Genomic DNA, 57,671 nt, shown 5'->3' with positions numbered 1-57,671 from the left:
GAACATTTGAACGACTTACCTGTCCAATAGCAGGTGACTTTTACAGGATCAAGGCATGTTTAACCGGTTGAAAAAATCAGTGCTGGCGGCCCTTATTCCTACGCTGCTGCTGACGCCTGCACTCTCCGTGCACGCGGACGTGAGTGATAATCTGCCCGATATGGGAACCACGGCGGGTTCAACGCTATCCATTAATCAGGAATTACAAATTGGCGACTTCTACGTGCGCCAACTGCGCGCCAGTGCGCCGCTGATTAACGATCCGCTATTAAATCAATACATCAATGAGTTAGGGCAGCGCCTGGTGGCGCATGCCAATTCGGTGCGCACGCCGTTTCACTTCTTTCTCATTCAGAATGACGAACTGAACGCTTTCGCCTTTTTCGGCGGCAACGTAGTGCTGCATTCATCATTGTTCCGCTACACCGACAATGAAAGCCAACTGGCGTCGGTGATGGCGCACGAAATTTCCCACGTCACCCAACGTCATCTGGCGCGTGCGATGGAAGAGCAGAAGCGTAATGCGCCACTCACCTGGGTGGGTGCATTAGGGTCGATTCTGCTCGCCATTGCCAGCCCACAAGCCGGGATGGCAGCATTGACCGGTACATTGGCGGGCACGCAGCAGGGCATGATCAGCTTTACTCAGGCCAACGAGCAGGAAGCCGACCGCATCGGCATTCAGGTGCTGCAACGTGCGGGTTTCGATCCTCAGGCGATGCCAGCTTTCCTGCAGAAGCTCGCCGATCAAAGCCGCTTCTCTTCTAAACCCCCGGAAATTTTGCTCACTCACCCCTTACCGGATAGCCGTTTGGCCGATGCGCGTAACCGTGCCAACCAGATGCGCCCGGTGGTGGTGCAGTCATCTGAAGGCTTCTATATGGCGAAGGTGCGCTCGTTGGGTATGTATGCCACGGGCCGTAATCAGCTGACCGATGAGCTGTTAAATGAATACGCCAAAGGCAACTCACGTGAGCAAATGGCATCGCAATACGGTAAAGCGGTGCAGTTCCTGCAGGCAAAAAGCTTCGACAGCGCGAAAAAAATCATCACACCAATGCTGGCGAAACAGCCAGATAACGTCTGGTTGCTGGATATCATGACGGATATCGACATCGGCCTGAACCAGCCGCAACAGGCCATCAACATGCTGACCAGCGCTAAAGGAAGCAGCACCAATCCGGTGCTGCAGCTCAACCTCGCTAACGCTTATGTCGAGGCGAAACAGCCCGCTAACGCCACGCGCATCCTCAATCGTTATACCTTTGCCCATCCCGATGACGTCAATGCCTGGGATTTACTGGCACAAGCCTCGGCAGCACAGGGATTACGGGATGAGGAGTTGTCGGCACGAGCGGAAGGATTAGCACTCAATGGCCAGCTCGATCAGGCGATCACCACCCTGAGCAGTGCCAGCGCCCAGGTGCCGCTCGGCAGCCTGAAACAGGCACGTTACGATGCTCGCATCGATCAGTTCCGCGAACTGCAAAAGCGGTTCCGTCAGTATCAGAAAGGATAAAAAATCATGGTGAGCATTTATCACAACCCGCGTTGCAGCAAGAGCCGCGAAACTCTGGCGCTGTTGCAGGATAAAGGCATTGAACCTGATGTGGTGCTGTATCTTGAAACACCGCCTGACGTGCCGGCGCTAAAAAAACTGCTGCAACAGTTAGGCATGAGTAGTGCGCGCGATCTGATGCGCCGCAAAGAAGATCTCTATAAGGAGTTAAATCTGGCAGACAGCCAGTTGAGTGAAGATCAACTGCTGCAGGCGATGGTTGAGCATCCGAAACTGATCGAACGCCCCATCGTGATCAACGGTGATCAGGCACGAATTGGCCGTCCACCGGAAGCGGTGCTGGAGATTGTTTAAAGCCCCAGCGCTTCTTTGACAAAAGGAATGGTGAGCTTGCGCTGTGCGCTGATAGAGGCGCGATCTAACCGATCAAGCGTATCAAACAGCGTGCGCATTTCGCGGTCGAGGCGTTTCAGCAGGAAGCGCCCGACATCTTCCGGTAACTCAAAACCACGCAGCCCCGCTCGCATTTGCATCGCCTGGAGTTTGTCTTCATCTGACAATGGCTGCAAACGATAGATTTGTCCCCAGTCGAGACGGGAAGCTAAGTCCGGCAGGCCAAGATTGAGCTGACGCGGTGGACGATCGCCGGTGATCAGCAAACGCGTTTTGCCGATTTCCAGAATACGGTTATAGAGATCGAAGATCGCCATCTCCCACTCGGCATCACCGGCAATGCATTCGATATTATCAATGCAGACCAGTGTCAGGTTCTCCATGCCGTCCAACACTTCCGGCACAAACCAGGTGCGTTTATCCAGCGGAACATATCCCACCGCTTCACCACGGGCCGACATCTCAGCACAGGCTGCATGCAGTAAGTGACTACGGCCGCCGCCTTCACGTGACCAAAAATAGAGATAGCTACCGTGTTGCTGAGAGAGTGCGCCTTGCAGCGCCGCCAGCAGAGACGGATTTTCCCCCGGCCAGAAACTGGCAAAGGTTTCATCATCGGGTAAATAGAGTGGCAGTGAAAGCTGTGCCGGCGTGTTCAGAAGTACCTCAACGGATGAGCAGGCAGAAAACGGCGCAAGTTTATCACGATCCTTGCAAGAGATGAACCAGGCTTCCCTGCCCGGCAAAGCGCATTAACTTTCGCGCTTTTCTTCGGCATCCAGTACCACTTCCTCGGGCCGTAACAGATTGATTACGCGGAAAATCAGTGCCAGCGCGACGCCAACGATGGTGGCCAGCGCCATGCCTTTCAGTTCTGCAGCGCCGATATGCACTTTCGCGCCGCTGACGCCGATGATCAGGATCACCGAGGTCAGGATCAGATTCTGCGCTTTGTTGTAATCCACTTTAGATTCAATTAATACGCGAATACCGGAAGCCCCGATCACCCCGTACAACAGCAGAGAAACGCCCCCCATGACCGGCACCGGGATCGCCTGAATTGCGGCCGCCAGTTTACCTACGCAAGAGAGCAGAATCGCGAAGATCGCCGCCCCGCCAATTACCCAGGTGCTGTATACACGGGTAATCGCCATCACGCCGATGTTCTCACCGTAAGTGGTGTTTGGCGTGGAACCGAAGAAACCAGAGATCATGGTGGACAAGCCGTTAGCAAACATCGAGCGATGCAGGCCGGGATCGCGAATCAGATCTTTTTTCACGATATTGGCGGTAACGACTAAGTGGCCAACGTGCTCAGCGATCACCACCAGCGCCGCAGGCAGGATGGTCAACATCGCGGCCCATTCGAAGCGCGGCGTGTAGAAGGTTGGCAGTGCAAACCACGGCGCATCAGCCACCGATTGCCAGTTTACGATGCCCATAAAGGAGGAAAGCGCATAGCCTGCCAGCACACCAATCAGAATCGGGATGATGGCGAGGAAGCCGCGGAACAGCACCGAACCAAACACCGTGACCGCCAGTGTCACCATCGAAATGATGATGGTTTTGCTGTCTGGCGAGGTGCCATCGGCTGGCAACAGACCGGCCATATTGGCTGCCACGCCCGCCAGTTCCAGACCGATCACCGCAACGATTGCGCCCATCGCGGCCGGTGGGAACATCACATCCAGCCAACCGGTGCCGGCTTTTTTGACGATTAGCGCCACCACGCAGAACAGGAAGCCACACAAAATAAAGCCGCCCAGCGCCACTTCATAACCCAGCGGCAACAGCAGCAGCACCGGTGAAATAAACGCAAAGCTAGAACCCAAATACGCCGGGATTTTGCCTTTACAGATAAACAGATACAGCAACGTACCGACGCCATTGAACAGCAATACGGTGGCCGGGTTGATGTGGAACAGAATTGGCACCAGCACTGTGGCACCAAACATGGCGAACAGGTGTTGCAGGCTGAGTGGAATGGTTTGCAGCAGCGGTGGACGTTCGTCTACCCCGATTGCGCGACGAGTCATTGATATCCCCTTGAGTTGTGTTTTATTTTTTTGCCAAAAAAAAGCCGACTCTCTGGCCGGCTGGATGCTTTCTTTATTTCGTTCCGAAGATCTTATCGCCGGCATCGCCGAGACCTGGAATGATATAGCCCTTCTCGTTCAATCCCTGATCGATTGACGCGGTGTACAGCTCAACGTCTGGATGCGCTTTCTCCAGCGCCGCAATCCCTTCTGGTGCCGCCACCAGCACCAGCACCTTAATGCTGTTGCAGCCCGCTTTTTTCAGCAGGTCGATAGTGGCGATCATCGAACCACCGGTTGCCAGCATCGGGTCAACGACCAGTGCTAAACGCTCTTCGATATTGGACACCAGTTTCTGGAAGTACGGCACCGGCTCCAGCGTCTCTTCATCACGATAGACACCGACGACACTGATGCGCGCGCTTGGCACGTGCTCCAGCACACCTTCCATCATGCCGAGGCCCGCACGCAGAATCGGCACCACGGTGATTTTTTTGCCTTTGATTTGATCGACGTCGACCGGGCCGTTCCAGCCTTCGATGGTGACGCGCTCCGTGGCCAGATCGGCAGTGGCTTCATAAGTCAGCAGGCTGCCGACTTCTGAGGCCAGCTCGCGGAAGCGTTTGGTGCTGATATCATGCTCACGCATCAGGCCCAGTTTATGTTTGACCAGCGGGTGTTTGACTTCCACGATCTTCATGATTGTTCTCCCGGAATTGAGTTGAGCTAAAAAAAAATCGCCGGATTATACCGCCTTTTTGCCGCTGCGCCACTTGTCATTGGTCAATGGCTTAGCGCGATTCGCGTGATCTTAAGGATTGGCGAAAAATCAGCACTGTGCAAAGCGGCGTGAGATGGCACTCGCAAACGTTTGCCTGCACTGATAGAATTAGCGCGCTTAATTTTTGCCACCAACCGCAATTCGCGTGGGGATTCCGCAGTGACCGACAAAACCTCTCTCAGCTACAAAGACGCCGGTGTTGATATCGATGCTGGTAACGATCTGGTTGACCGTATTAAAGGCGTAGTAAAGAAAACTCGCCGCCCGGAAGTGATGGGTGGGCTGGGTGGCTTTGGCGCGCTCTGTGCGCTGCCGCAGAAATACCGCGAGCCTGTGCTGGTCTCCGGAACCGATGGCGTCGGCACCAAGCTGCGTCTGGCGATGGATCTCAAACGTCATGACAGCATCGGCATCGATCTGGTTGCGATGTGTGTGAACGACCTGATTGTGCAAGGCGCTGAGCCGCTGTTCTTCCTCGACTACTACGCGACCGGCAAACTGGATGTGGATACCGCTTCTGCGGTGATCACCGGCATCGCCGAAGGTTGCCTGCAGTCAGGTTGTGCGCTGGTCGGCGGTGAAACCGCTGAGATGCCAGGCATGTACCACGGTGAAGACTATGACGTGGCCGGTTTCTGCGTCGGCGTGGTGGAAAAATCAGAAATCATTGACGGTTCGAAAGTGCAGGACGGCGACGTGCTGATCGCACTGGGCTCAAGCGGCCCGCATTCGAACGGTTATTCGCTGGTGCGTAAGATTCTGGAAGTCAGCCAGACTGATCCAGAAACCAAACAGCTGGATGGCAAACCACTGGCCGATCATTTGCTGGCACCGACTCGCATCTACGTGAAAAACATCCTCAGCCTGATCGAGCAGGTGGATGTGCACGCGATTTCTCACCTGACCGGTGGCGGCTTCTGGGAGAACATCCCACGCGTGTTGCCAGACAATACTCAGGCGGTGATTGACGAGAAGAGCTGGCAGTGGCCGTCCGTGTTCAGCTGGTTACAGCAGGCCGGTAACGTCAGCCGTCATGAAATGTATCGTACCTTTAACTGCGGCGTGGGCATGATCATCGCGCTGAGCCCGGCCGATGCCGATAAAGCGGTACAGCTGATGACCGACGCTGGCGAACAGGCGTGGAAAATCGGTGTGATTAAAGCCTCTGACTCAGAAGAGCGAGTGGTTATTAATCCATGAAAAAACTGGTTGTACTGATCTCCGGTAACGGAAGCAATCTTCAGTCCATCCTCGACGCCTGCGCAAGCGGGCGTATTAACGGCAGCGTCGCTGCCGTTTTCAGTAATAAAGCCTCGGCATTTGGTTTGACGCGTGCGCAGGAAGCCAGCGTGCCGGGCCATAGCCTCGCCGCCAGTGACTTTGCCGACCGCGATGCGTTTGACCGCCAACTGATGCAGGAAATCGATGCCTATGCGCCGGATTTGGTGGTGCTGGCCGGTTACATGCGCATTCTCAGTCAGGCGTTTGTCGCGCATTATCACGACCGGTTGGTGAACATCCATCCGTCGCTGCTGCCGAAATATCCCGGACTGCATACCCATCGTCAGGCGCTAGAGAATGGCGATGAGGAACACGGCACGTCGGTGCACTTTGTTACTGACGAACTGGATGGCGGACCGGTGATTTTGCAGGCGCGCGTTCCGGTATTTGCTGAAGATGATGAAGAAGAGATCACCTCACGTGTACAGCATCAGGAGCATGCGATTTATCCGCTGGTGATCGGCTGGTTTGTCGATGGTCGTTTGCAGATGCGTGATGGAAAAGCCTGGCTGGATGGGCAACCGTTGCCATCTCAGGGTTACGCACACGACTGATTTTCACCTTATTCAGCCGCGTGCAGACACGTTGCCCCGCTTAATTCACCCCAGTCACTGGCTGATGTCAGCGCCTGGGGCTGCTAAAACCTGTTGCCTTTCTACGCCCTGAAAACGTAGAGCAACTTGCTTATCCCTTAACCAAATCTACCCGTAATGTAATCTTCGGTTTTGCGCGCTTTTGGCGAGGTGAAGATGCGGTCGGTTTCATCAAACTCCACCAGTTGTCCGTTATGCATAAACGCCGTGTAATCTGACACGCGCGCCGCCTGCTGCATGTTGTGCGTCACCAGCACCAGCGTGAAATGCTGCTTTAACGTGGTCATCAACTCTTCGATCACTAGCGTGGAAATCGGATCGAGCGCCGACGTCGGCTCATCCAGCAGCAATACTTCCGGCTCAATGGCAATGGCACGCGCAATCACCAAACGCTGCTGCTGACCGCTGGAGAGCGTCAACGCATTCTGTGCCAGCTGATCTTTCACTTCACTCCACAGTGCCGCTGCACGCAGTGCACGTTCACAAGCTTCGTTCAGCACGCGACGATCGCGCACCCCTTGCAGCCGCAAACCGTACACCACGTTCTCGTAGATCGATTTCGGGAATGGATTCGGGCGCTGAAACACCATGCCAATCCGGCGACGCAGCGCGGGCAGATCCTGATTTGCCTGCATCACAGCGTGCTGATCGAGCAGAATCTCACCCTCAATGCGGCAACGATCGATCACATCATTCATGCGATTAAAGCAGCGCAGCAGCGTCGATTTGCCACAGCCGGACGGGCCAATCAGTGCCGTGATGCGGTTTTTCGGGATGCGCAGATCGATACTGTTCAGCGCCTGGCGTTCGCCGTACCACAGCGACAGCTGGTTAACGGTTAACGCGATGTCGTAATCGGGCGTCATCTAAAAACCTTTCTAGTGCGTCATGAGGCGGTAACGCTCGCGCAGCCGATGCCGCAGCGCCATCGCCAGCAGATTGAGCGACAGGATGATCACCACCAGCAGCAAGGCGGTGGCGTAAAGCAGCGGTCGGTCAGCGTCGATATTCGGGCTCTGGAAGGCCAAATCGTAAATCTGAAAACCGAGGTGCATAAATTTGCGGTCCAGATGCAGATACGGGAAGACCGCATCCACCGGCAGTTCCGGGGCCATTTTCACTACGCCCACCAGCATCAGCGGAGCCGTTTCCCCCGCCGCTCGCGCCACGGCAAGAATCAGACCGGTCAGCATCGCGGGCACAGCCAGCGGTAACACCACGCGCCACAGCGTTTCCGCCTGGGTGGCACCCAGCGCCAATGAGCCCTGACGCAGATTATCCGGGATGCGTGACAGCCCCTCTTCGGTAGCAACAATCACCACGGGCAATGTCAGCAGTGCCAGCGTCAACGCCGCCCACAGCAGACCGGGCGTGCCAAAAGTGGGATTAGGCAGCGAGCGCGAGAAGAACAACTGGTCGAGGGTGCCGCCAATGAGCCAGACAAAAAAGCCCAGACCAAACACGCCATATACAATCGACGGCACACCGGCGAGGTTCACCACTGCGATGCGCACAAGGCGCGTTAACGCATTACGTCCGGCATATTCGTGCAACCACACCGCCGCCACCACCCCCAATGGCATCACAATGATCGACATCAGCAGTACCATCAGCACCGTGCCAAAAATCGCCGGGAACGCGCCGCTCTCGCCGCCGCCTGATGTCGGGGAATCGCTGACAAACTGCCAGATTTGACTGAAGAAGTGCTGCACCTTCTGCCTAAACGACATCGCGTTCGGATACCAGGCATCCACCACCTGCGCCAGCGGAATGATATGATCCTGCCCCTGCACATCGCGCAGCACCAACGTGTCGCGTTCGCTCTCATGTTGCAGATGGGTCAGTTGTTGCGCTAGTGCGCTAAAGCGCCGTTGCAGCGCCACGCTGTTGGCATCGAATTCTGATTGATCCTGCAGGGTGAACGTGCCGCGCTGACGTTGCTCATCAGCTTGCTGCTGCAGGCTTTCCAGCTGTGCATTGAGGCGCGCCATTTGCACACGACGAATGTGGCTGGCCTGACGTAGCTGCTCATGGACTTGCGCCAACCGCTGATGCAGCAGCGCATCACGATCGCGCGCGGTCAGCACTTCATTGTCTTCCCGCAGTTCAATCAGCCAACCGTAAGCGTTGCCGCCGCTGCGGCGCTGTAAAACCACCGCATCTACCGGGCGACGCGTTTTCGCCGCGCCCTGGCTATACAGCACACGGAAATCCGGTGCGGCAAAATCGCGATTGCCCGTTTTCACCACATAGCGCCACTGCTCGCCCTGCGGCTGTTTGTGCAGCGTTTCGCCCAGCACCATCACCGCCGAGCCTTCCGGCGGCTGGAACAGATATTGATCCACCGGTTGTGGCCAGAAGGCGCGCATGCCCTGCCATCCCAGCAGGCCAATCAGCAAGGTAAACGCCAGTAAACACACGGTCACCGCACCAGCAGTCAGCCAACGCCAGCGATCGTTTTGACGCATCGCTTTCATCCCTGTCCCTCATGCTGGCTGTAGCGCTGGCGCAGACGCTGACGAATCAATTCCGCGACGGTGTTGATCACTAAAGTGAATATCAGTAACAACAGCGCACTCAGGAACAGAATTCGGTAATGCGCACTGCCCGCTGCCGCTTCAGGCATCTCAATGGCGATGTTAGCCGAAAGTGCACGTAATCCGGCAAACAAGCCGCCTTCGCTGACCGGCGTGTTGCCGGTGGCCATCAGCACAATCATGGTTTCCCCTACCGCGCGGCCAAAACCGATCATCAGGGCAGCAAAAATGCCTGCTGATGCGCCAGGCAGAACCACACGCGTCAGGGTTTGCCACGGCGTGGCACCCAGCGCCAGTGAACCTTGCCCCAGCGCGCCGGGCACGCTGAATAAAGCATCTTCTGACAAGGTGAAAATCAACGGCACCAATGCAAAGCCCATCGCCAGCGCTGCGACCAATAAGTTGCGTTGTTCATAATGTGCCAACCGCTCGCCGATATCCGGCCACAACTGCGTGGGCAGCCAAAGCGTCAGGAGTGTGACGGCCAGCAATACCGGCAGCAGCAGAATCACCTCGAAACCTGGGCGTCGCCAACGCGCTGGCAAATGCGGACTGAGCACGCCGCACAGCAATAAAGTCACCGCCAGCACCAGCGGTAGCAGCAACACGCCGACCAGCGCAGTACTCACGTGCGGTGCCAGCCAGACACCGGCAATCAAGCCAATCACCACGCTTGGCAACGCACCCATCATTTCAATGCCCGGCTTCACCCAGCGGCGTAATCCCGGCGACATAAACCATGCGGTGTACATTGCCGCCGCCAGAGCCAGCGGCGTGGCAAACAACAGCGCCAGCGAGGCGGCTTTGAGTGTACCCAGCACCATCGGTATCAGACTGAATTTGGCCTGATAGCTGTCGCCAGCCGCAGTGGATTGCCATACCCAATCCGGCTGCGGATAGTTTTCGTACCAGATTTTTTGCCACAGATTGCGCCAGGTGAAATCGGGCCACGGATTATCCAGCGCAAACTGTTGCCACTGCCCTTCCCGTTCAATAATCAGCGCATCGCCGCGGGGTGAAAAGGCCAGCGCCTGGATGCCCGGTGCCAGCTGACGCGTCAAAATCGGTCCCTGCTGCTTGCTGGCGAACAGTTTGACCTCACCCGCTGCATTAAAGGTGGCAAACACACGACGCTGCGCCTCAGGCACAACCTTCAGCGCATCCTGGCTGTGATCAAAGGTATGAATTTCCTGCAACCGCGGCCCTTTATCGCCTGCGATGGCAAACCATTGCTTGACCCCCAGGGTATCCTGAATCAGCAGCGTGCGCCCCCCGGTGAGGATATGCAGGCTTTGCGGACGCTGGTTAAGGGTCTGCGTTTCGCGCAGCTGTGCGCCCTCAGGGGTGATTTGCCATACGCGCAGCAAACGCCCTTCGCTGGCGTAGAGTAATGTGCCATCGGGCGATAACAGCAAATGTTCGGCTTGCTGTTGCGGTAACAGAATCTGGTTAACCGTCTGCTGGTTTTCCAGCGTCATCACGCTGATGCCTGACGGCGTTTGGGCGGCAATGCGCCACTGGTGATCGCTTAGCGAGGTGAGCGCCATGGTGGTGACAGCACCCTGCGCCAGACGCAGCGGACGATCGCCAAACGGGAAGAACCATTGACCGTGATTTTCGTGGATCAGCGGTTGCATCAGCAGCAGTGCGCCCTGCATATTGAGCAACACGCTACTGCTATTGCTGCTGTTGACCGCCGCATCAGGGTGCTGTTGCAGCACCAGCGCCTGAGCGGCGGGCTGTCCATCAAGCGGAATAAAACGCGCCTCGTTGCGGCTGATGCGCCAGCCGAGATGCCCATCGCTGCCCATCGCCAGTACCTGGGCTTTATCCCAAAGTTGGATATTGGTGGTGGCTTGCATGCCCGGCGCGCTGAAAAGGGGTAACACCACCCAGATCAGCCAGAAGAAAAGCAGCAGCATCAGCAGCAAAATGCCCACGCCGCAGCCTGTCACCACGCGACGAACAAACTGATCGACAGCGCGGCGACGGCGGTCGCTGAAATGGACAGGGATACGATTTATGCTCATGCAGGCCAGGTTACAGGTGAAAACACGTCGCTATGTTGCCCGTAGCTGATTGATAAGACAACCTTTGGCGTTGGACAAGCTTGCCATACTCTCGCCATAATGGTGACGGACACTGAGCGGAGGCGCATTTTTGCGATTTTCCCGCCGGACAATCCGTCCAGCAACAGCATCACGGAGTCAGAATGGGTCAGGAAAAGCTGTATATAGAAAAAGAAATAAGCTGGTTAAGCTTCAACGAACGTGTATTACAGGAAGCAGCGGACAAAACGAACCCGCTGATTGAGCGCATGCGCTTCCTGGGAATCTATTCCAACAATCTCGAAGAGTTCTATAAAGTGCGCTTCGCCGATCTGAAACGTCGCATTCTGATTGGTGAAGAACAGGGCACCCCGACGACCCTTCGTCATATCTTGAAAAAAATTCAGCTGCGGGTGCAGAAATCGGATCAGGAATTCGATGCGCTGTACAATGACCTGCTGCTGGAGATGGCACGTAATCAGATCTTCCTGATTAACGAACGCCAGCTGTCGCCGAATCAGCAAGAGTGGCTGCGCTATTACTTCAAACATCAATTACGCCAGCACGTCACGCCGATTCTGATCAATCACGACACCGATCTGATTGAGTTCCTCAAAGACGATTACACCTATCTGGCGGTCGAGATCATTCGCGGCGACGATATTCGTTACGCGCTGCTGGAGATCCCGTCCGACAAGGTTCCCCGTTTCGTCAACTTACCGGCTGAATCACCGCGTCGTCGCAAGCCGATGATCCTGCTGGATAATATCCTGCGCTATTGCCTGGATGAGATTTTCAAAGGCTTCTTCGATTACGATGCGCTGAATGCTTATTCGATGAAGATGACGCGCGATGCCGAATATGACCTCGTTACCGAGATGGAATCAAGCCTGCTGGAACTGATGTCCTCCAGCCTGAAGCAGCGTCTCAACGCTGAACCGGTGCGCTTTGTGTATCAGCGTGATATGCCGGATGCGATGGTGGAAATGCTGCGCCATAAGCTGTCGATTTCGAACTACGATTCGATTGTGCCGGGCGGCCGTTACCACAACTTTAAAGACTTTATTGGCTTCCCGAACGTCGGCAAAGCCAATCTGGAAAACCGTCCGCTGCCGCAAATCCGTCACATCGGCTTTGATGGTTTCCGTAACGGTTTCGATGCCATCCGTAATCGCGATGTGCTGCTCTACTATCCGTATCACACCTTTGAGCACGTGCTGGAGCTGTTGCGTCAGGCATCGTTCGACCCAAGCGTGCTGGCGATTAAGATCAACATTTATCGTGTCGCTAAAAACTCACGCATCATGGATGCGATGATCCACGCGGCGTACAACGGTAAAAAAGTCACCGTGGTGGTTGAGCTGCAGGCGCGCTTTGATGAAGAAGCCAACATTCGCTGGGCAAAACGCCTGACCGAAGCGGGCGTGCACGTGATCTTCTCCGCGCCGGGTCTGAAAATTCACGCCAAACTGTTCCTGATTTCACGTCGTGAAGGCGATGAGATTGTGCGTTATGCGCATATCGGCACCGGTAACTTCAACGAAAAAACCGCACGCATTTATACTGACTATTCATTGCTGACCGCAGATGCGCGCATCACCAATGAAGTGCGCCGCGTGTTCAACTTTATTGAGAACCCGTATCGTCCGGTGACGTTCGAACACTTACTGGTGTCGCCGCAGAACTCGCGCGACATGCTGTATAAGTTGATCGATGCTGAGATCGCCAATGCCCAGCAGAAAAAACCGGCGGGCATTACGCTGAAAATCAACAACCTCGTCGATAACGGCCTGGTGGATCGCCTCTATGCCGCGTCATCTGCGGGCGTGAAGATCAATTTACTGGTGCGCGGCATGTGTTCTCTGATCCCTGATTTACCGGGCATCAGCGAAAATATTCGCATTACCAGCATCGTTGACCGTTATCTTGAGCACGACCGCGTCTATATTTTTGAGAGCGGCGGCGAGAAAAAGGTTTATCTCTCTTCCGCAGACTGGATGACGCGTAATATCGATCACCGTATTGAGGTGGCCGTGGCGATCCTTGATCCCCGCGTGAAGCAGCGCATTCTGGATATCATTGCCATTCTGTTGAGTGATACCGTGAAAGCGCGCATCGTGGACAAAGAACTGAGTAACCGTTATGTTCCGCGCGGCAATCGCAAGAAGGTGCGCTCGCAGCTGGCGATTTACGATTACATCAAGAAACTGGAACAACCCGAATAACGCCTATGCCAATTTCCCATAAAAGTACGCCGAAACCGCAGGAATTTGCTGCCATCGATCTGGGCTCAAACAGTTTCCACATGGTCATTGCCCGTGTGGTCGATGGCGCCATGCAAGTGTTGGGGCGTTTGAAACAGCGCGTGCATCTGGCCGATGGGTTAGATGCGCAAAATCGCCTGAGCGATGAGGCGATGGAGCGTGGCCTGAGCTGCCTGGCGCTGTTTGCGGAGCGTTTACAGGGGTTCAGCCCGGCAAACGTCACTATCGTCGGTACGCACACGCTGCGTATCGCCACCAATGCCGAAGAGTTCCTGCAGCGCGCCGCAGAGGTGATCCCCTATCCGATCGAGATCATCTCTGGCAATGAAGAAGCCCGTTTGATTTTCATGGGCGTGGAGCATACGCAGCCGGAAAAAGGCCGCAAGCTGGTGATCGATATCGGCGGCGGTTCAACCGAGCTGGTGATCGGTGAGGATTTTGAACCGCAGCTGGTGGAAAGCCGCCGCATGGGTTGCGTCAGCTTTGCCAATCTCTATTTCCCGAAAGGGGAAATTTCGCCTGAACACTTCCGTCGCGCGCGTTTGTCCGCAGCGCAGAAGCTGGAAACCATGGCCTGGCAGTATCGTCTGCACGGCTGGCAGTATGCGCTCGGCGCTTCAGGCTCGATCAAAGCGGCCTGCGAAGTGTTGATGGCAATGGGTGAGAAAGAGAAGCTGATCACGCCGGAAACGCTGGAGATGCTGGTCTCTGAGGTGCTGAAGCACAAGTCGTTTAATGCGTTGAGCCTGCCGGGCTTGTCGGAAGAGCGTAAAGCGGTGTTTGTGCCAGGGTTAGCGATTCTGTGTGGCGTATTTGATGCGCTGGCAATTCGCGAACTGCGCCTGTCTGACGGCGCGCTGCGTGAAGGTGTGCTGTATGAGATGGAAGGTCGCTTCCGCCATCAGGATATCCGCAGCCGCACCGCGCAAAGTCTGGCTAACCACTACGCTATCGATAGCGATCAGGCACGCCGCGTGCTGGAAACGACCGAGCAGCTTTATCTGCAGTGGCTGGACCAAAATCCCAAACTGGCGAATCCACAGCTCTCGGCGTTACTGAAATGGGCTGCGCTGCTGCATGAAGTCGGATTGACCATCAATCACAGCGGCATGCAGCGCCATTCAGCTTACATCCTGCAGAACTCCAACATGCCTGGTTTTAATCAGGATCAACAGATGCTGTTGGCCATGCTGGTACGCTACCACCGTAAAGCGGTGAAGCAGGATGAGATGCCGCGTTTCACCTTGTTCAAAAAGAAACAGTTCCTGCCGATGGTGTTCCTGTTGCGTCTGGGTACGCTGCTGAATAATCAGCGCCAGGCCACCACCAAGCCGGACTCGCTCAAACTCAACGCAGATGACAGCAACTGGACGTTGACTTTCCCGCGTGGCTATCTGAGCCAGAATACGCTGGTACAGTTGGATCTGGAGCGTGAGCAAGCCTACTGGAATGATGTCACCGGCTGGAAACTGACGCTGGAAGAGGAGTAATGCGGGCTGCTGGCCCGCTGTATCACTATGACAACACGTCCCGATAACTATTTCGCGGAAAAATACGGTCTGACGCTGACCCACTCCGAAGTGCTGGCTGCACTGCCAAAACTGGAAGTGGGCAAAGCGTTAGATCTCGGCTGCGGCCAGGGCCGTAACAGTCTGTTCCTGAATCAGCACGGTTTTGACGTGACGGCCTGGGACAGCAATCCGGTCAGCCTTGAGCGTCTGAATAGCATTATTCAGGAAGAGAATCTGGAGAACATTCGCACTGAACTGTGCGATCTCAATCAGGTGCGTTTCAACGGCGGCTATCAGTTCGTGCTCTCCACAGTGGTGATGATGTTCCTGCAACCGGAATCCATCCCACAGCTGATTGCCGATATGCAGGCCAGTACGGTGAAATATGGCTATAACCTGATTGTGGCGGCGATGAGCACGGATGATTATCCCAACTCGCAGAACTTCCCGTTTACGTTCAAATCCGGTGAGCTGAGCCATTACTATCGCAACTGGCACATCGTGAAGTACAACGAGGATATCGGTGAACTGCATCGTCGGGATGAAAACGGCGATCGCATCAAATACCGTTTCGCCACGCTACTGGCGCAAAAAGCCAGCTATTGATGACGCGGCCGCGGAGTGCGGCCTCATCTGATTTTGATCAACGCCCCCTTAACCATTACTGCTCACTTTTCACACAGCAATTGACCTGACAATCTAACTGTGACTAAATGTTGCCATCGCCCAGCCGGGCATTTACAGGAACCACCCTGCGTGAACAGCGCCATCCCTGCACGAAGACGTCCCAAAACCGGTACCATGACTCGCATTATTTTGCTGATCAGTTTCTTCATTTTGGTTGGCCGTCTGATTTTCATTATCCCCGGTGCGATTGAGCATCATCAGCAAAAAAAAGCCGCACCTGAGCCGGTCACCACACTGAGCACCAGCGATTCGCGCTAAGGAACTTGCGGGTCATCGTTGCTTGCCGCTTCACATTGCCCGATTGTGACAATGCTGCTTAATGCGCCCTGATTACCCGCAACGCGCTACACTTTGACCTGACTTTACAGACACAAGGGACGCGTTATGTCTGCTCCGTATGCACAACAATTAACTGAAATCCGCCAGCGCATCTTGCATCTGCTCCTCAGCGAGGACGATCTCGTTGATGTGCTGCTGGATAAATCTATCGATCTCAATGCCGCTGAGCTGCGGGAGATCACCGACTGGCGCCATCAGCTGGAAGAAGAGCTGCATCAACTGCACGCAGCTGACTTAGCGGATATCCTCGAAGCGCTACCTGAACAAGAGCGTCTGGCATTATGGCGCCTTGTGCCCTCCGAACAGCGCGGTCGCGTGCTGGTCGAAGCCTCTGAAACCGTCTGGGCCAGCCTGACGGAAGGTATGACTGATCGCGAGATTCTGCACGCTATTGAGCCGCTGGACATCGACGATCAGGTATATCTGGCACGCTATCTGCCGCGCGATTTAACCGGACGTTTACTCACCACGCTGGAGCCAAACCTGCGTGCACGCCTGCTGGAAGTGATCGAGCTTGATCGCGACCGCGTGGGCCAGGTGATGGATTTCAATATTCTGACCGTGCGATCTGACGTGACCCTCGCCACCGTGCAGCGCTTTCTGCGCAAGCGCAAAAGCATGCCGGATGGTACCGATAAAATCTTTATTACTGACGAACAGAATCAGTTGCTGGGTGAGTTAACACTCACCGACATTTTACTCAACAAGCCAAAGACGCTGGTTTCTGACGTGATGAATGCGCGCCCGACCACCTTTCAGCTCGACGACAAAGCCGAAGATGCAGCCAGTGCCTTTGAGCGTTATAACCTGATCTCTGCCGCCGTTATTGATGCGAAAGGCAAGTTGATTGGCCGTATCACCGTGGAAGACGTGATCGATCTGGTTAACGAAGAGAACGAAAGTAACATTCGTAAGATGGGCGGTATCAGCCAGGGTGAGGACGTGTTCGCGCCGGTGCGCAAAGCGGTGGGTAAACGCTGGGCATGGCTCGCCATTAACCTGTGTACCGCATTTATCGCTTCTCGCGTAATTGGCCTGTTTGAAGAGACCATTTCTCAACTGGTGGCGCTGGCGGCGCTGATGCCTATCGTCGCCGGGATTGGCGGTAACACCGGTAACCAAACCATCACCATGATTGTGCGTGCGCTGGCGCTGCATCAGGTGGAACCCGGTAACTTCTCCTTCCTGGTGGTACGTGAACTCGGCGTTGCCCTGATTAACGGGCTGTTCTGGGGTGGAATCATGGGCAGCATCACCTGGTTGATGTACGACAATATGCAACTCGGTGGCGTGATGATGCTGGCGATGGTGCTTAACCTGCTGCTGGCGGCGCTCATGGGTGTACTGATTCCGTTGATCATGACCAAGATGAAACGCGACCCGGCAGTAGGCTCCAGCGTGCTGATCACCGCTATCACCGACACCGGCGGTTTCTTTATTTTCCTCGGTCTGGCAACGGTGTTTTTGCTGCACCATTAAATCAAAGACAGTGCGCGTAACGTTGCAGCGCTTGCTGCAAATTGAGTTGCAACGTTGCGTGCGCCAGTTCGCTGATGCCTGGTGTTACGCGCGATGAGCCGCGTTGATTTAACCACTCGACCACATCGATAAGGTGCCACAGCGCGGTTTTACCATCATGAATTGGACGTGGAAACTGCGGGCTGTGAGTGAGCATTAACTTCCGCATATTTTGGCGCGATACGCCGATCAACTCGGCGATATCCGTAAGGCCGACCAGATCGGGGGCCGCTTCAATCAGTTCGGCATCGGGTAAAGCCTGAATGACTTCGGCTAAAGCATCGCGAATCGCTTGCTGTGCACTCTCCGCTTCCCGGCAGTACATCAGACTCAATTTACCGGCTACGCCAGTACCCACCAGCGCATCAGTGCAACCGGCAGCACCGAGTCGCTCCAGGGCTTCGTCATCAGAAACAGCGTCACTCAACTGAAAACGTAACGTGAATTCAAATTCCATTTTTACATCCTTATCGTTTCACTCTTGAGCAGTTATCCACCACTCGCTTTAACATCCTGGCATGATTTTCAGGGCTCTTAGGCGTGCTCCAAATGCAGGTAATACAGAAATCACCGCATCGACACTCTGCTGAATTCTCCGGGCAATACATTTTTCCCCACGCATGATGCCCACCCTGCACAATTTTCCATCCCTGAACTTCTGCATAACGTAAAACGCTTTCAATCTCTTTGTGTGGGTGTCGCTTCCTTTCTGACATTGCATGCCACCTTATACTTTGAATATCAGGTTGTCAACTGACAACCACCTTCAGTTTTCAGATGCTATGTCATCAGCATTTAAGGCGTGAGAGAACAAGAAGTGTCCTGTGATCCCGGATTTAATTTGAGGTTGGATACCAGCGCACAAAATCGAGCGCGCATGAGTTCAAGCGCATATACACTTAGCGCTATCACTGACCTGAGGGAGAAACAGCATGTTTAAAGTTGATGATTTTGTGCAGTCGAAGACCGGTGGCCCAAAGATGCAGGTCACACGGGTTGAAGGTGAGTTGTTATGGTGCGCGCGTATTGACGATCCCATCAAACGTGAGATCGAAGTCAGGGCAGATAGCGTGAATTTGTATCACGAAGAAGGCGATTTCGGCGTGTGCTGATTCTTCCGTTGCGCGATAAATAGCGCCGCTACAAATCGTGCGATTTGGATTAGACAATCTCAGAGCGCACAGAGCCGTAGCGGCGCAATTTATTGCTCGAAAGGGTCAATCACGGATTGTCCTTCTGCAAATTGTCTCGTCCAATCCCGCCAATAAATGGCAAACGCAACTTGAGTGGCGTGAAATCTAGCCCAAGATTCAGCCCAAGCACATTCACTTCCAGGCCCTCTTCTGCGCCAACCGTCACGCCCAGTACACCTAAAATAGACACCTGTACACCGCGCCCCGACGGCGGTAAACCAATCGGATGCAGCAGAGAGCGATAATCTTTGCCTAACGCATTGGCAGGCAAATCCAGCTTCAACGCAGGCACTTCACGGCCAATGTGCGCCATAAAGGTGTTGCTGTTCGGTCCTGGCCACGCGTGATAGGTCGTTGGCCACGGGTAGGATTTTATCGCCGCTTCGATCTGCGGAATCATTGCTTCTGCTTCCTTGCCGCGATGCTCCACCAGTAAACGCGGTTTCGCGCCGTACCAGTATCCGTCCGGCAGGTTTGCGTTGCGACGCACCTTATCGCCGCTGCCCCAGCTGATCACTTCGTAGCGGTTGTACTGCGTCTCCCCTGCACGCTTAAAAATGATCCACGGATGCACCGCGACAGCGCCCTTCCAGCCATATGTGGGCGCAGCATAAACCTGCACGATGGCCAGATTGGCATATTGGTGTGGGTCCGGCGCTATACCGGCCGAATCCCGTCGCGCCGTCGCCCAGCCACCGCGCTCACTGGTTAACTCACCGGTGCGCGTGGCCTGCGCCAGACTGGCTGCCAGCGAGAGCAGCACAATACAGAGGAAAGAGATGAGAAAGGCTTTCAGTGGCAGCATCGACGGCATCCTGATGATTAACAATTCACCAGCCATCATGCATTGATAGAGGTGAGTTTGTATTCACTAACTATGCTTTGCTGTCTTGAAAAGAAAAAGCCCGCATTTAAGCGGGCTTGATGGGCGATTCAATCAGCGGAAATTATTCCCACTCAATCGTGGCCGGTGGTTTACCTGAGATGTCGTAAACCACGCGAGAAATGCCGTTCACTTCGTTGATGATGCGGTTGGAGACACGGCCGAGGAAATCGTACGGCAGGTGCGCCCAGTGCGCGGTCATGAAGTCGATGGTCTCTACTGCGCGCAGTGACACAACCCAATCATATTTACGACCGTCGCCCATTACGCCGACAGAGCGTACTGGCAGGAACACGGTGAAGGCCTGGCTGACTTTGTTGTACAGGTCAGCTTTATGCAGTTCTTCGATGAAGATTGCATCGGCACGACGCAGCAGGTCGCAATACTCTTTCTTCACTTCGCCCAGTACACGCACGCCCAAACCTGGGCCTGGGAACGGATGGCGATACAGCATGGCGTATGGCAGGCCCAGTTCCAGACCGATCTTACGCACTTCATCTTTGAACAGCTCTTTCAGCGGCTCAACCAGGCCCATCTTCATCTCTTTCGGCAGACCGCCCACGTTGTGGTGCGATTTGATCACGTGTGCCTTGCCGGTAGCAGAAGCAGCAGACTCGATCACGTCTGGATAGATGGTGCCCTGTGCCAGCCATTTCACGTCAGTCAACTTCAGCGCTTCTTCGTCGAACACTTCAACGAATACGCGGCCGATGATCTTACGTTTGGCTTCTGGATCGTTCTCGCCCGCCAGTGCGTCAAGGAAACGATTCTCAGCGGCAACGTGAACGATGTTCAGACCAAAGTGGTCGCCAAACATTTCCATCACCTGCTCGGCTTCGTTCAGACGCAGCAGGCCGTTGTCCACGAACACACAGGTCAGACGATCGCCGATAGCGCGGTGCAGCAGCATCGCGGTGACAGAGGAATCCACACCACCTGACAGGCCGAGGATCACTTTATCTTCGCCGACCTGCTCACGAATACGCTCTACCGCATCTTCGATGATCTTGGCTGGCGTCCACAGTGCTTCACAGCCGCAGATATCACGGATGAAACGCTCCAGCATGCGCAGGCCCTGACGGGTGTGCGTCACTTCTGGATGGAACTGTACGCCGTAGAATTTCTTCTCTTCGTTAGCCATGATGGCAAACGGACAGGTTTCGGTGCTGGCAACGGTTTCAAAGCCAGCCGGGATGGCGGTCACTTTGTCACCGTGGCTCATCCACACGTCCAGCAGCGGTTTGCCGGCAGCGCTAATGGCATCTTCGATGTCACGCACCAGCGCGCTCTGGGTCAGCACTTCAACCTGCGCATAACCAAATTCACGCTCGTTGGAACCTTCAACCTTGCCGCCCAACTGCATCGCCATGGTCTGCATGCCGTAGCACACGCCCAGCACCGGTACGCCAGCATTGAACACGTATTCTGGTGCACGTGGGCTGTTCAGCTCAGTGGTGCTTTCCGGGCCACCTGACAGGATGATGCCGTTTGGATTGAAGCTACGAATCTGCTCTTCGGTGACATCCCACGCCCAGAGTTCGCAGTAGACGCCCAGCTCACGCACGCGGCGCGCGACCAGCTGCGTATACTGAGAACCAAAATCGAGGATCAAAATGCGATGTTTATGAATATTTTCAGTCGTCATTGAGGCGTTTCCATTGGGATGGACTTAATAATAAAAGCGCCCGGCAGGTGCCGGGCGTTGAATCTTACGGGATTATGAACCCATGCGGTAGTTCGGTGACTCTTTGGTGATGGTCACATCATGCACGTGGCTTTCGTTGATACCTGCGCCACTGATGCGCACGAACTCGGCTTTAGTACGCAGATCGTTGATGGTTGGGCAACCGGTCAGGCCCATGCAAGAGCGCAGACCGCCCATTTGCTGGTGCACGATCTCTTTCAGACGGCCTTTATAAGCGACGCGGCCTTCGATACCTTCTGGCACCAGTTTGTCAGCCGCGTTATCGGTCTGGAAGTAACGGTCAGATGAGCCTTTAGACATCGCGCCCAGTGAACCCATACCACGGTAAGATTTGAACGAACGGCCCTGATACAGCTCGATTTCGCCTGGAGATTCTTCAGTACCCGCCAGCATAGAACCGACCATCACAGCGGCCGCGCCTGCGGCGATCGCTTTGGCGATGTCACCGGAGAAACGGATACCACCATCAGCCACAACCGGGATACCGGTGCCTTCCAGTGCAGCAACCGCATCAGAAACGGCGGTAATCTGTGGTACACCTACGCCAGTCACGATACGCGTGGTGCAGATTGAGCCTGGGCCGATACCCACTTTCACCGCGCTCACGCCCGCTTCGGCCAGTGCCAATGCACCTGCACCGGTCGCCACGTTGCCACCGATGATGTCCAGGTCTGGATACTTCGCACGGGTTTCACGGATACGTTGCAGAACGCCTTCAGAGTGACCGTGAGAAGAGTCGATCAGCAGAACGTCAACGCCCGCAGCAACCAGCGCGTCAACACGCTCTTCGTTACCGGCGCCCGCACCAACCGCAGCACCCACACGCAGACGGCCTTCCGCATCTTTACAGGCGTTAGGTTTACGCTCTGCTTTCTGGAAATCTTTAACGGTAATCATGCCCAGCAGGTGGAAGCTGTCATCCACAACCAGCGCTTTCTCAACACGTTTTTCGTGCATTTTCTGCAGTACGATGTCGCGCGCTTCACCCTCTTTAACGGTGACCAGACGCTCTTTCGGCGTCATCACAGCGGAAACTGGCAGGCTCAGGTCCGTCACAAAACGCACGTCACGACCGGTGATGATGCCGACCAGTTCGTTGTCGGTGTTCACAACCGGATAACCCGCAAAGCCGTTGCGCTCGGTCAGCTCTTGCACTGCCGCCAGCGTGGTGGTTGGCAGAACAGTTTGCGGATCGGTCACTACGCCACTTTCGTGTTTTTTCACTTTGCGAACTTCATCCGCCTGGCGCTCAATCGACATGTTTTTGTGGATAAAGCCCAGACCGCCTTCCTGCGCCAGTGCAATTGCCAGACCGGCTTCGGTCACGGTGTCCATAGCAGCAGACAGCATAGGGATGTTCAGACGGATGTTTTTCGTCAGTTGGGTGCTGAGATCAGCGGTGTTCGGTAAGACAGTGGAGTGAGCTGGAACGAGCAGAACGTCGTCAAAAGTGAGGGCTTCTTTAGTGATTCTTAGCATTGCAATATCTCCACCTGGGGGCGATTAAAACAGATAAAATATTGCCGCGGCATTATACAGGCCGAAATCGATTGCCTCCAGTGTTTTTTAGGAAAAAGTCTTGATCCTTCGGGTGAGCAATGTAGTATCGGTTGATTAACCCTCTGATTTAAAATTTGATCTACATCACATGTCGCTACCGCCAACCGCCAATATTTTTACTGTCAGCCGCCTGAATACCACGGTGCGCCAACTGCTGGAAAATGAGATGGGCCTGGTGTGGCTCAGCGCTGAGATCTCAAATTTTAGCCAGCCCTCTTCCGGTCACTGGTACTTCACCTTAAAGGATGATGGCGCACAAGTCCGCTGCGCGATGTTCCGTAATAGCAACCGCCGCGTCACCTTCCGTCCTCAGCATGGTCAGCAGGTTTTGGTACGCGCCAGCATTACGCTGTATGAACCGCGTGGCGACTATCAGCTGATTATCGAAAGCATGCATCCAGCGGGTGAAGGTCTGCTGCAGCAGCAGTTTGAGCAATTGAAAGCGCGACTGGCGGCCGAAGGGCTGTTCGATCAGCAGTTCAAACAGCCGCTGCCCGATCCGGCGCGCCAGGTCGGTGTGATCACCTCTGCCACCGGTGCCGCGTTGCATGATGTGCTGCGCGTACTGCATCGCCGCGATCCCTCGTTGCCGGTAATTATCTATCCCACGCCGGTGCAAGGTGTGGATGCACCGGCTGCGATTGTGCGTGCCATTGAACTGGCGAACCAGCGTGATGAGTGTGACGTGCTGATTGTCGGCCGTGGCGGCGGCTCGCTGGAGGATTTGTGGAGCTTTAACGATGAGCGCGTGGCGCGTGCTATTTTTGCCAGTCGCCTGCCCATCGTCAGTGCCGTCGGCCACGAGACAGACGTCACCATCGCCGACTTTGTCGCCGATCTGCGCGCCCCTACCCCATCTGCGGCGGCAGAAATCGTGAGCCGCAATCAGATCGAACTGCTGCGCCGTTTGCAGTCACAGCAGCAGCGTATGGAAATGGCGATGGATTTCTACATTGCAGAGCAGCAACGCCGTTTTACCCGCATACAACATCGTTTGCAGCAGCAACATCCACAGCTGCGTCTGGCACGCCAGCAAACCACACTGTTCCAGTTGCAACGTCGCCTCGGCGAGGCAATGGATCAACGTCTGCGCGTGGCTAATCGCCAGCAGGATCGCGTGTTACAGCGCCTCAACAATCAGCAGCCTCAGGGGCGCATTTTGCGTGCGCAGCAGCAGATGCAGCAGTGGCAGTATCGCCTGCAACAGGGCATGGAGAAGCAGCTGAATCACAATCGTCAGCGCTTTGGTAATCTGGCTGCGCAACTGGAGGGCGTCAGTCCGCTTGCGACTCTGGCTCGCGGTTTTAGTGTGACAACGGATACCCAAGGCCAGCTGGTGAAGAAAACCCAGCAATTGCATAAAGGCGACTTACTGCGCACCCGTCTGGATGATGGCTGGGTGGAAAGTCAGGTGACCGCCCTTGAACCGCAGAAATCGCGTAGCCGTAAAGCACGCTCCTAGCTGAAAAACTATACTTCTGGCATGTTCACTCACGGCCAGGAGTTACTATGACCTACAGCGTTATTCCTCCGTATATTCTTCGCAACATCATTGACCATTGCTCGGGTGCGCCTCAGGAGTCTGCTCGCCGCACCCTCACCCATGTTCAGCAACTGATGGCTGAACACAATCATAAAGCGGCCAGCGCGGCCACCGCCCAGCCTGGCAGCGTGTTGCGTGCCATCTTTGATGCGGAGAACACACAGAATCTACCCGGCACCTTGATCCGCGATGAAGGCCAGCCGGGTAATGGCGATATTGCGGCTGAAGAGGCCTGGAATTATCTCGGCATCACCTACGACTTCTACTGGCAGATCTTCAAGCGCAACTCGCTGGATAACCAGGGCCTGAAGCTGGATGGCACCGTGCATTACGGCAAGGAGTATCAGAACGCCTTTTGGAACGGTCAGCAGATGGTGTTTGGTGACGGCGATGGCGAGATTTTTAACCGCTTTACCATTGCGCTTGATGTGGTCGCGCATGAACTCACCCACGGCGTGACCGAGAACGAGGCCGGGCTGGTTTATTTCCAGCAGTCTGGTGCATTGAATGAATCGATGTCTGATGTGTTCGGCTCGCTGGTTAAGCAGTTCCACCTGCAGCAAACGGCCGATCAGGCTGACTGGTTGATTGGTGAGGGCTTGTTAGCATCCGGGATTAAAGGCCGTGGACTGCGATCCATGTCCGAACCAGGCACGGCTTACGACGATCCGAAACTCGGTAAGGACCCGCAACCAGCGGATATGGATCATTACATCGAAACCCGCGATGACAATGGCGGTGTCCATCTCAATTCTGGCATTCCTAACCGTGCGTTTTATCTCGCCGCTAAAGCGTTAGGCGGCTTTGCCTGGGAGTTAGCGGGCCACGCCTGGTACGACACCCTCTGTGACAAGACACTGCCGCAGGATGCCGATTTCAGCACCTTTGCGCGTTTCACCGTCGAGCATGGCGGCAAGCGATTTAATCGCTCGGTGGCGGAAGCAATTCAATCCGCCTGGCAACAGGTAGGCGTAACGTGAATATTCAACTGACTGATGACGCCATTATCGAACTGGCGCGTGAAGGCGGCATTGCTTTTATCCCCAATCTGCGAGGCGAGCGCCGCTTTACCCTGGCGCAACTGCCGGAACCGCAAAAACAGCGGGTGTGTAACGTACTGGAGCAGGCATTACCGTTAGGGGAACCGGAAGATCAGGCGGCGAATCTTGGCAGCGGCGATCAGCGCTATTTTCGCATTCAAATCACCTATGCCACCCATCAAGAGGCGGGTTCCATCGTGATTTTGATTCCTGAAACAGCGGCATCGCCTGAATTAGAGGCCTTATGGCGTGACGGCCAATAAAAATCTCAGAGATCTCCCAAAGCAGACTGTAACTTACTGACTATACTCATTAAGTGGCTAGCTAGTCCACATCGAAGAAATCACCCTTAGATGAGGTCTCTGCTATGACACAAAAGAAGCAACGAGGCGGTGCTGGGAACTTTGCAGAGGACCCGGAGCGTGCCAGGGAAGCCGGCAGTGCTGGCGGCAAAGTCAGTGGGGGCAATTTCAGAAACGATCCTGAAAGAGCCAGGGAAGCTGGAAGAAAAGGAGGTCAAAAAAGCCGTCGCCCCTCCAAGCAGCAGTAAATAAGGTACCTTAAGGAGTGAAGTACGCCACGGATGGTTAATAAAAAAAGGCCGACATCATGATGTCGGCCTTTCTTCTTTTTTACAGCAACTTACTTGCTGTCTGGCAGCGCGTAAGCAATCACGTAATCACCACGGTCTGGTGACTGACGTGCACCACCTGCGGAGATCAGGATGTACTGTTTGCCATTTTTCGGCGAAACGTAGCTGATTGGGCCACCCTGGCTGCCGACTGGCAGACGAGCTTTCCATACTTCTTTACCGGTTGAGCTATCGAAGGCGCGCAGATAGTAATCCTGCGTACCGGCGATGAACACCAGGCCACCCTGAGTTGCCAAGGTGCCACCCAGCGTTGGCATACCGATTGGCATTTGTGCGCGCATCTTGATACCGAATGGACCGGTATCCTGCACGGTACCGACTGGCACCTGCCATACGATCTGACGGGTTTTCATGTCGATAGCTGACAGCGTACCAAACGGTGGTGCCTGGCACGGAATACCCAGTGGAGACATGAAGCGGTTTTTGTTAACAGCGTAAGGGGTACCTTTCAGCGGAACTGCGCCCATACCGGTGTTGATCGCTTCACCGCCGTTGCTGGCAGCAGACTTAGTGGTGTCCTGAGGAATCATCTGTACCCACAGGCCCAGACGCATGTCGTTAACAAACATGTACTGGTTGTTCGGGTCAAACGAGATGCTGCCCCAGTTCATACCACCCAGTGAACCTGGGAAGCTGAGTGATTTGTCAGTGTCCGGAACAGTGAACAGTCCATCGTAACGCATACCTTTAAAGGCGATACGGCACATTAACTGGTCAAACGGCGTAGCACCCCACATGTCAGACTCGGTCAGCTTCTGGTTGCCGATGTTTGGCATTTCCACTGAGTGCGGCTGCGTTTTGGTGTACTGCTCATTCGGGATGTGACCCTGTGGCATCGGCTGCTCTTCAACTTTCGTTAAAGGCTTGCCGGTCAGGCGATCCAGCACCCAGATCATGCCGGTTTTTGCACCGATCACTACCGCAGGCTTGGTGGTGCCATCCTTCATCGGGAAGTCAACCAGGCTCGGCTGCATTGGCAGGTCGAAGTCCCACAGATCGTTATGTACGTCTGATAAACCCATTTTTGCTTACCGGTAGTCGCATCCAGCGCCAGAATTGATGCGCCGTAGGTGTGATCCAGTTTGGTACGATTCGCCCCCCACAGATCCACAGACGAGCTACCCATTGGCAGGAACACAGTGTTCATCGCCGGGTCGTATGACATCGGTGCCCATGAGTTCGGGGTACTACGGGTGTAGTCTTTGCCCGGCATCAGGATGGCATTCGGGTCATCGTTACCTGGGTCAAACGCCCAACGCATCTGACCGGTGATGACGTCAAAGCCGCGCAGTACGCCGCCAGGCATATCGGTCTGGACGTTATCCGCCACACGACCACCCACCACTACGGTGGTGCCGGCCAGCTGTGGTGCAGACGTCAGCTGATACTGTGGATCGGGCGCTTTACCCAGACCTTTTTTCAGGTCAACCACACCGTGGTCGCCGAAGTCTTCACAGAATTCACCGTTGTCAGCATTGATGGCAATCAGACGCGCATCAATGGTGTTCATTAGAATACGACGCTGACAGGTATCACCTGCCGCCAGAGCTGGCGCAGGAACCGGCGTTGAGCCAGGCTGTGTTGGCTGCTGTACGGGTTTGGTCGCATCGAAATACGCCAGACCACGGCAGCGGTTCCACACTTCTGCCTGTGCGTTGATTTCACGCTTCCAGATCTGCTTGCCGGTATCTGCTGCAACCGCAATCACGTTGTTGTGCGGGGTGCAAAGGTACAGGGTGTTGCCAACCTGCAGTGGCGTTTCCTGATCTTCCGCGCCGTTACCGGTTGGGCTGATCGGGGTATCGCCAGTGTGGAAGGTCCATGCAACCTGCAGGTCTTTTACGTTGTCACGGGTGATCTGGTCGATCGCCGCGAAACGGTCACCTTCAGGCGTGCGGCCGTAGCTGCTCCAGTCCTGCTGTGGCTTAGACTTGTCGACAGGAATCAGCGGCAGCTGTTTGCCGTCGAACGCGACGGTTGGGTGCGGCTGGAACATCTGCACGAAAGTTGCCACCATGCCAACAGCGATAATCGCTGAAAGGACATAGGAAACTTTCGCCAGAGAGCTTTTGCCTTCACGCTTACGCAGCGCTGGCCAGGTCAGGAACGCCAGCAGCATCAGGCCTGCAGGCACCATCAGGCGTGAAACCAGCTGCCAGAAGTGGAAGCCCGCATCAAACAGCGCCCAAATCAGGGTGCCAACGAAGACCAGAATGAATAAGGTCACGGCGGATGATTTGCGACGGAAGAACTGAACCGCCGACAGCAACATCACAATACCGGAAATGAGGAAGTACCAGCTGCCGCCCAGAGCGACCAACTTGCCACCGCCGATCGCGAAGAACAGACCGACAGCCAGCAGGACCAGCCCGAACAATACAGACCAGATACTCAACCCTTTGCAGGGACGAGCGGAATTTTCTGCCATAACAAAAACTCTCCTGAAAAAATAACGCGCTGGTGCCGGCTAACAAGCTGTAGCCAGTAGCAATGCTCCTGCCAACGATGGGGGACAGGAACCAAACCGTTACGCTTTATTTTATATCTATTGGTACGGGTGCAATGCCCGTAATTCGGCGCTTGTGAGCAAGGACACATCGCAGGTGAGAGTGATTCTCGCTACAAGGCGGCAGGATTGTACCACCTGGTTCATTAGAAAGTGAACATTCATAACGAAGGAGTTACTGGGCAATAGCATTTTTGCTACAAAACCAGTCATAAGTTATTAATAAATATGAGGCTGAATCAAAGTGTAATTTTTGATGTTAAGGCGATATGTCAGGGATGATGAGCTTATCGCGCGGCATCAGGGCGAAAAAAAAGGGCCCGTTTGGGCCCTCTTCACTTTAACGCTTATTCTTTTTCAGATGCGACATCAGTCGCTGGCGTTTGCGCTGCTGCGTCGGTGTCAGCAGGTTACGTTTGCCCGCGTACGGGTTGTCGCCTTCTTTAAACTGAATGCGAATCGGTGTGCCCATCACGTTGAGTGAGCGACGGAAGTAGTTCATCAGGTAACGTTTGTAGGAATCTGGCAGATCCTTCACCTGATTACCGTGAATCACCACGATCGGCGGGTTATAACCACCAGCATGGGCATACTTCAGCTTCACGCGGCGACCACGCACCAGCGGCGGCTGATGGTCGTCAGAAGCCATGGTCATGATGCGCGTCAGCATCGCGGTGCCGACACGTTTGGTTGAGCAGTCGTAAGCTTCGGTCACGGATTCGAACAGGTTACCTACGCCACTGCCGTGCAGCGCCGAAATAAAGTGAATGCGCGCGAAATCGATAAAGCCCAGACGGAAGTCCAGCATCTCTTTCACTTCGTCACGCGCTTCCTGCGTCATGCCATCCCACTTGTTGACCACGATCACCAATGAGCGACCGCTGTTCAGGATAAAGCCGAGCAGTGACAGATCCTGATCGGAAATGCCTTCACGTGCATCAATCACCAGCATCACCACGTTGGCATCTTCAATGGCCTGCAGCGTTTTGATGACAGAGAATTTTTCTACGGTTTCGGTGATTTTTCCGCGTTTACGCACACCGGCGGTATCAATCAACACATACTCGCGCTCATCACGTTCCATTGGAATGTAGATGCTGTCACGCGTGGTGCCGGGCATGTCGAAGACCACGACGCGGTCTTCACCCAGGATGCGGTTAGTCAGCGTTGACTTGCCGACGTTAGGACGGCCAACGATAGCCAGCTTGATCGGCAAGGTGGTAGGGTCGAAGTTTTCTTCTTCCTCTTCCGCCAACGCCTTCTCGTCCTCTTCTTCTTCTAACGCGGCCCAGTAAGCGGCGTTTTCTTCTTCTTCCGTCAACTCCACTTCTGGAACGGCTTCTTCCATCCATGGCAGCAACGCAGCTTCAAGCAGGTTGTTCACACCGCGACCGTGCGAGGCCGCAATCGGGTGAATGTCACCCAAGCCCAGCGCATAGAAATCCAGCACGGCAGCATCAGGATCGAGACCGTCAGTTTTGTTCGCGACCAGGAAGGTGGCTTTTTCGCGCGAACGTAGGTGATTGGCGATCTGTTGATCGGCCGGCATCACACCCGCACGCGCATCCACCAGGAACAGCACCACATCCGCTTCTTCAATCGCCAGCAGCGATTGTTCTGCCATGCGGTTTTCGACGCCTTCCTCGGTGCCATCAATACCGCCGGTATCAATAACAATGAATTCGCGCCCTTCCACTTCGGCGCGACCATATTTGCGATCGCGAGTCAGTCCAGGAAAATCCGCTACCAGCGCATCACGAGTGCGCGTTAAGCGGTTAAATAGCGTAGATTTTCCCACATTGGGACGCCCAACCAGCGCGACCACAGGTACCATAACACTTGCCTCAGTTTTAAAAATAAATCGCCCGAATGGCGTGATTATAACGACATTTGCCAGAAGGCGTCAGGCTGAAGGCGCTAAGAATACCATGCCTGACTAAAAACGAAACGGCCCCTGACGAATCAGGAGCCGTATTAGCGAGCAGGAAGCCGGTTCCTGCAAAGCCCAATCTTAACGAGTGATGGCGTAAACTTCGCCGCCCTTCGCCTGGATCAGCAGCTTGTCACCGGCAACCACCGGGTCAGTCTGGAAGCCATCGCTGTCCAGTTTCTGCTGCGCAACAAAGCGCCCGTCAAGGGTGTTAATCCAGTGCACATAACCTTCGCTATCGCCAACCACCAGATAACCGTTAAACAGCACTGGTGAAGTCAGGTTGCGATGCAGCAGATCGCTCTGGCGCCAGATGGCCACGCCACCGTCGGCATTAAGCGCAATCACGCGGTCATCCTGATCGACCAGGTAAATACGACCCGCATCAACCACCATGTCTTTCACGCCGCCGATTTCGCGTTTCCACAGAATCTGGCCTGAACGCAGTTCCAGCGCGGTCAGATTACCGTTGTAAGCCAGCGCATAGATCACACCGTTAACGACGACTGGCGTGGTATCCACATCGCTCAGACGATCAATCTCTGTAGCGCCGCTTGGCTGCGAAATACGCTGCTGCCAAATCAACTGCCCCTGGTTCATGATCACCGCGCTTACACGGCCATTGTCACCACCGACAATCGCACCACCGAATGCCACAGTCGGTGCAGATTCACCGCGCAGTGACAGCGCAGGCATATCGAGGTTGACGCTCCACTTGATCGCGCCAGTACTCTGGTCCAGCCCCTGCAACATACCGTTGCTGGTGTGGATCAGTACCAGGCCATCACTCACAACTGGACGCGACATCGCTTCACCGGCGACTTTCGTCTGCCAGGCGATGCTGCCATCGCTATTGTTCAGTGCAAAGACCTGGCCGCGCTCGCTGCCGATATAAATGCGATCGCTGGTAGCGGTAATGCCGCCAGAGAGAAGAGCTGAGATGTTTTTCGAGAAGAAACCGGTTTTCTCAGAGAGATCGACTTTCCATTTCTCTTTACCGTTGCTGGCATCCAGGGCTTTCACTACGCCAAAGCGGTCGGCCGCATAGACGGTACCGTCCTGCCAGGCTGGATGCAGATTGGAATAGAAATCGCCAACGCCATCACCCACCGAGGTGCTCCAGGCCGTCTGTGGCGTAAACTGGTTTTCCACTTTCGGCAGCGGAGCCATTTTTACTACATCTTCTTCGCCGCTGAACAGCGAGCAACCGCTGAGCAGAGTGACTGAAATCAGCCCTGGCAGCAGGTATTTACGTAATTCCATGTGCGCTCTCTTGACTGGCTTAACTTAAGTTATTCATCTTCATCTGCAGCATTTGCTTCAACGCAGGAGAGGCCTGCGATTCAGCACCTTTGCTCCAGGCATCACGTGCGCCCTGCTTGTCGCCTTTGCTCAGCAGTGCTTCGCCACGAATGTCCGCAATAATGGCTGTCCAGCCATCACCCTTAACATTGTTAAGAGTTGAAAGTGCGGCATCGGCCTGATTTTGCTGCAGTTGAATGCGCGCCAGACGCAGGTTAATCACCGCCTGCAGGTTGGCATCTTTGGTATCTTTCAGCCCGCTCTGAAGCAGCGTAATGGCTTTATCTAACTGATTTGCTTCAACGTACTGTTTCGCTAAATCGAGCGAAGCCAGTGCGCCATAAGTGTTGTTATTTTCATTGGCAAAGGCGGCAACCGCTTCCAGCGTTTGCGGCTTATCCGCCTGCATCGCAGTGGTCAGTTGTTGATACTGTGCCGACGCAGCTTTATCCGCACCATCCTGATGACTGGTCCAGAAACGCCAGCCACCCAGTGCAGCAATGCCGATGATCACACCCACAGCCAGCGCTTTGCCGTTGTTCGCAAAGAACTGACGCAGTGCGTCAACCTGTTCGTTTTCGTTGCTGTAAACTTCCACGCAATCCCTCTCCTTTAAATGGCTGTTGCAGTGCTGCGTTTACTGCAGCAGCGTGCGCAATGTCGCAGCGGCTTCGCTTTGGGCAACGGTTTGTTGATCGCCTGTGCTCAGGTTTTTAATCACCACCTGGCCCGCTTTCACTTCGTCTTCACCCAGCACCAGCGCAATGCGTGCGCCCCACTTGTCTGCACGGCCAAACTGCTTCTTGAAGTTACCACCACCGAAGTTGGTCATCAGCTTCAGCACCGGATCTGCATCACGCAGTTTTTCCGCCAATTGCATCGCGGCGGACTGAACGCCCTGCCCCGAAGCGATAACATAGACATCAACAATGCGCGTCGGTTCAAATTCTGGATTAACCGCCTGAACCAGCAACACCAAACGCTCAAGACCCATGGCAAAACCGACCGCTGGCGTCGCGCGACCACCCAGCTGTTCAACCAGACCATCGTAGCGCCCACCGGCACACACGGTACCCTGCGAGCCGAGGCTGTTGGTCACCCATTCAAACACGGTGCGGTTGTAATAATCGAGGCCACGCACCAGACGCTGGTTCACGGTGTAAGCGATACCCGCGTCATCCAGCAGGCTGCACAGCCCGTCGAAGTGCGTGCGTGAGTCTTCATCGAGATATTCATTCAGCGTCGGCGCATCGTTGAGTAACAGCTGGATGTCCGCGTTTTTGCTGTCGAGTACGCGCAGCGGATTGCTGTACATACGACGTTTGCAATCTTCATCCAGTTTATCTTTGTGCTGCTCAAGGAAGGCCACCAGCGCATCGCGGTAGTTTGCGCGCGCTTCCAGTGATCCAATAGAGTTGAGTTCGAGACTCACGTGTTCAGCGATACCTAACGCTTTCCACCAGCGTGCGGTCATCATAATCAGTTCAGCATCGATGTCCGGGCCTTGCAGACCAAACACTTCCGCACCAATCTGATGGAACTGGCGGTAACGGCCTTTCTGCGGACGCTCATAGCGGAACATCGGACCGATGTACCACAGACGCTGTTCCTGATTGTACAGCAGACCATGCTCAATACCGGCGCGCACGCAGCCCGCGGTGCCTTCCGGACGCAGGGTCAGGCTTTCACCGTTGCGGTCGTCAAAGGTATACATCTCCTTTTCAACCACATCGGTGACTTCACCGATAGCGCGTTTAAATAGCGGGGTCTGCTCTACAATCGGCAAACGGATTTCGCTAAAGCCATAACTGGCCAGCACCTGCTTCAGGGTGCCCTCAATACGCTGCCAAATCGCAGTATCCGCCGGCAGGTAGTCGTTCATCCCACGGATCGCTTGAATATTCTTCGCCACGTTAGAATCTCTTAATACAAAAAAACCTGTCCGGCATCATACCTTATGAGGATGAAACCGCACAGGTTCAATCACAAACCGGCACGCGGCGGGCGCGCACCGTCCCTTATTTTTCCAGCTGCTGCACGTTAATGCGGCGGCTTTCATCCAGCATGCTGGCCTTGGCACGAATACGTGCTTCCAGCTGGTCGATCATGTTGTCGTTATCGAGGCGATCGCGCTGACGCACACCGTCCTCGTAGAAACCACTTTTACGGCTACCGCCCGTCACGCCCATGGTCGAAACCGTGGCTTCGCCAGGACCGTTCACCACACAACCGATAATCGAGATATCCATTGGCGTGATGATGTCTTCGAGACGTTCTTCTAACGCATTCACCGTCCCAATCACATCAAATTCCTGACGGGAACAGGTTGGGCAGGCAATAAAGTTGATGCCGCGTGATCGAATGCGCAGCGATTTCAGAATGTCGTAACCGACCTTGACTTCTTCCACAGGATCCGCCGCCAGCGAGATGCGCAGCGTATCGCCGATCCCTTCCGCCAGCAGCAAGCCCAGACCAATCGCTGATTTTACTGAACCGGCACGTGCGCCACCCGCTTCGGTAATACCGAGATGCAGTGGCTGATCGATGGCTTTTGCCAGCAGGCGATAAGATTCAACGGCCAGGAACACGTCAGAAGCTTTTACGCTCACTTTGAACTGATCAAAGTTGAGGCGATCGAGGTGATCAACATGGCGCATCGCGGATTCGAGCAGCGCCTGTGGCGTTGGCTCACCGTATTTTTCCTGCAGATCTTTTTCCAGTGAACCGGCATTCACGCCGATACGGATAGGAATGTTGTAATGGCGGGCACAATCCACGACCTGGCGGATACGCTCATTGTTGCCGATATTGCCGGGGTTGATGCGCAGGCAGTCGACGCCATATTCGGCGACTTTCAGTGCGATACGATAGTCAAAATGAATGTCCGCCACCAGCGGCACATTGACCTGTTGCTTAATCAGTTTGAACGCTTCCGCCGCATCCATGGTCGGAACAGAGACGCGCACGATATCGACACCGACACGCTCAAGCTGGCGAATCTGGTTAACCGTGGCGTCCACATCCGTGGTGCGGGTGTTGGTCATTGACTGAACGGCAATGGGCGCACCATCACCAACCGGCACCTTGCCGACGTAAATCCGTGTTGATTTGCGACGGATAATGGGTGCTTCGTTATGCATATTCTCTCTCCACAATTACCCGGAAAGCGCGCTGCGCGTTATTGCGCACCCAGCGTCAGACGGGCAACCTGGTTATTACGGATAAAACGACTTAAATCAACGGGCTGATTCTGATATTGCACATCAACCGCACTCGGAGCGCCAATTTTCAGACGATACGGAGCCGTTCCGGACAAGCTGAGCTTACCGCCGCTACGTTGCAATCCGCTGAACAGCTTCTTGCCAGTAGCGTCGGTGACCTCCAGCCAGCAGTCGGCCTTGAAATTCATCACCACCGCATTTGGGTCACCTGCTGGCTGGCTTACCGCCGCGTTGCTGGTCGGCATTTGACCTGCTGGTACACTGTTGGCAGGTGCCGGAGAGGTGGCTGCTGGCGGTGCGTTATCGATCGGTGCCTGGCTCGGTGAAACCACGGCGTTATCGCTGCTGGTCGCAGGCGCAGTGGTGTTGGCAGCCGAAGCCGCGTTGTTGTTGGTACTCGGTGTCGCAACCGCACCTGCACCGTTATCCACCGGCGTACCGGCGGCATTGGTATCACTGTCAGTCGCGCTGTCAGTGCTGTTTTCACCCAGCGGAATAGACTGACTGTTATCGCTGCTGCTGCCATTCTGGTCAGCCATTGAGACCAGATCGGCCTGCGAGGCTTTATGGTTTTGCCACCACCACGCGCCGGTCAGACCGATGACGACAAAAATCACCAACCAGGTGAAAATCATCAGCCAGCCATCACGCTTTTTACGGCGCTTACCTAACGAGAAGCTCTGCATTGGCTCAATTTTGGCCGCGCGCACGGGAGCCTGCTTCGCCATCATCGGCAACAGGTCATCTTCCGGCACATGCACCAGACGAGCATAAGAACGAATGTAACCGCGCAAGAACGTCGAAGCTAAATCAGCTGGCGACTTATCCTCTTCAATGTCTCGTACGGTAGAAAGTTTCAGGCACAGGCGTTCAGCGACATTTTGCTGAGTCAGCCCCATCTGCTCACGGGCCAGACGCAGGCGTTCACCTGTGGAATGTACTGCAGAATTCTCTTGAGTGGCTTCAGTATTCATTAGCTAAATAACGCTGGTACTGTATCGATTGTGGAAAACTTCGCGCCAACCGGTCGCCATAACGTGTAACGTCAGCAGCGTTTCCCTGTTGCGCGGCGAAACGTATTTGTAACCACTGGCTCTCTGCCGTTGCGGGCAAACGCTGGTGGTACACTTCTAATAGCAGCGGAACCGCCATGCGATCCTGCTGTTCAAGCCGCCTTTCCACTTCCAAAAGCAGTTGACTGCCCTGCTCCGGTGCGGCAATCAGCGCGTTGCTCAAAGACTCGCGCGCTGAGGCACTCTCTCCAGCCTGCAGGTAACAATAGCCCGAAAACAGAAATGCATCCTGACGAGCTTCGATTTCCTGTGCAGCCATCGCCAGCTTAAACTGTTGATGCGCTTCGCCATACTGCCTTAAACCGCAAAGAAACGCACCGTAATTGTTAGCGATGTAGCCATTCGCTGGCGCTAACTGCTGGGCGCGTTGGTAGTGCCAATGGGTCTGCGCGCTATTCTGCTGCGCCTGTGCCAGCCGCGCAAGCGCCAACGGCACACGATAATCTCGCGGTGCGGCCCGCTCAGCGCGTAATAAATTACGCTGTGCTGCAGCAAAATCTTTCACCGCCAGGTAGTGCAACCCTAGCTGTAGCCTGATATCCGCAGCGCCTTGCTGAACCGGTGGATTGACACAACCGGTTACAACAAAGCCCGCCAACAACACTGCCGATAATCCTTTGTGCATTTCAGTCTCTCCCTCTGACATCGAGAGGAGAGACTGGCACGGCTTACGCCCGGTGGGTATCACCAGGCGCCATGTTTCAGAGCGCCTTCACAGAGATGGTTTCACCGGCCATTTTCTTACGCAAGGTGCGCTTAGTACGGTCGATAACATCACCCGCTAACTGACCACAAGCCGCATCAATATCGTCGCCACGCGTTTTACGCACGATAGTGGTGAATCCGTAATCCATCAGTACTTTGGAGAAACGATCGATACGGCTGTTTGAGCTACGGCCATATGGCGCGCCCGGGAACGGGTTCCATGGGATCAGGTTGATCTTGCACGGCGTCTCTTTCAGCAGTGCAGCCAGCTCGTGCGCATTGTCGGTGCTGTCATTGATGTGATCCAGCATCACATACTCAATGGTCACGCGGCCCTGATTGGCGTTCGATTTACCAATGTAGCGTTTAACCGCCGCGAGGAAGGTTTCGATGTTGTACTTTTTGTTGATCGGCACAATTTCGTCACGAATCGCATCGTTCGGTGCGTGCAGCGAAATCGCCAGTGCCACGTCGATCATATCGCCCAGCTTATCCAGTGCCGGCACGACACCCGAAGTTGACAGCGTCACGCGACGTTTTGACAGACCAAAACCGAAATCATCCAGCATGATGTCCATTGCTGGCACCACGTTGTTCAGGTTGAGCAAAGGCTCGCCCATGCCCATCATCACCACGTTGGTGATCGGACGCTGGCCGGTAATTTTCGCCGCGCCGATAATTTTCGCCGCGCGCCATACCTGACCAATGATTTCGGAAACACGCAGGTTCCGGTTGAAGCCCTGCTGCGCAGTCGAACAGAATTTGCACTCCAGCGCACAGCCTACCTGTGAAGAGACACACAGCGTTGCACGGTCAGCTTCCGGGATATACACGGTTTCGACCAGCTGATCGCCCACGCGAATCGCCCACTTGATAGTGCCATCGCTGGAACGCATCTCTTCCGCTACTTCCGGCGCACGGATTTCAGCGCGCTGCATCAATTTGCCACGCAGCACTTTGTTGATATCAGTCATCTGCTCGAAATCATCGCTGCAGTAGTGGTACATCCACTTCATGACCTGATCGGCGCGGAACGGCTTTTCACCCATCTCTAAAAAGAATTCGCGCATCTGCTGACGGTTAAGATCCAGCAGGTTAATTTTTTCGTTTTTTGGGGAAACAACCACGGGGGAAGCGGACGACGGCGTCACAATCTGTTCGGACATAATGTTCTCTGGCCTCGTTGTTACACGTTACGGCTCTGGTTAAGAATAGGAAAAAAATAACGCCCTCGCTGAGCCAGGCTCAACAAGGGCGCATTATTGTACTACATCTGCTGCATGATGCCAGGGGAACGACTTTACCGATGATGAAAAGGTGTAAAGTCGTTTATCCGCATTGGCAGCAACGCACTTAGCGAGTGCGTGGGCAGACTTCGTTCTCTGCGAAGAAGTAAGCGATTTCGCGTGCAGCAGATTCAGCTGAGTCAGAACCGTGGGTTGCGTTCTCAGTGAAGCTGTCAGCGTAGTCAGCACGGAGAGTACCGGCCAGTGCGTTGTCTGGATTGGTTGCACCCATCAGATCACGGTGACGCTGAACGGCGTTTTCGCCTTCCAGAACAGAAACAACCACTGGACCAGAAGTCATGAACTCAACCAGACCATCGAAGAATGGACGGCCTTTGTGCTCAGCGTAGAAGCCTTCAGCCTGCTCTTTGGTCAGGTGCAGCATTTTTGCGCCAACGATTTTGAAGCCTGCGCTTTCGAAACGGTTGTAGATAGCACCAATCACGTTCTTAGCGACGGCGTTTGGTTTAACGATAGAGAAAGTACGTTCGATTGCCATGATGACCTCTAGTTAGCATCCTGAAGAAACCGGGAATTCGCTCCCGGTAAGAAAACGCGCCGATTATAGGGACATCATCGGGCGTTGCCTATTGCCGATTGGTGGAATTATCGAAAATAATTGATTTTTGTCGGGGCGAACACGCGCAGAATCTGGCATACGCGGCTATTTAACCCCGAATAAATGAGACGGATGCCAGTTGGCCCGATTCATCCATTACCACCAGTTGATACTGGCCCGGTTCACTGAGCACCAGCGCCGCACTGTTTTGCCCCGCTTGCTGTTCGACCGGCTGCCCGTTCAAAAACCACCAGCGCTGCGATCCCCTTCCGCCTTGTACGGCAACCGGCAGCACCAATACCACTTTGCCTGGCAGCGGCTGCACACGCTGCCCCTCAATCACGCCGGTGATCAAGAGCGGTGGCGCGCTGCCCTGATTTAAGGGTGGGCAGCGAGGATCAACAGGCGGCAGGCGCTGCTGGCGGCGTTCCGCCATCGGCAACCAGGGTTCCAGCGGCAGTGGCCACATCAGACTCTCCTGGCTCTGTGCGCCGGGGCAATCTGCCGCCACACGTAAGCCCTGAAGGTTGACCCAATAACGTTGACGTAATCCGTTCACACCTTCCTGACCGGGTGCCAGCAGTGTGGGTGGCACGGTTCGGTTAAGTATCCAGCTCTGGCGACGCTGGCGGCAATTTTCGTCGCCCTGCGGCAAAGGTTGTCCTCCGGGCCAGCAAATGCTCATGGCGCTGACGCTTTTCGGCCGCGGATCGCGCGGTACGCCGTGCAGCGGCATATGCCCCGCCAGCAGGTTGTTGACCTGATTCATCACCGGTACCGCAGAGGCAAAGCCAAACTGACCGGCAACCGGCGTGGCATCGGGCCTGCCAACCCATACGCCGATTAAATAGCGCGGCGTGATGCCAATCGTCCAGGCATCGCGATAGCCGTAGCTGGTACCCGTTTTCCAGGCCAGTGGCGCAATTTCAGGAATGGCAGCGGATGGCAGCGCTTCTCCGGCCAGAATACGTCGCACAATCCAGGCAGCACCGGGTGAAAGCAGCGGCCTCTCCTGCAAAGGCTGATTCGGGAGCCAGCGCAGTTGTGCCGCCTTGCCATGACGGGCAAAAGCACTGTATGCCGCGACAATATCATCCAGCCTTGCGCCCGTGCCGCCCAACACTAACGACAAATTGGGTTCCGCCCCTGCTGGGAAGCGCAGATTCAAGCCGACATTGCGTAACCGCGCCGCCACCGTTTTGGGTCCTAGCGCATCCAATAACTGCACCGCTGGCAGGTTCAGTGAACGCTCCAGCGCCTCGCTGGCACTTACCGGACCGTGAAAACCGGAGTCAAAGTTTCCGGGGCGATAATCACCGAAACGGCGCGGCACATCCTGCAGCAGTGATTCACCGTGGATCAGTCCATCATCCAACGCCATGCCATAAACAAAAGGTTTTAACACCGATCCCGGCGATCGCACGCTGGAGATCATATCGACATGACCAAAGCGACTGTCGTCAGTGAATGACACCGAGCCAACATAGCCACGCACTTTCATATCCTGATGATCCACTACCAGCAGCGCCAGCGAGGTGCGTGGCGGCAACTGGGTTTTCATCGCTGACGCCAGACTCTCCAGCTCGCGCTGCAGCGACACATCAATGGTCGAGGTAATTTTGTTGTCGGGAGAGAGCGACAGCAGGCGGCGTGCCAGCAACGGTGCCATTTGCGGCGTTTGTCGCGGCGGCAACCATACCGCTTCCTGTTTAATATCCGCCACATCCTGCGCCGACCACACATGATATTCTGCCAGTCGATCCAGCACTTTATTGCGCGCCGCTTCCGCACGTTGCGGCCAGCGGTCCGGGCGCAGACGGCTCGGGGCCTGTGGCAGCACGGCGAGCAACGCTGCTTCACCTTTGGTGAGCTGAGATGGCGGCTTACCCAGCCACATCCAGCTTGCTGCGCCAATGCCTTCCACCGTGCCGCCAAACGGCGCACGATTAAGATAGAGTGTGAGAATGTCACGCTTGGATAAATGCCACTCCAGCTGTAGCGCTCGCCAGGCCTGAACCACCTTGCCACGCAGCGTACGCGGTTGTGGGTCGATCAATCGCGCTACCTGCATCGTTAGCGTGCTGCCGCCTGACACAATGCCGTGATGCAGCAGGTTTTGCCCGATGGCACGCACGATCGCCATCGGATTGATGCCGGGATGATGCCAGAACCAGCGATCTTCGTAAGTGAGCAGCGCCTGAATATAGTCGGGCGAGACCTCCTCCAGCGTCACCGAATAGCGCCAGACGCCTTGCTTGTCGGCAAAGCGCCACAGCGGCGTGCCATCTTCGGCCACCACCACGCGTGCAGGCTGCACTTCCTGTAGCGGCAGGGGATCGAGTCGATCCAGTAGCCATATACCGGCGAGCATCAGCAGTAAAAAAAGCGGCAGCCAGCGCCACCGCTTCAGTGCATGACCTTTTTTCATTACCGCTTAGCGCACATTCAGTTTTTCCGGCGTGGTGCCAATCGCGCGCCACTCCGGCACATACATTGATTCGACCTGCGGAGGCGGCAGACGATAGCTACCCGGCGTCACCGCGCGTGCCAGATACAGCAACGTGGCTGGGGTGTAGCCATCCAGCGCCAGAGCCGCAACGAAGCGGTCATCACGGAACTCAATGTGTTTGATGTTGGCTTGTTGCATATCCATCATGCTCTCTTTCAGTGCATCGGCGCTGTCGCCCAGGCTGGCGCTACTGTCACTCAGGTTCTGGTTTTCCAGTTCCAGCCCCGCCGGCAACAAATCCACCACCAGCGCATCGCTCACCCGCTCGCTGGCCGCCACTTTCAACCGCACCACCAGCAATTCACCACTTTTCAGGTTGGTGAGGTCAGCCGGCTTACCGTCGAGGGTGAAATACTCGCGGGTGATCTTCAGCACGTTGCTGATCGGCGACGGTGCTGTTTGCGGATAACCCACCACATTGAGCGTGCCGTAAAGCGGCGAAGTATTGTCGCTTTTCACCGACAAGCCCTGGCGTAGCTGATCTTCGCTGATCCCCATGTTCAGCGTCTGATTGCTGCTCAGCGGTTCGCTTCTGCCCTGCAATGTGGCTTGCCACTGTTCACTTTTGTGCTGCTGTAAGGTGCGAGCGGCGAGGAACAGCGCATTGTTTTCCTGGGTGGAGAACCAGCGCTGACCATGTACCGCTTTCGCCAGATCAATCAGTAATGGCCCCTGCATATCGGGCAGCAATTGGTTTTCTGTGATGAGCGCAAGAATCAGCGCGCGGTCACGCACCGGGCTGCCGTAATCACCTAACCAACTGTTGGGTTTGCGCTCCAGCCCGATGCCCTGTGCCAGCGCCAACTGCGCGCGCTGTTGATCACCCATCAGTTTCAGCGCCACACCCAGTTGCACCAGCGCCAGGCCTGATTTTGCCTGCTCACGCTTGTCGTACAGTGCACGCAATGCACCGAGCGGCGCCTGTTGCTGTCTTGCTAATACCAGCCCGGCGTAAGCTTGCACACTGAAACGCAATCCATCGGCATCGCTGCTCCAGCTGGTTTCTATCTGTGCCGGGTCCTGCAGATAGCGCAGCAAGCGCTCATCGGCGCGGCTGATCACCCCTTCCGGCACGCTGTAGCCCGCTTCACTGGCACGCAGCAGGAAATCGGTGACGTAAGCCGTCAGCCAGAACTCCTCCTGACTCTCTTTGCTCCACAAACCAAAGCTGCCATTACCGCGCTGCATACCTGCCAGGCGTGCAATACCGGTGGCGACCGACGCCCGGCGTGCCTCATCGGTGCTGGTTTTAATACCCAGCGCATCCAGCTGTGCTTTGTTGGTGAACACCGATGGCCAGATGCCACTGGCGGTCTGCTCAAGGCAGCCGTAGGGATAGGCATACAGCTGGCTGATAAAGCTGGCGATATTCAGCGGTGGACGATTACTCAGCGACAGCTGTCCGGTCAGCGTATCCTTTTGCAGGCCGTTAAAGGCACTTGCCACTACCTGCCAGCTTTGGCCCGTTTGCATCACGTTGTCGAAACTCAGGGTTTGGGCAGGATAAGCCGGACGCACGCCGATGGTCCATTTACGCTCGCTGGGCTCCAGCGTCTCACCCGGCAGACTCATGCCAGAGACTTTGAGCTGCACCGCCCCCTCACCAAAGGCGCCCTGGGCTTTAACCGGGATTTGCAAGGTCGTGCGCGCACCTTTCGCCAGTTGCACGCTAGAAGTGACAGTGCCGTTCAGGGCAATTAGGCCCTGCGTTGTTACGTCGACTTTTAACGTCTGCGGCTGATCGGTCAGGTTGGTGAGATCGAGCGCCAGCGTCGACTGGTCACCGCTGGCCATAAAGCGCGGCGTCGCCAGTTCACTGATGAGCGGCGCGGCCACCACCATTTTGCGCTCCGCTGAGCCGAAGCTGTCTGCGCTCCATACCTGCGCCATCAAGCGTAACTCGCCATTAAAGGCCGGAATCGGGAGATCGATGGTGCCTTCGCCGTTGGCATCCAGCGTCACCGGCTGCAGCTGTTGTGCGACGATCTGCACATCGGTGACCGGCTTCTTACCGCCGCGCGACAGCGCATCGGCATCATCGCCGTCACCACCAAAGCGCAGTGCCGCCAGCTTGCCACCGCCTTCGATGAGCTGACCGTAGACATCATATTGATCGGCGTTGTAGCGCTTGCGGCCAAAGAACGCGTCCCACGGATTTGGCGTTTTGTAATCAGTGATGCTCAACACGCCGCTGTCCACCGCTGACAGCAAGACCTGAACCTGTTTAGGCAACTCACCGCCTTCACGGCTGGCTTTCACCTTCACTTTGACTGTCTGCTCAGGGCGGATTTTTTCGGGCGCATCCATCGCCAGATTGAGACGTCGCGCTTCGGTCGCCATCGGCAAATGCAGCAGCCCCACTGCCCTTTTCGGCGTGGTGCCGTTGGCTTTATCGCCGTCACGCACCACGATGGCGCTGAGATAGAGATCGTGACGCTTCCAGCTCTCATTAATCGGTACATCAATGGTCGTGCCACCGGCAGGAACGTCGAGCGGCTGCCACCACAGCGTTCCGCTGCTGGATTCCACCATCAGATACCCTTTACCGGCAGCCGGTGATTCCACCTGTACTTTAGCGGTATCACCCGGTTGATAGGCGCTTTTATCGATTTTCAGTTTGACCTGATCGGGACGTAACGCGCCGGTGCCGTCGGTGTTGTCCTGCCACCAGTAGCCCGCATTGAAACGCACGCTGCTGACAATGTTCTCTCCCGCATGCACCTCCAGACGATAGGTGCCCCACTCCACCGGGAAGCTGATTTTCTGGCTGCCGCCCGCGGCAATAGTGATGCGCTGCTCGTCTTCCTGCAGATCCTTCTGGTCATAACGCGACTGCCACCCTTCGCTGTCTGAGAAGCTCCAGAAGTAGTCACGGCGTTCATGGATCAGGCGGACATCCAGATCCTGCGCCGCCAGTTTTTCGCCTTGCGGATTGGCATACACCACATCAAATTCCGCCAGGCCGTTTTCAGGCACGGTCGGTTCATCGCGGTAACGATCGGTGCGATAGTCATAAACTGACTCACTGTTAAACAGTGGACGGATGCCCGGCAGTGCAGGCGCGGGCCAGATCGATTGAGTCGCGCGACGCGTAACCGGACGCCCACCGGTTTCCAGCAGGCTGGCTTGCAGTATCAGGCTGAGCGGCGAATGACTTTCTGCCCAGCTGCTTTCCACGTTGAGCTGCAGTTTGCCGTTCTCATCCAGCTTTTCATCAACGTCATCGAGACTGCGTTTCAGTTCCTCAGTGATATCGCCAAATTGATAGCCAGGCAGCGCTGCCACAGCTTCACGCGCTGGCCGCAGGAACAGCTGCCCCTGCAACTCATTGCCCGCCGCTGGTGCGCCATACAGATAACGGCCCTCGACATCAAAGGTCACTGAGGCGTCCGGTGCCAGCGGCTGTTCGCTGTTGCTCAATGCCAGCGCCATACGTTCTGGCAGGAAATCTTCGACATGAAACGGCCAGCTGCGCAGCTGGTTATCACCGCTGTTAATGCGCAGCGTCCATTCGCCGGTCATGGCTGAAGCCGGCAGTGCAAAGCGCTGCTGGTACACACCGTTTTCCGGCTGCCAGACAAAGGTTTGAGTGACTTCACCATTGGGCTGCACCACTTCGGCTTTCACCGGTTGTGGCGGCAGCGGCTTGCCATCGGCATCACGCAGTAACGCGTTGACGATCACCGTTTCACCGGGGCGATAGAGATCGCGCGGGCCGAACAGGAAGAACTGCTTATCATAACCCTGCGGACCATCAATCGGGAATTCGGCGAGATCCAACGCCGGACGATTGAGATCGATCAGAGAGGTTTGCCCTTTCTGCGTTGCCAGCAGCAACTTGCCTTTGGCATTGGCGGGCAGGCGCAGATGGCCATTGCTGTCACTGGTGCCACTCGCCAGCTGTTGGCCTTTCTCGTCCAGCAGTTGCACATTGACGTCATCCAGCGGTGCGCCATTGGCGAGGCTTTGCGTAAAGAGTTCCAGTTGATCCGGGAAGCTATGCAGCGATAAACCAATGTCACTGAGCGTAAACAGGGTTGCTGGCTGTGTGTAATTGTAGGTTCCGGCCTGTTTCATCACCGCCAGATAAACACCGGGCTGCTTGAGCGCATCCACATCGCTGAGCGGCAGCTGCATCTTCTCACGCGTGTTGCGGGCCGGATTGAGATCAAAACGTCCGCTGTAGACCAGATCGGCATTTTTAAGCAGTTCGCGTGATTCCCAGTACGACAGGTTGTTACCGTAATTCCACTGGGCGAGAAAATCGGCCAGGGCGGCATTTTTTACCCGGAAAAAATCGACATCAATGTTGTTCACATTGAGTGCCAACACCGGTAATCCCTGCGTCAGGCGCAGCGGTAGCAGCGATCCGCGGCTGGCGAAGCCCACCATCGGCTGGATATCGCGGGTGGTCAGTGTCTGGCTGAAAGGGCCGGATAAGGTACTGCCATCGGCGGCCTTGAGGCCGGCATCGACGGTCACTGTTAATTTGCGCGACGGTTCAGGATGGCGGAAGCGTAGCGCCTTGCCATTCTGCGCCAGTTCCCAGCCGCCATCGACTTTACCGCTTTTCTCATCGCTGATATGGACCCGCGCGTTCAAGTCCTGTTTGCTATCGATGGCACTATTGAAACTCAGCACCAGTGCTGATGCGCCATCCAGTTGCAGCTCGGAAAGATCGATCACCGAGATCGTTTTCGCCGCATTTTGCACCACAGGCGTATCCTCAGCCTGCGCAGGCAGCAAAGCGCCGCCCAATAGTGTTCCGCCGATCAGCACGCTGAGCAGCAGTCGATTAACGCGTTTTGCCATGGTAAGTCCCTCACCAGCCCCAAAGGTTAAAATAGTGTGCTGCGCAATTTCACATCAACCTACTCACTTTAGCAACGATACCCTTGAGATAGCGTTCACATTCCCGGACACTGGCTCTTTCCATTTTCCGATGATTGAGAAGAGGTTGTTGCGATGACAGCTCCCCTGTTTGTCTCTGCCGATTGGTTAAAAGAGCATTACACCGATAAAACGTTGCAGGTATTAGATGCGCGCATGTTGCCGCCAGGTCAGGAAGCGGTGCGTGATATCCAGGCGGAATATCTGGCAGGGCATTTGCCCGATGCGCCTTATTTCAATATCGAAGCTTTGTCCGATCACACCAGCGCTTACCCGCATATGATGCCGCGCCCGGAAGCTTTTGCCGTGGCGATGCGCGAACTGGGTGTTAATCAAGATAAACATCTGGTGGTTTACGACGAAGGTAACCTGTTCTCTGCACCCCGCGCATGGTGGATGTTGCGCGCCTTTGGCTGCGTCAATGTGTCGATTCTGGCGGGCGGTTTGCAGGGCTGGAAAGCGGCAGGCTTTGATGTCGCTTCGGGTCCGGTTGATCTGCCAGAAGGCGAGTTCGAAGCCCATTACGATCAGGGGCTGGTGAAACGTTTGACCGATGTGTTGTTGATCAGCCATGAGGGCGGCGCGCAGATCGTTGATGCCCGAGCGGCTAACCGCTTCAATGCTGAAGTCGATGAGCCTCGCCCCGGTCTGCTGCGCGGACACATCCCGAATAGCCTGAATATGCCGTGGAACAATCTGGTGGTGAACGGCGAGCTGAAACCAGCGGCTGAACTGCGCGATTTGTTTGAAAAAGCAGGTATTCAACTGGATCAACCCATTATCGCCAGCTGCGGTTCGGGTGTGACGGCAGTGGTGGTGATTCTGGCGCTGACGTCGCTGGGCGTCCGTGACGTCACGCTGTATGACGGATCCTGGGGCGAATGGGGCAGCCGCGACGATTTACCGATTGAGAAATAAAGTTTTGCTAGCCGATTAAACTGCTGAGCATGGCAATGAAGGGGGGTGCAGAATAAAATTCTGAGCCTGCCAATGATGGTTTGACTACCGCGCAATAAATTGCGCCGCTACCCGATAAGTGCGATCTGTAGCGGCGCGATCAGATAAGTGCGATCCGTAGCGGCGCGATTTATCGCGCGTATCTTAAGCCGGACGATGGCTTTCAGATGCGCAATAAATTGCACCGCTACAAGCGAAGTTTAAATAATCCGCTGACTGCCTTTGAAGTCGCGCAGGAAACTCCCCCAGCGACGCTCATAAAAAGGCGTGATATGGGCGGTGAAGAAGTGGCTGACGCCTTTCTCGTCGACCACCACTTCGCAGATATCAATCGGTGCATCATCCGCCAGCGTATCGGTTGCCACGCTGCCTGCCGCCTGAATAATCTCATCGATATTGCTATCCGCTTCGATACCGATCAGCAAATTGGGTTCTTCCGTGGCGCTCTCACGAATGCTGGCGATATAAGCACGACGCACCTGCTTATACTTGGCAAACAGCTGCGTCAGTGAATCAATCATCTGCGCGGGCGGTTCAGCCACTTCCGACAGAAGCAGCGCATGACCGCCTTCCAACACCGTTTGCTGACTCAGCGCACTGCCCTCTTCACCGATCAAATGGGCAATCTCACCCGGTGAAAACTCTTTACCGGCGGGCAGCTTAGGATTGAGGAATAAACTCTCACCCAGGGTCATTTCGAACAGCGTGCGCGCGGGCAGGCGCAGATAAGGCTGCTCCTCTTTGATTGCTTCCTCCATCGCCTCTTCTGAGGTGAAGAACGGGATAACGCTGCCTCCGCCCTCTTTTTCCCAATGCAGCAACTCCACAGGCGAGGTGGCATCAAACTGCTCTGCAGGACTTTCACCTGGCACCCAAATATCAGATTCCAGCAGTAGTTGAAAGAATTCCGGGCGGTGCGCAGGCTCAGTGGCGGCCAGCTTTAGCACCTCTTCAAGACGATTGCTCATTTATCAAGTTCCAAAAAAACGGCAAGCTCATGCATGAGGTTTGCCGCTTAAGCGCTGTTAGGTCGCCATCAATGACGACCCTACACAATACTGATGACGGGTGCACACCACTGGCGGCCTGACGTAGGTTACACATCTCTCTGCGACCCGACGTAAGGTGCGCACTCATGCGCACCGATTTTATTTCAGTAACAGATTGGCAATAGTGCGCACACCCAGACCGGTGGCACCCGCTGACCACTGATCCACCGCGCTTTTACGGTAAGTGGCAGAACAGTCAATGTGCAGCCAACCCTGCTGATACTTGCTAACGAAGTAAGAGAGGAACGCCGCCGCGCTGCTGGCACCGGCCGCATGTGCCGGACTCGCGATGTTGTTCAGATCGGCAAAGTTTGACGGCAGATGGCTGCGATGGAACTCCGCCAGCGGCAGACGCCAGAAGGCTTCGTTTTCACCGGTTGCACTGCCCAGCAGAGATTCCGCCAGGACATCGTCAAAGGTAAACAGGGCGTGATAATCGTTGCCCAGCGCCGTTTTCGCTGCACCGGTCAGGGTAGCGGCATCGATCAGCAGTTCAGGATTTTGCTCGCTGGCATCAATCAGACCATCAGCCAGCACCAGGCGCCCTTCCGCATCGGTGTTCATCACTTCCACGGTTTTACCGTTACGATAGCGAATGATGTCGCCGAGACGGAACGCGTTACCGCTCACCATGTTGTCAGCACAGCACAGGAACAGCTTCACACGTTTCTTCAGGCCACGCGCAATCGCCAGCGCCAGCGCGCCAGTCACCGTTGCTGCGCCGCCCATATCGGATTTCATCGAATCCATAAACGCGCTCTGCTTCAGGCTGTAACCACCGGTATCAAAGGTGATGCCTTTGCCAACCAGACAAGCGTAAACCGGCGCATTTTCATCGCCGGTGGGGTTGAAGTCGAGCGCCAGCAGCACTGGTGCGCGAGTTGAACCACGGCCCACGGTGTGAATACCGGCATAACCCTGCTCACGCAGATCTTCGCCTTTGGTGATGCGATAGCTCACTGCGTCACCGCCCACTTCGCTAATCAAATCGATCGCGCTGTGCGCCAGTTGTTCCGGGCTGAGATCTTCCGCTGGTAAGTTGATGGTGTCGCGCACCCAGTCAACGATCTTCAGACGACGATCAAATTCTGTTTGATCGTTTTCGCTTAATGCTGGCCACTCTACCTGGCGCTTGCCTTTCGGGCTGCGATAGCCTTGCCAGAATGCCCAGCACTTCTCTAAATCCCACTCTTCGCCGCTCAGAGCTACGTGGCGAATCCCCTGACCGTCCAGCTTACGCCCCGCGCGCTGGATGCTCATCAGCGCATCGGCGCCAGTCAGGTGAAGGGTCATGCCACTTTCAGTGCTGCTCAGCAGTGCTTTTTCACCCCAGCGCGCATCGGCGGCCTGGGAGCTGAGCGTAATTGTCATCGGTTGTGTTGTCATCGCGTGGCTCCGTTTGCGTTAGGTGTCACCTTACGCCAGAACCGGCGCAAGGGGTGCATGAATTAGCGGGACGTGGCGGGCGTTAATGCCCGTAAACGGCTTACCGCTTTATTGACCAGCTCAATGGCATAGTCAATTTCCTCTTCGGTAGTGAAGCGTCCCAGCGAGAAGCGCAGCGAGCTGTGTGCCAGCTCCTGCTCAACGCCCATGGCGCGCAGTACATAAGAGGGTTCGAGACTGGCCGAGGTACAGGCAGAACCGGACGACAGCGCCAGATCTTTCAGCGCCATAATCAGTGATTCACCATCAACCTGAGCAAAACTGAGGTTGAGGATATTCGGTGCGCCCTGCTCAAGCGAACCGTTAATATTCACATTCTCTAACTGGCTGATGCCGTGCCACAGACGTTGGCGCATGGCCGCCAGACGCGCCATTTCACTGCTCATCTCTTCACGTGCAACGCGGTACGCTTCGCCCATGCCCACGATTTGATGCACCGGCAAGGTTCCGGATCGCATACCGCGTTCATGACCGCCGCCGTGCATCTGCGCATCGATCTGTAATTTAGGTTTACGACGCACCCACAGCGCACCAATGCCTTTCGGACCGTAGATTTTATGCGCTGAAAACGACATCAGATCCACCGGCAGTGCCGCAACATCAATCGGCAATTTGCCGACGCTTTGGGTGGCATCAACATGAAACAGGATGTCACGCGCGCGGCACAAGGCTCCGAGCGCAGCGATATCCTGAATCACGCCGGTTTCGTTGTTCACATGCATCAGGGAAACCAGCACCGTGTCATCGCGTAGTGCGGCTTCCAGCATCGCAGGCGTGACAATGCCATCGCTGCCGGGTTGCAGATAGGTGACGTCGAAGCCTTCACGCTCCAGTTGCTGGCAGCTATCCAGCACTGCTTTGTGCTCAGTTTGACTGGTAATAATGTGTTTGCCGCGCGCCTGATGGAATTGAGCCGCGCCCTTAATGGCGAGGTTATCAGCTTCGGTGGCACCGGAAGTAAAAACGATTTCACGCGGATCGGCATTGACCAGCTCTGCAATCTGATTGCGCGCCACATCAACGGCTTCTTCTGCCTGCCAGCCAAAACGGTGAGAACGGGAAGCGGGGTTACCGAAGGTGCCATCCAAAGTGAGGAACTGCATCATTTTGGTGGCGACACGCGGATCGGCAGGCGTTGTCGCTGCGTAATCCAGGTAAATCGGTAATTTCATTGCGCTAAAACTCCGTATAAAAAATCATACGTCTTTATAGCACGATTCAGCCCCGGCTGTGTGAACAGCAAGGGCTGAAGGGGAGCGGATTAAGCACGCAGATTAACGTTGATGGTTTCCTGCATACGATGCTGCTGGAAGCGGCGAGTGTCGTTCATGTTCTGACGATCTGCCACATCAAGGATTTCCTGGTTGTTTACCAGTTCAGCCAGCGTGATGTTGTTGAGGAATTCGCTGATGCGTTCGCTCAGGTCACGCCACAAGACGTGAGTCAGGCAGCGCTCGCCGCCCTGGCAGCCTTCTTTGCCCTGGCACTTGGTGGCATCAACAGATTCGTCAACCGCCGTGATCACCGCGCCAACGGCAATCGCGCCAGCATCTTTACCTAACAAATAACCGCCACCTGGACCACGAACGCTGGCCACTAAACCGTGCTTACGCAGACGTGAGAATAACTGCTCCAGATAGGAGAGCGAAATGCCCTGACGCTCAGAAATGTCAGCCAGCGGCACCGGGCCCTCGTTTGAGTGCAGTGCAACGTCCAGCATAGCGGTTACGGCATAACGTCCTTTGGATGTCAGTCTCATAGCATACAACCTCGTAAGCGTCCGTCCGGGTATCGGCGGGCTATCTGATGAATTGACGCCAGTCTGCCATTCCTGAGTAAAACGGTCAACTATTTAACCAAGTAATTTACTCAACTATTTAACCAACTGTTTTACTCAACTATTACCCTTATCACCTTTAGGCTTTTGGAACGAGGCCAACATCCCGCGCAGGATGTTGAGTTCATCACGTTCCGGGCGCGCGCGGGTGTAGAGACGACGCAGTTTGCTCATCACCTGGCTTGGGGTGCCTTCACGGATAAAGCCGCTCTCCAGCATCATCTTTTCAATGTGCTGATAGAAACGCTCCAGATCGTCCACCAAAGGATAAGGGGATTCTTCTTCTTGCGGTTGTGGGCTGGCTTTCTCCTGCGCATCCAGCCATGCCATACGCACTTCGTAAGCAATGATCTGCACTGCCATCGCCAGGTTCAGCGAGCTGTATTCCGGATTTGCCTGAATGGCGACGTGATAGTGGCACTTCTGCAACTCTTCGTTGGTCAGGCCCACACGTTCACGACCAAACACCAGTGCAACCGGTGCCTGCTGGCCCTCTTCCACGCTTTTGATACCGCATTCACGTGAATCCAGCATCGGCCAGGGCAGCGAACGGGAACGCGCGCTGGTGCCGACAACCAGGCTACAGCCTGCAATCGCTTCGTCCAGCGTATCCACGATTTTTGCATCGCCAATCACATCGCTGGCGCCGGCGGCAAGAGAGATGGCCTGCGAGTCAGGTTTGACCAGCGGGTTGACCAGATAAAGATTGGTTAAGCCCATGGTTTTCATGGCGCGAGCAACAGAGCCCATGTTGCCAGTGTGCGAGGTTTCAACCAGTACGATTCGGATATTTTGCAGCATAATAGTGAGCGGTGAGAAAATGATGGCGCGTAGCCTAGCATAAAAGCAGGACATTTGCTGAACACCCTGATATACTCCGCGCCGTTTTCACCCGTTCTTTAACATCCAGCGAGAGATACCGATGCATCCGATGCTCAACATCGCCGTGCGCGCAGCGCGCAAGGCCGGAAATTTAATTGCCAAGAATTATGAAACCCCGGACGCTGTCGAAGCCAGCCAGAAAGGCAGCAACGACTTCGTTACCAATGTTGACCGCGACGCAGAACGTCTGATTGTCGAAGTGATTCGCAAATCCTACCCGCAGCACTCCATCATCACCGAAGAAAGCGGTGAACTGGCGGGTGACGATCAGGACATTCAATGGGTAATCGATCCGCTGGATGGCACCACCAACTTCATTAAACGTTTACCACACTTCTCAGTTTCAATCGCAGTGCGCATCAAAGGCCGCACCGAAGTGGCTGTGGTTTACGATCCAATGCGTAACGAACTGTTCACCGCTGTTCGCGGTCAGGGCGCACAGCTGAATGGCTACCGTCTGCGTGGCAGCACCGCGCGTGACCTGGATGGCACTATCCTGGCAACCGGCTTCCCGTTCAAGCTGAAACAGCACGCAACCCCTTACATCAACATCGTCGGCAAACTGTTCACTCAATGTGCTGACTTCCGTCGCACCGGTTCTGCTGCGCTGGATCTGGCTTACGTGGCCGCTGGCCGCGTGGACGGTTTCTTTGAGATCGGTCTGAAGCCATGGGATTTCGCTGCGGGTGAACTGCTGGTGCGTGAAGCGGGCGGCCTGGTGACAGACTTCACCGGCAACCATGGCTACATGATGTCCGGCAACATCGTTGCAGGTAACCCACGTGTTGTGAAAGCTATGCTGGCGACCATGCGTGAAGAACTGAGCGAAGCGCTGAAGCGCTAAGCACAAAAAAGGCGGATATCATATCCGCCTTTTTTTACGCCGTTAAAACGGTCGTAACCCGCTACTCATCATCGGCTGTGCGCTTTGCCACAGTAACCACCCTGCCAGTACCAGCAGAATCCCACCTGCTAATCCTAATGCCGGCATAATGATTTTCGCCCCGTGCGACATTGCACTGTTTGCCCCTAGCTTTTCAGCTAATCGCCGCGATCGTTGAACTAATAAGCCCATTGCGGAGACCGTGACCGCCGTACCGATGGCCATGGCCACCGCCGAGGCCACACCCCACGCATAAACACCAATCACCTTAGAAAACAGCAGCATCATGATGGCGCCAGAACAGGGACGCATGCCCATGGAGAACACTACCAGCGCCTGGGTTTTCCCGCTCACCGCGCGATCCATCTGTTCAGCACTCGGCAGATGCGCATGACCGCATCCGCAGTGTTCATCATGCTGGTGATGTGGGCGAATGGCGTGAATCTGAATCTTCGCCGACGCGGGACGTAATAGCGGAAGTAATGTACGCAGCGCACGCCAGCCGACCCACACGCCCAACGCCATCACCAGCAGATAACTGCCCTTCTCCAGCCAGTAACTGCCGAGATGCATTTGCCGCGATGAGGTTTGCAATACCACCAGCATCACTGTGACCAAACCAATCGCCACACCGCCTTGTAACAGTGCGGCCAGTAGCGTCAGTTTCATGCTGGTTTTCAGCTTCGCGGGATGCGTCGCCAGGAAGGTGCTGATCACCACTTTACCGTGCCCTGGGCCCAGCGCGTGCAGCACACCATAAGCCAGGCTAAAAAGCATTAAAGTCACGCCCGCCTGCTGAGGCTGGTCAGCGACTTGTTGCAGGAGTTGGGTCATTTCGCGATTGAGGACTTTCTGCCATAACACGCTTTGCAGCAATATTTGCGACCAGTGCTGCCACAGGGTATATCCGGCAGCAAGCATCACTATGGCCAGCAACCAAAGCGGCCACAGTCTGCGTGAACGAGAAGGCAGAGAAATCAATGACATGTCAGGGTTACCGTTTGCGCGAATTGCTGACCAAGATCCATGTCTTCCGGCGGCGCATCGGCTTTATCCAGCGACAGCGCATATTGCTTGAGCGAGTCATCCGGTTTGGGGGTGTGTAAGCCTATCTGGCAGTGTGCTTTTACGCCGTCGTCCATGGTTAATGCCTGTGGGTTATCGTAATACATATCAACAAAGTAGCTCGGATCGAAGGTCTGAATACGATACTGTTTCGCACTCAGCGACTGGGGTTCGCCAAACGGCACAATAAACTCCAGCACTGCTTTGTTGCCGTTGCGCGACAAATTGTACTCTTTGGGCAAATTCAGGAACTTCACCCGCGTTTTGTCCTGCCATACCTCTGAGAAGTAATGTTGCCCCAACACGTTCGCCATCACCTGCGCCGCCAGCTTTTTCCATACCACGTCACCGGGTTTCGCTTTGCCGGCATCGTAAAGCAGACCGGCTGAAGTAATTTCATCCATGGTCCACACCATTTTCATGCCTGTCAGGTGATCGTTTTCGCTGACAAACTCGTTTTTCATATCGATAAAGCTGTGCGGATGAGACCAGGCTGCAGCGCTGAACAACAGCGTAAAAGGAATGAGTGCAATTTTCATGTGTTATAAAGTAACAATTCTCAAGTGAAGATTATACTGGTCCAGAAAAACTGTGACCCGCCTAAAAGCTCTGAGCAAAAGTCACGACAAAGTGCAGGGTTACCGCGTGGAGTTAGCTATTCTTAGCTCAAAAATGACCCGCGGATAATACTATTGATGAGTTCTGCACCTTCATCTGCACCACTCTTCAGCCGTGCCCAGCGTCGTTGTCATCTGCTATTGCTACTGTTTCTGCCTGCTCCCGCGCTAACGCTTGAAAAGCTCTGCCAGTTAAATGGTGTTGATCCTGCCGTTGCCCGACAGGATATCGCGGATGTCGGTGATGAGATACAGCGCTTCCATCAACTGGAGTTACACCAGATGGTGGATGGCAGCTTCCGCATACATGGGACGGAACTGGACAGGCGGCTCTGCCTGCTCCATTGGCTGCGACGCGCGCTGCGCCTGTCGCAGGATTTCGTCTGCGAACATTTTGCTCCCGTGCTGCGTCAGCGCCTAAAAGTCCTCAATATCGAAAAAGCGCTGTGGGATGAAACCAATCTGCAGGCGTTAATTCAACATTGTAGTCTGCGACTAAGCCGCGATTTCACGCCGCGCGACCGCCTGTTCCTGCAAATCTTTATGAAGTACGCGCTGTGCCAACGGCAAAATGCACTGTTTAATGAAAAACAGCGGGCATGGCTGGCAGCAAAAACCGAGCGTGCTGCCGCAGATGATGTGATCCACCACTGGCAGAAACGCTGCCATCTAGCGCCGGACGTTAGCGAAACCGACTTCTGGACGCTGCTATTCAGTTTGATTCATGCGCCGGATGGGAATCAGCTTGAAGACCACCAGGCGCAGCAGCTCATGCTGGCCGTAGAAGCGTTAATCGCCCGTTTTGAACAGCTGGCGCAGACACGCGTCAAAAATCAGCACGAGCTGAAATTGCAATTATTCACGCATCTGGCGCAAGCGCTGGATCGCAGTCACTTTGCCATTGGGATTGATAACAGTGTGGCATTGGACGTGGCGCGTCTTTATCCACGTTTACTGCGCACCACCGAACGCGCGCTCTATCACTTTAGCAGTGATTTCGGCACGGAATTCAGCGCGGAGGAAGTGAGTCTGGTGGCAGTGTTGTTCGGTGCCTGGCTGATGCAGGATAGCGCACTGCAGGAGAAGCAGGTACTGCTGTTGACCGGCGCGGATGCGGCAATGGAACAATTACTGGAGCAGCAAATCCGCGAGATAACGCTGCTGCCAATCAACATCACTTATCAGGATATGCTGCACTTTCAACGAGAAGGTGCACCGCGTGACGTGGCGCTGGTAATCACACCCTACGCCACATCGTTACCGTTGTTTTCACCGCCGCTGATCCACGCCGAGCTGCCGCTAAGCTATCATCAGCAGCAACGCATTCGTCAACTGCTGGAAGCTTAAGCGGCGCGCGGACGAAGGAACAATGCAGGAAGCGCCACCAGTGCCATCACCCAGAACAGATGTCCCTGTAAATGGGTAAACAGCACACCGCTGAGCATCGTCATCACGGCAATCCCGCCGCCCATCGCCAGTGCAGAGTAAAGCGACTGCAATCGAATCACCTCGGCCCCTTTGCGCGCGGCAATAAAGCGCATCGCTGCCAAATGGCATACGGTGAAGCTGCCACAATGCAAAATCTGAGCAGCAATGAGCAGCGGCAGCGCGGTGCTGGATCCCAGCATCACCCAGCGCACTAACGCACAGCAGCAAGAAAGCAGCAGCAAGTCGCGGGCACTCCAGCGACGGAACAGACGATTACTCAGCGCGAAGATGACGATTTCCGCCACTACGCCCAACGACCATAGATAGCCAATCACCGATGCGGAATAGCCTGCTTCCTGCCACCAGATAGCACTGAAGCTGTAATAAGCTGCATGTGCCCCCTGCATTAGCGTCACGCATAACATAAAGCGCCAGACCGCGTTCTCCCGTAGCATATCGCGCCACGCCGTCCAACCGCCGCTTGCCCCCTGCCGCACATCACCTTGTGGCCGGGTTTTGGGTACTAACATCATGCCGCTAAGCATGGCCAGCAAGCCCACACTCAGCAGTGCCAGAATCGCCTGTGATGACCAGGCACTCACTAGCATCCCCGTCAGCGCAGAGCTAATCACAAATGCCAGCGAACCCCATAGCCGCACCGGGCCATAAGCCAGACCAATTTGCTGCGTCCAGGTCGCTGCCAGCGCATCGCTGAGCGGCACCAACGGCGAGAAAAACAGGTTGAAGCCCACCATGACCAGTAACAGCCATAACCATTGGCCGCCAAACCAGAAACCTAACGCAAACAGGCACGTCATCAATGCCAGCAGCCGCAACGCCAGAATCAGCTGAGACGGGTTTTTAACCTGTGAGGCGATCAGCAGGCTACCGACAAATCGCGCCACCATGCCGCAACCGAGCAGTAAGCCGATTTTTTCAGCGTCCAGGCCTATGCCTTTGAGCCAGACGCTCCAGAAAGGTAAGTAGATGCCATAACAGAAGAAGTAGGTGAAGTAGCTGAGTCCCAGCCATCTGGCCGATCCGATGGTCATTTTGCCTCCCACAGGCATGTCAGCTGCGCCCGCAGCCCATTGGGCCGCTACTTTGTCAGAGGCTTGAACAAAAGTGAAATGAAAGGTCGGGGAATCGCTTTTTCTGCGACAGGCTTCGTATCGGAAATCGTACCTCAGACGCCTTAATAACAAGGTCTGCGTGAACGCTTCATGTGCGGTGTGTGCGGTGTGTGCGGTGTGTGCGGTGTGTGTTGACTCTATACAGCATGGGTCGCGTGCATAAAAAAAGGATGGCAAGCGCCATAATGCCAGTCAGTTAAGCCTGACTGGCATTTTTTCTTCTTGCTGTCGGATATTTATAGGGTCTCTCTTTCACCACCCTTGGGAACGAGCGCTCCCGTCGTCCCGGCAGTCTGACCATCTCTGCTAT

Annotated in this window: 48 protein-coding genes and 1 pseudogene; 17 read left to right on the top strand and 32 right to left on the bottom strand. The window is 55.3% G+C overall.

Going from position 1 to position 57,671, the window contains the following annotated elements:
- Positions 1-55 precede the first annotated feature (55 nt).
- Together bepA and arsC are read left to right on the top strand one after the other, a co-directional pair.
- Entirely contained in the window at positions 56-1,519 is a 1,464-nt protein-coding gene (gene bepA / locus F3J37_RS24610; protein WP_097118589.1) for a beta-barrel assembly-enhancing protease, read from the top strand.
- A 6-nt stretch (positions 1,520-1,525) separates the two neighbouring features.
- Positions 1,526-1,873, top strand: a complete 348-nt coding sequence (gene arsC, locus F3J37_RS24605; protein ID WP_166936347.1) for an arsenate reductase (glutaredoxin) — start codon at positions 1,526-1,528, stop codon at positions 1,871-1,873.
- On the opposite strand, the gene hda is transcribed toward arsC, so the two are convergent.
- From hda to upp, 3 genes are all read right to left on the bottom strand, one after another.
- Entirely contained in the window at positions 1,870-2,571 is a 702-nt protein-coding gene (hda, locus tag F3J37_RS24600) for a DnaA inactivator Hda (RefSeq protein WP_205299040.1), read from the bottom strand. The two genes, arsC and hda, sit on opposite strands and share 4 nt — an antisense overlap.
- A 93-nt stretch (positions 2,572-2,664) precedes the next feature.
- The gene (gene uraA, locus F3J37_RS24595) at positions 2,665-3,948 is read right to left on the bottom strand and encodes a uracil permease (RefSeq protein WP_038645460.1); all 1,284 of its coding nucleotides are present in this window, start codon (positions 3,946-3,948) and stop codon (positions 2,665-2,667) included.
- A gap of 73 nt (positions 3,949-4,021) precedes the next feature.
- A complete protein-coding gene (upp, locus tag F3J37_RS24590) occupies positions 4,022-4,648 on the bottom strand; it encodes a uracil phosphoribosyltransferase (RefSeq protein WP_034825735.1) in 627 nt (208 codons plus the stop codon).
- 240 nt (positions 4,649-4,888) lie between these two features.
- On the opposite strand from upp, the gene purM reads away from it, so the two are divergent.
- A complete protein-coding gene (gene purM / locus F3J37_RS24585; RefSeq protein ID WP_034825969.1) occupies positions 4,889-5,929 on the top strand; it encodes a phosphoribosylformylglycinamidine cyclo-ligase in 1,041 nt (346 codons plus the stop codon).
- The gene (gene purN / locus F3J37_RS24580; protein ID WP_166936345.1) at positions 5,926-6,564 is read left to right on the top strand and encodes a phosphoribosylglycinamide formyltransferase; all 639 of its coding nucleotides are present in this window, start codon (positions 5,926-5,928) and stop codon (positions 6,562-6,564) included. Before purM ends, purN begins: the two co-directional genes overlap by 4 nt.
- Positions 6,565-6,701: 137 nt before the next feature.
- On the opposite strand, the gene pstB is transcribed toward purN, so the two are convergent.
- From pstB to F3J37_RS24565, 3 genes are read right to left on the bottom strand one after another with little or no spacing between them, the layout of a single operon-like run.
- Positions 6,702-7,469, bottom strand: coding sequence for a phosphate ABC transporter ATP-binding protein PstB (gene pstB, locus F3J37_RS24575; protein WP_034825731.1), 768 nt, complete (start codon positions 7,467-7,469; stop codon positions 6,702-6,704).
- A 12-nt stretch (positions 7,470-7,481) separates the two neighbouring features.
- Positions 7,482-9,080 (bottom strand): phosphate ABC transporter permease PstA, encoded by a 1,599-nt coding sequence (pstA, locus tag F3J37_RS24570; protein WP_166936343.1) that lies wholly within the window; start codon positions 9,078-9,080, stop codon positions 7,482-7,484.
- The gene (locus tag F3J37_RS24565) at positions 9,077-11,170 is read right to left on the bottom strand and encodes an ABC transporter permease subunit (protein WP_166936341.1); all 2,094 of its coding nucleotides are present in this window, start codon (positions 11,168-11,170) and stop codon (positions 9,077-9,079) included. Before F3J37_RS24565 ends, pstA begins: the two co-directional genes overlap by 4 nt.
- Positions 11,171-11,352: 182 nt before the next feature.
- Here F3J37_RS24565 and ppk1 point away from each other — a divergent pair, with 182 nt between their 5' ends.
- From ppk1 to mgtE, 5 genes are all read left to right on the top strand, one after another.
- The gene (ppk1, locus tag F3J37_RS24560) at positions 11,353-13,413 is read left to right on the top strand and encodes a polyphosphate kinase 1 (protein WP_034825724.1); all 2,061 of its coding nucleotides are present in this window, start codon (positions 11,353-11,355) and stop codon (positions 13,411-13,413) included.
- A 5-nt stretch (positions 13,414-13,418) separates the two neighbouring features.
- A complete protein-coding gene (ppx, locus tag F3J37_RS24555; RefSeq protein ID WP_034825721.1) occupies positions 13,419-14,942 on the top strand; it encodes an exopolyphosphatase in 1,524 nt (507 codons plus the stop codon).
- A 27-nt stretch (positions 14,943-14,969) separates the two neighbouring features.
- On the top strand, positions 14,970-15,569 hold the full coding sequence (tehB, locus tag F3J37_RS24550) for a tellurite resistance methyltransferase TehB (protein WP_166936339.1): 600 nt from the start codon (positions 14,970-14,972) through the stop codon (positions 15,567-15,569).
- A 150-nt stretch (positions 15,570-15,719) separates the two neighbouring features.
- The gene (locus F3J37_RS24545; protein WP_034825717.1) at positions 15,720-15,908 is read left to right on the top strand and encodes a YfgG family protein; all 189 of its coding nucleotides are present in this window, start codon (positions 15,720-15,722) and stop codon (positions 15,906-15,908) included.
- 126 nt (positions 15,909-16,034) lie between these two features.
- Positions 16,035-17,468, top strand: coding sequence for a magnesium transporter (gene mgtE, locus F3J37_RS24540; RefSeq protein WP_160834296.1), 1,434 nt, complete (start codon positions 16,035-16,037; stop codon positions 17,466-17,468).
- A 1-nt stretch (position 17,469) separates the two neighbouring features.
- Here mgtE and F3J37_RS24535 read toward each other — a convergent pair whose 3' ends face one another.
- Both F3J37_RS24535 and F3J37_RS28215 read right to left on the bottom strand, forming a co-directional pair.
- Complete coding sequence (locus tag F3J37_RS24535; RefSeq protein ID WP_160834295.1) at positions 17,470-17,964, bottom strand: helix-turn-helix transcriptional regulator; 495 nt, start codon at positions 17,962-17,964, stop codon at positions 17,470-17,472.
- A 10-nt stretch (positions 17,965-17,974) separates the two neighbouring features.
- The gene (locus F3J37_RS28215) at positions 17,975-18,223 is read right to left on the bottom strand and encodes a hypothetical protein (protein ID WP_071845604.1); all 249 of its coding nucleotides are present in this window, start codon (positions 18,221-18,223) and stop codon (positions 17,975-17,977) included.
- 216 nt (positions 18,224-18,439) lie between these two features.
- On the opposite strand from F3J37_RS28215, the gene F3J37_RS24530 reads away from it, so the two are divergent.
- Positions 18,440-18,619 carry a GDFGVC terminal motif YodC-like protein gene (locus F3J37_RS24530; RefSeq protein WP_034825711.1) on the top strand — a complete coding sequence of 60 codons (180 nt, stop codon included), beginning with the start codon at positions 18,440-18,442 and terminating at the stop codon, positions 18,617-18,619.
- Between the two features lie 109 nt (positions 18,620-18,728).
- Here the strand turns inward: F3J37_RS24530 and F3J37_RS24525 are convergent, their stop codons facing one another.
- From F3J37_RS24525 to guaB, 3 genes are all read right to left on the bottom strand, one after another.
- Positions 18,729-19,505, bottom strand: coding sequence for a DUF3750 domain-containing protein (locus F3J37_RS24525; protein WP_166936337.1), 777 nt, complete (start codon positions 19,503-19,505; stop codon positions 18,729-18,731).
- Between the two features lie 142 nt (positions 19,506-19,647).
- The gene (guaA, locus tag F3J37_RS24520; RefSeq protein ID WP_166936335.1) at positions 19,648-21,228 is read right to left on the bottom strand and encodes a glutamine-hydrolyzing GMP synthase; all 1,581 of its coding nucleotides are present in this window, start codon (positions 21,226-21,228) and stop codon (positions 19,648-19,650) included.
- Between the two features lie 72 nt (positions 21,229-21,300).
- The gene (gene guaB, locus F3J37_RS24515; RefSeq protein ID WP_034825688.1) at positions 21,301-22,767 is read right to left on the bottom strand and encodes an IMP dehydrogenase; all 1,467 of its coding nucleotides are present in this window, start codon (positions 22,765-22,767) and stop codon (positions 21,301-21,303) included.
- A 169-nt stretch (positions 22,768-22,936) separates the two neighbouring features.
- Here guaB and xseA point away from each other — a divergent pair, with 169 nt between their 5' ends.
- The 4 genes from xseA (at position 22,937) to F3J37_RS24495 (ending at position 25,981) form a co-directional block, all read left to right on the top strand.
- A complete protein-coding gene (gene xseA, locus F3J37_RS24510) occupies positions 22,937-24,310 on the top strand; it encodes an exodeoxyribonuclease VII large subunit (protein ID WP_166936333.1) in 1,374 nt (457 codons plus the stop codon).
- 47 nt (positions 24,311-24,357) lie between these two features.
- Complete coding sequence (locus tag F3J37_RS24505) at positions 24,358-25,371, top strand: M4 family metallopeptidase (RefSeq protein ID WP_166936331.1); 1,014 nt, start codon at positions 24,358-24,360, stop codon at positions 25,369-25,371.
- Positions 25,368-25,694: a protealysin inhibitor emfourin gene (locus tag F3J37_RS24500; protein WP_166936329.1), complete on the top strand. Its 327-nt coding sequence runs from the start codon at positions 25,368-25,370 to the stop codon at positions 25,692-25,694. The genes F3J37_RS24505 and F3J37_RS24500 overlap by 4 nt, the downstream gene beginning before the upstream one ends.
- A 104-nt stretch (positions 25,695-25,798) precedes the next feature.
- Positions 25,799-25,981 (top strand): con-10 family general stress protein, encoded by a 183-nt coding sequence (locus F3J37_RS24495; protein ID WP_045814915.1) that lies wholly within the window; start codon positions 25,799-25,801, stop codon positions 25,979-25,981.
- 92 nt (positions 25,982-26,073) lie between these two features.
- Here F3J37_RS24495 and F3J37_RS24490 read toward each other — a convergent pair.
- The 12 genes and pseudogenes from F3J37_RS24490 to F3J37_RS24435 form a co-directional block, all read right to left on the bottom strand.
- A pseudogene (locus F3J37_RS24490) lies at positions 26,074-28,511 on the bottom strand (glucose/quinate/shikimate family membrane-bound PQQ-dependent dehydrogenase).
- A gap of 418 nt (positions 28,512-28,929) precedes the next feature.
- Positions 28,930-30,423 (bottom strand): ribosome biogenesis GTPase Der, encoded by a 1,494-nt coding sequence (der, locus tag F3J37_RS24485; RefSeq protein ID WP_034825679.1) that lies wholly within the window; start codon positions 30,421-30,423, stop codon positions 28,930-28,932.
- Between the two features lie 177 nt (positions 30,424-30,600).
- Positions 30,601-31,782: an outer membrane protein assembly factor BamB gene (bamB, locus tag F3J37_RS24480; RefSeq protein WP_034825677.1), complete on the bottom strand. Its 1,182-nt coding sequence runs from the start codon at positions 31,780-31,782 to the stop codon at positions 30,601-30,603.
- A gap of 19 nt (positions 31,783-31,801) precedes the next feature.
- A complete protein-coding gene (locus tag F3J37_RS24475; RefSeq protein WP_045814917.1) occupies positions 31,802-32,419 on the bottom strand; it encodes a YfgM family protein in 618 nt (205 codons plus the stop codon).
- Between the two features lie 39 nt (positions 32,420-32,458).
- The gene (gene hisS / locus F3J37_RS24470) at positions 32,459-33,733 is read right to left on the bottom strand and encodes a histidine--tRNA ligase (RefSeq protein WP_166936327.1); all 1,275 of its coding nucleotides are present in this window, start codon (positions 33,731-33,733) and stop codon (positions 32,459-32,461) included.
- A gap of 106 nt (positions 33,734-33,839) precedes the next feature.
- On the bottom strand, positions 33,840-34,961 hold the full coding sequence (gene ispG, locus F3J37_RS24465; protein WP_034825671.1) for a flavodoxin-dependent (E)-4-hydroxy-3-methylbut-2-enyl-diphosphate synthase: 1,122 nt from the start codon (positions 34,959-34,961) through the stop codon (positions 33,840-33,842).
- Positions 34,962-34,999: 38 nt separating this feature from the next.
- Entirely contained in the window at positions 35,000-36,016 is a 1,017-nt protein-coding gene (gene rodZ / locus F3J37_RS24460; RefSeq protein ID WP_166936325.1) for a cytoskeleton protein RodZ, read from the bottom strand.
- The gene (pilW, locus tag F3J37_RS24455) at positions 36,006-36,740 is read right to left on the bottom strand and encodes a type IV pilus biogenesis/stability protein PilW (RefSeq protein ID WP_160869794.1); all 735 of its coding nucleotides are present in this window, start codon (positions 36,738-36,740) and stop codon (positions 36,006-36,008) included. Before pilW ends, rodZ begins: the two co-directional genes overlap by 11 nt.
- A 76-nt stretch (positions 36,741-36,816) precedes the next feature.
- On the bottom strand, positions 36,817-37,986 hold the full coding sequence (rlmN, locus tag F3J37_RS24450) for a dual-specificity RNA methyltransferase RlmN (protein WP_166936323.1): 1,170 nt from the start codon (positions 37,984-37,986) through the stop codon (positions 36,817-36,819).
- Between the two features lie 187 nt (positions 37,987-38,173).
- Positions 38,174-38,605, bottom strand: coding sequence for a nucleoside-diphosphate kinase (gene ndk / locus F3J37_RS24445; protein ID WP_007884899.1), 432 nt, complete (start codon positions 38,603-38,605; stop codon positions 38,174-38,176).
- 169 nt (positions 38,606-38,774) lie between these two features.
- Positions 38,775-41,093, bottom strand: a complete 2,319-nt coding sequence (pbpC, locus tag F3J37_RS24440; protein WP_166936321.1) for a peptidoglycan glycosyltransferase PbpC — start codon at positions 41,091-41,093, stop codon at positions 38,775-38,777.
- Positions 41,094-41,099: 6 nt separating this feature from the next.
- Entirely contained in the window at positions 41,100-45,986 is a 4,887-nt protein-coding gene (locus tag F3J37_RS24435) for an alpha-2-macroglobulin family protein (RefSeq protein ID WP_166936319.1), read from the bottom strand.
- 153 nt (positions 45,987-46,139) lie between these two features.
- Between F3J37_RS24435 and sseA the strand changes: the two genes are divergently transcribed.
- A complete protein-coding gene (sseA, locus tag F3J37_RS24430; RefSeq protein ID WP_166936317.1) occupies positions 46,140-46,982 on the top strand; it encodes a 3-mercaptopyruvate sulfurtransferase in 843 nt (280 codons plus the stop codon).
- A 239-nt stretch (positions 46,983-47,221) separates the two neighbouring features.
- Here the strand turns inward: sseA and sseB are convergent, their stop codons facing one another.
- From sseB to trmJ, 5 genes are all read right to left on the bottom strand, one after another.
- Positions 47,222-47,989: an enhanced serine sensitivity protein SseB gene (gene sseB / locus F3J37_RS24425; RefSeq protein WP_166936315.1), complete on the bottom strand. Its 768-nt coding sequence runs from the start codon at positions 47,987-47,989 to the stop codon at positions 47,222-47,224.
- 180 nt (positions 47,990-48,169) lie between these two features.
- The gene (pepB, locus tag F3J37_RS24420; protein ID WP_166936313.1) at positions 48,170-49,456 is read right to left on the bottom strand and encodes an aminopeptidase PepB; all 1,287 of its coding nucleotides are present in this window, start codon (positions 49,454-49,456) and stop codon (positions 48,170-48,172) included.
- A 62-nt stretch (positions 49,457-49,518) separates the two neighbouring features.
- Entirely contained in the window at positions 49,519-50,688 is a 1,170-nt protein-coding gene (locus F3J37_RS24415) for an IscS subfamily cysteine desulfurase (RefSeq protein WP_058959147.1), read from the bottom strand.
- Positions 50,689-50,777: 89 nt separating this feature from the next.
- Positions 50,778-51,275, bottom strand: coding sequence for a Fe-S cluster assembly transcriptional regulator IscR (iscR, locus tag F3J37_RS24410; protein ID WP_034825654.1), 498 nt, complete (start codon positions 51,273-51,275; stop codon positions 50,778-50,780).
- 135 nt (positions 51,276-51,410) lie between these two features.
- The gene (trmJ, locus tag F3J37_RS24405; protein ID WP_034825966.1) at positions 51,411-52,154 is read right to left on the bottom strand and encodes a tRNA (cytosine(32)/uridine(32)-2'-O)-methyltransferase TrmJ; all 744 of its coding nucleotides are present in this window, start codon (positions 52,152-52,154) and stop codon (positions 51,411-51,413) included.
- A 121-nt stretch (positions 52,155-52,275) separates the two neighbouring features.
- On the opposite strand from trmJ, the gene suhB reads away from it, so the two are divergent.
- A complete protein-coding gene (gene suhB, locus F3J37_RS24400) occupies positions 52,276-53,079 on the top strand; it encodes an inositol-1-monophosphatase (RefSeq protein ID WP_034825653.1) in 804 nt (267 codons plus the stop codon).
- 42 nt (positions 53,080-53,121) lie between these two features.
- On the opposite strand, the gene F3J37_RS24395 is transcribed toward suhB, so the two are convergent.
- Both F3J37_RS24395 and F3J37_RS24390 read right to left on the bottom strand, forming a co-directional pair.
- Positions 53,122-54,105, bottom strand: coding sequence for a nickel/cobalt transporter (locus F3J37_RS24395; protein ID WP_058959150.1), 984 nt, complete (start codon positions 54,103-54,105; stop codon positions 53,122-53,124).
- Entirely contained in the window at positions 54,096-54,722 is a 627-nt protein-coding gene (locus F3J37_RS24390) for a DUF1007 family protein (protein ID WP_166936311.1), read from the bottom strand. The genes F3J37_RS24395 and F3J37_RS24390 overlap by 10 nt, the downstream gene beginning before the upstream one ends.
- Before the next feature lie 156 nt (positions 54,723-54,878).
- On the opposite strand from F3J37_RS24390, the gene csiE reads away from it, so the two are divergent.
- Entirely contained in the window at positions 54,879-56,147 is a 1,269-nt protein-coding gene (csiE, locus tag F3J37_RS24385) for a stationary phase inducible protein CsiE (RefSeq protein ID WP_045814928.1), read from the top strand.
- Here the strand turns inward: csiE and F3J37_RS24380 are convergent.
- Positions 56,144-57,280, bottom strand: a complete 1,137-nt coding sequence (locus tag F3J37_RS24380) for a 3-phenylpropionate MFS transporter (RefSeq protein ID WP_166936309.1) — start codon at positions 57,278-57,280, stop codon at positions 56,144-56,146. The two genes, csiE and F3J37_RS24380, sit on opposite strands and share 4 nt — an antisense overlap.
- Before the next feature lie 277 nt (positions 57,281-57,557).
- The coding region (locus tag F3J37_RS28210) for a hypothetical protein (protein ID WP_237449408.1) at positions 57,558-57,671 on the bottom strand (114 nt) is incomplete at its 5' end.

It is taken from the genome of Candidatus Pantoea communis (assembly GCF_011752685.1).
GTDB classification, from domain to species: domain Bacteria; phylum Pseudomonadota; class Gammaproteobacteria; order Enterobacterales; family Enterobacteriaceae; genus Pantoea; species Pantoea communis.
Note: the sequence above shows the minus strand (reverse complement) of the source record. Positions and strands in the feature narration are given on the sequence as shown.

Bases quoted from the DNA above. Each gene is read 5' to 3' on its own strand.
- F3J37_RS24535 (WP_160834295.1), bottom strand. From the start codon at position 17,964: ATGGAATTTGAATTCACGTTACGTTTTCAGTTGAGTGACGCTGTTTCT.
- F3J37_RS24530 (WP_034825711.1), top strand. From the start codon at position 18,440: ATGTTTAAAGTTGATGATTTTGTGCAGTCGAAGACCGGTGGCCCAAAG.
- mgtE (WP_160834296.1), top strand. From the start codon at position 16,035: ATGTCTGCTCCGTATGCACAACAATTAACTGAAATCCGCCAGCGCATC.
- suhB (WP_034825653.1), top strand. From the start codon at position 52,276: ATGCATCCGATGCTCAACATCGCCGTGCGCGCAGCGCGCAAGGCCGGA.
- F3J37_RS24390 (WP_166936311.1), bottom strand. From the start codon at position 54,722: ATGAAAATTGCACTCATTCCTTTTACGCTGTTGTTCAGCGCTGCAGCC.
- F3J37_RS24395 (WP_058959150.1), bottom strand. From the start codon at position 54,105: ATGTCATTGATTTCTCTGCCTTCTCGTTCACGCAGACTGTGGCCGCTT.
- sseA (WP_166936317.1), top strand. From the start codon at position 46,140: ATGACAGCTCCCCTGTTTGTCTCTGCCGATTGGTTAAAAGAGCATTAC.
- purN (WP_166936345.1), top strand. From the start codon at position 5,926: ATGAAAAAACTGGTTGTACTGATCTCCGGTAACGGAAGCAATCTTCAG.
- uraA (WP_038645460.1), bottom strand. From the start codon at position 3,948: ATGACTCGTCGCGCAATCGGGGTAGACGAACGTCCACCGCTGCTGCAA.
- ppk1 (WP_034825724.1), top strand. From the start codon at position 11,353: ATGGGTCAGGAAAAGCTGTATATAGAAAAAGAAATAAGCTGGTTAAGC.
- F3J37_RS24505 (WP_166936331.1), top strand. From the start codon at position 24,358: ATGACCTACAGCGTTATTCCTCCGTATATTCTTCGCAACATCATTGAC.
- bepA (WP_097118589.1), top strand. From the start codon at position 56: ATGTTTAACCGGTTGAAAAAATCAGTGCTGGCGGCCCTTATTCCTACG.
- F3J37_RS24495 (WP_045814915.1), top strand. From the start codon at position 25,799: ATGACACAAAAGAAGCAACGAGGCGGTGCTGGGAACTTTGCAGAGGAC.
- xseA (WP_166936333.1), top strand. From the start codon at position 22,937: ATGTCGCTACCGCCAACCGCCAATATTTTTACTGTCAGCCGCCTGAAT.
- der (WP_034825679.1), bottom strand. From the start codon at position 30,423: ATGGTACCTGTGGTCGCGCTGGTTGGGCGTCCCAATGTGGGAAAATCT.
- tehB (WP_166936339.1), top strand. From the start codon at position 14,970: ATGACAACACGTCCCGATAACTATTTCGCGGAAAAATACGGTCTGACG.
- rlmN (WP_166936323.1), bottom strand. From the start codon at position 37,986: ATGTCCGAACAGATTGTGACGCCGTCGTCCGCTTCCCCCGTGGTTGTT.
- F3J37_RS28215 (WP_071845604.1), bottom strand. From the start codon at position 18,223: ATGTCAGAAAGGAAGCGACACCCACACAAAGAGATTGAAAGCGTTTTA.
- upp (WP_034825735.1), bottom strand. From the start codon at position 4,648: ATGAAGATCGTGGAAGTCAAACACCCGCTGGTCAAACATAAACTGGGC.
- F3J37_RS24435 (WP_166936319.1), bottom strand. From the start codon at position 45,986: ATGGCAAAACGCGTTAATCGACTGCTGCTCAGCGTGCTGATCGGCGGA.
- bamB (WP_034825677.1), bottom strand. From the start codon at position 31,782: ATGGAATTACGTAAATACCTGCTGCCAGGGCTGATTTCAGTCACTCTG.
- pepB (WP_166936313.1), bottom strand. From the start codon at position 49,456: ATGACAACACAACCGATGACAATTACGCTCAGCTCCCAGGCCGCCGAT.
- F3J37_RS24415 (WP_058959147.1), bottom strand. From the start codon at position 50,688: ATGAAATTACCGATTTACCTGGATTACGCAGCGACAACGCCTGCCGAT.
- arsC (WP_166936347.1), top strand. From the start codon at position 1,526: ATGGTGAGCATTTATCACAACCCGCGTTGCAGCAAGAGCCGCGAAACT.
- pilW (WP_160869794.1), bottom strand. From the start codon at position 36,740: ATGCACAAAGGATTATCGGCAGTGTTGTTGGCGGGCTTTGTTGTAACC.
- ndk (WP_007884899.1), bottom strand. From the start codon at position 38,605: ATGGCAATCGAACGTACTTTCTCTATCGTTAAACCAAACGCCGTCGCT.
- F3J37_RS24565 (WP_166936341.1), bottom strand. From the start codon at position 11,170: ATGAGCATAAATCGTATCCCTGTCCATTTCAGCGACCGCCGTCGCCGC.
- pbpC (WP_166936321.1), bottom strand. From the start codon at position 41,093: ATGAAAAAAGGTCATGCACTGAAGCGGTGGCGCTGGCTGCCGCTTTTT.
- ispG (WP_034825671.1), bottom strand. From the start codon at position 34,961: ATGCATAACGAAGCACCCATTATCCGTCGCAAATCAACACGGATTTAC.
- pstB (WP_034825731.1), bottom strand. From the start codon at position 7,469: ATGACGCCCGATTACGACATCGCGTTAACCGTTAACCAGCTGTCGCTG.
- trmJ (WP_034825966.1), bottom strand. From the start codon at position 52,154: ATGCTGCAAAATATCCGAATCGTACTGGTTGAAACCTCGCACACTGGC.
- csiE (WP_045814928.1), top strand. From the start codon at position 54,879: ATGAGTTCTGCACCTTCATCTGCACCACTCTTCAGCCGTGCCCAGCGT.
- ppx (WP_034825721.1), top strand. From the start codon at position 13,419: ATGCCAATTTCCCATAAAAGTACGCCGAAACCGCAGGAATTTGCTGCC.
- pstA (WP_166936343.1), bottom strand. From the start codon at position 9,080: ATGAAAGCGATGCGTCAAAACGATCGCTGGCGTTGGCTGACTGCTGGT.
- F3J37_RS24380 (WP_166936309.1), bottom strand. From the start codon at position 57,280: ATGACCATCGGATCGGCCAGATGGCTGGGACTCAGCTACTTCACCTAC.
- iscR (WP_034825654.1), bottom strand. From the start codon at position 51,275: ATGAGACTGACATCCAAAGGACGTTATGCCGTAACCGCTATGCTGGAC.
- guaA (WP_166936335.1), bottom strand. From the start codon at position 21,228: ATGACGACTGAAAATATTCATAAACATCGCATTTTGATCCTCGATTTT.
- guaB (WP_034825688.1), bottom strand. From the start codon at position 22,767: ATGCTAAGAATCACTAAAGAAGCCCTCACTTTTGACGACGTTCTGCTC.
- rodZ (WP_166936325.1), bottom strand. From the start codon at position 36,016: ATGAATACTGAAGCCACTCAAGAGAATTCTGCAGTACATTCCACAGGT.
- F3J37_RS24525 (WP_166936337.1), bottom strand. From the start codon at position 19,505: ATGCTGCCACTGAAAGCCTTTCTCATCTCTTTCCTCTGTATTGTGCTG.
- sseB (WP_166936315.1), bottom strand. From the start codon at position 47,989: ATGAGCAATCGTCTTGAAGAGGTGCTAAAGCTGGCCGCCACTGAGCCT.